This window comes from Alloalcanivorax sp. C16-2 (assembly GCF_046507615.1).
In the GTDB taxonomy this organism is placed as follows: domain Bacteria; phylum Pseudomonadota; class Gammaproteobacteria; order Pseudomonadales; family Alcanivoracaceae; genus Alloalcanivorax; species Alloalcanivorax marinus_A.
This window is the reverse complement of sequence record NZ_JBKFTL010000005.1, coordinates 56732-114402: the sequence shown is the minus strand read 5'-3', so window position 1 is coordinate 114402 and position 57671 is coordinate 56732. Positions and strand designations below refer to the sequence as shown.

The 57671-nt window shown below is 65.2% G+C and carries 50 protein-coding genes and 1 tRNA gene (2 of these 51 running past the window's edge); 38 read left to right on the top strand and 13 right to left on the bottom strand.

The features are described from left to right. The 19 genes from ACLD02_RS17430 to ACLD02_RS17340 form a co-directional block, all read left to right on the top strand. A protein-coding gene (locus ACLD02_RS17430) for a class I adenylate-forming enzyme family protein (RefSeq protein ID WP_410299281.1) crosses the window boundary here: on the top strand, positions 1-1045 show its 3' portion. Its footprint begins 659 nt before the window's first position; only the last 1045 of its 1704 coding nucleotides appear in the window; the start codon falls outside the window, past its left edge; it ends in the stop codon at positions 1043-1045. 4 nt (positions 1046-1049) lie between these two features. Further along, positions 1050-2309: an acyl-CoA dehydrogenase family protein gene (locus ACLD02_RS17425; RefSeq protein WP_410299280.1), complete on the top strand. Its 1260-nt coding sequence runs from the start codon at positions 1050-1052 to the stop codon at positions 2307-2309. Positions 2310-2328: 19 nt separating this feature from the next. Then, complete coding sequence (locus ACLD02_RS17420) at positions 2329-3117, top strand: SDR family NAD(P)-dependent oxidoreductase (RefSeq protein ID WP_203101662.1); 789 nt, start codon at positions 2329-2331, stop codon at positions 3115-3117. A 280-nt stretch (positions 3118-3397) separates the two neighbouring features. After that, positions 3398-7072 carry a response regulator gene (locus ACLD02_RS17415; protein ID WP_203101660.1) on the top strand — a complete coding sequence of 1225 codons (3675 nt, stop codon included), beginning with the start codon at positions 3398-3400 and terminating at the stop codon, positions 7070-7072. 11 nt (positions 7073-7083) lie between these two features. Then, positions 7084-7947 carry a protein-glutamate O-methyltransferase CheR gene (locus ACLD02_RS17410; protein ID WP_338015171.1) on the top strand — a complete coding sequence of 288 codons (864 nt, stop codon included), beginning with the start codon at positions 7084-7086 and terminating at the stop codon, positions 7945-7947. 14 nt (positions 7948-7961) lie between these two features. Continuing rightward, positions 7962-8432: a two-component system response regulator gene (locus ACLD02_RS17405; RefSeq protein WP_203101655.1), complete on the top strand. Its 471-nt coding sequence runs from the start codon at positions 7962-7964 to the stop codon at positions 8430-8432. A gap of 20 nt (positions 8433-8452) precedes the next feature. After that, positions 8453-9061 (top strand): chemotaxis protein CheB, encoded by a 609-nt coding sequence (locus ACLD02_RS17400; RefSeq protein ID WP_410299279.1) that lies wholly within the window; start codon positions 8453-8455, stop codon positions 9059-9061. Further along, the gene (locus tag ACLD02_RS17395; RefSeq protein ID WP_203101653.1) at positions 9030-10163 is read left to right on the top strand and encodes a response regulator; all 1134 of its coding nucleotides are present in this window, start codon (positions 9030-9032) and stop codon (positions 10161-10163) included. The genes ACLD02_RS17400 and ACLD02_RS17395 overlap by 32 nt, the downstream gene beginning before the upstream one ends. Positions 10164-10168: 5 nt before the next feature. Beyond that, positions 10169-11683, top strand: coding sequence for a type II secretion system ATPase GspE (gspE, locus tag ACLD02_RS17390; protein ID WP_274380665.1), 1515 nt, complete (start codon positions 10169-10171; stop codon positions 11681-11683). Beyond that, positions 11683-12906, top strand: a complete 1224-nt coding sequence (gene gspF / locus ACLD02_RS17385) for a type II secretion system inner membrane protein GspF (protein ID WP_203101651.1) — start codon at positions 11683-11685, stop codon at positions 12904-12906. Before gspE ends, gspF begins: the two co-directional genes overlap by 1 nt. Before the next feature lie 63 nt (positions 12907-12969). Further along, positions 12970-13401, top strand: coding sequence for a type II secretion system major pseudopilin GspG (gspG, locus tag ACLD02_RS17380; RefSeq protein ID WP_203101649.1), 432 nt, complete (start codon positions 12970-12972; stop codon positions 13399-13401). Between the two features lie 8 nt (positions 13402-13409). Next, on the top strand, positions 13410-14162 hold the full coding sequence (locus tag ACLD02_RS17375) for a prepilin-type N-terminal cleavage/methylation domain-containing protein (RefSeq protein WP_410299278.1): 753 nt from the start codon (positions 13410-13412) through the stop codon (positions 14160-14162). Then, complete coding sequence (locus tag ACLD02_RS17370) at positions 14159-14626, top strand: type II secretion system protein (RefSeq protein ID WP_203101644.1); 468 nt, start codon at positions 14159-14161, stop codon at positions 14624-14626. Before ACLD02_RS17375 ends, ACLD02_RS17370 begins: the two co-directional genes overlap by 4 nt. Next, positions 14626-15261, top strand: coding sequence for a type II secretion system minor pseudopilin GspJ (gene gspJ / locus ACLD02_RS17365; RefSeq protein WP_203101847.1), 636 nt, complete (start codon positions 14626-14628; stop codon positions 15259-15261). The genes ACLD02_RS17370 and gspJ overlap by 1 nt, the downstream gene beginning before the upstream one ends. Beyond that, entirely contained in the window at positions 15249-16343 is a 1095-nt protein-coding gene (gene gspK, locus ACLD02_RS17360; protein ID WP_410299277.1) for a type II secretion system minor pseudopilin GspK, read from the top strand. Before gspJ ends, gspK begins: the two co-directional genes overlap by 13 nt. Before the next feature lie 12 nt (positions 16344-16355). Further along, positions 16356-17519, top strand: coding sequence for a type II secretion system protein GspL (gene gspL, locus ACLD02_RS17355; RefSeq protein ID WP_410299276.1), 1164 nt, complete (start codon positions 16356-16358; stop codon positions 17517-17519). Next, the gene (gene gspM / locus ACLD02_RS17350) at positions 17516-18040 is read left to right on the top strand and encodes a type II secretion system protein GspM (protein WP_203101634.1); all 525 of its coding nucleotides are present in this window, start codon (positions 17516-17518) and stop codon (positions 18038-18040) included. The genes gspL and gspM overlap by 4 nt, the downstream gene beginning before the upstream one ends. Continuing rightward, positions 18041-18760, top strand: a complete 720-nt coding sequence (locus tag ACLD02_RS17345; protein ID WP_203101632.1) for a DUF1461 domain-containing protein — start codon at positions 18041-18043, stop codon at positions 18758-18760. 31 nt (positions 18761-18791) lie between these two features. After that, complete coding sequence (locus tag ACLD02_RS17340; protein ID WP_203101631.1) at positions 18792-20801, top strand: PEP-utilizing enzyme; 2010 nt, start codon at positions 18792-18794, stop codon at positions 20799-20801. Positions 20802-20874: 73 nt separating this feature from the next. Here ACLD02_RS17340 and metH read toward each other — a convergent pair whose 3' ends face one another. Beyond that, complete coding sequence (gene metH / locus ACLD02_RS17335) at positions 20875-24573, bottom strand: methionine synthase (RefSeq protein ID WP_410299275.1); 3699 nt, start codon at positions 24571-24573, stop codon at positions 20875-20877. Between the two features lie 204 nt (positions 24574-24777). Between metH and ACLD02_RS17330 the strand changes: the two genes are divergently transcribed. Then, positions 24778-25557: a YdiY family protein gene (locus ACLD02_RS17330; RefSeq protein WP_203101627.1), complete on the top strand. Its 780-nt coding sequence runs from the start codon at positions 24778-24780 to the stop codon at positions 25555-25557. A 231-nt stretch (positions 25558-25788) separates the two neighbouring features. On the opposite strand, the gene ACLD02_RS17325 is transcribed toward ACLD02_RS17330, so the two are convergent. Beyond that, a tRNA-Pro gene (locus tag ACLD02_RS17325) sits at positions 25789-25865 on the bottom strand. A 143-nt stretch (positions 25866-26008) separates the two neighbouring features. On the opposite strand from ACLD02_RS17325, the gene ACLD02_RS17320 reads away from it, so the two are divergent. Then, complete coding sequence (locus ACLD02_RS17320; RefSeq protein WP_410299274.1) at positions 26009-27121, top strand: methyltransferase; 1113 nt, start codon at positions 26009-26011, stop codon at positions 27119-27121. 7 nt (positions 27122-27128) lie between these two features. Here the strand turns inward: ACLD02_RS17320 and mtnC are convergent, their stop codons facing one another. The 5 genes from mtnC to ACLD02_RS17295 are packed head-to-tail and all read right to left on the bottom strand — an operon-like array spanning position 27129 to position 30511. Next, positions 27129-27815 carry an acireductone synthase gene (mtnC, locus tag ACLD02_RS17315; RefSeq protein ID WP_203101623.1) on the bottom strand — a complete coding sequence of 229 codons (687 nt, stop codon included), beginning with the start codon at positions 27813-27815 and terminating at the stop codon, positions 27129-27131. A gap of 7 nt (positions 27816-27822) precedes the next feature. Beyond that, positions 27823-28368 carry a 1,2-dihydroxy-3-keto-5-methylthiopentene dioxygenase gene (locus ACLD02_RS17310; RefSeq protein WP_203101622.1) on the bottom strand — a complete coding sequence of 182 codons (546 nt, stop codon included), beginning with the start codon at positions 28366-28368 and terminating at the stop codon, positions 27823-27825. Between the two features lie 29 nt (positions 28369-28397). Continuing rightward, entirely contained in the window at positions 28398-29027 is a 630-nt protein-coding gene (locus ACLD02_RS17305) for a methylthioribulose 1-phosphate dehydratase (protein ID WP_410299273.1), read from the bottom strand. Beyond that, positions 29024-30061, bottom strand: coding sequence for an S-methyl-5-thioribose-1-phosphate isomerase (gene mtnA, locus ACLD02_RS17300; RefSeq protein ID WP_203101620.1), 1038 nt, complete (start codon positions 30059-30061; stop codon positions 29024-29026). The genes ACLD02_RS17305 and mtnA overlap by 4 nt, the downstream gene beginning before the upstream one ends. Then, complete coding sequence (locus ACLD02_RS17295) at positions 30062-30511, bottom strand: PGPGW domain-containing protein (RefSeq protein WP_203101619.1); 450 nt, start codon at positions 30509-30511, stop codon at positions 30062-30064. 139 nt (positions 30512-30650) lie between these two features. On the opposite strand from ACLD02_RS17295, the gene ACLD02_RS17290 reads away from it, so the two are divergent. Further along, positions 30651-31112, top strand: coding sequence for a DUF2489 domain-containing protein (locus ACLD02_RS17290; RefSeq protein ID WP_203101618.1), 462 nt, complete (start codon positions 30651-30653; stop codon positions 31110-31112). Positions 31113-31291: 179 nt separating this feature from the next. After that, positions 31292-31969 carry a hypothetical protein gene (locus ACLD02_RS17285; protein WP_203101617.1) on the top strand — a complete coding sequence of 226 codons (678 nt, stop codon included), beginning with the start codon at positions 31292-31294 and terminating at the stop codon, positions 31967-31969. A gap of 38 nt (positions 31970-32007) precedes the next feature. Here the strand turns inward: ACLD02_RS17285 and ACLD02_RS17280 are convergent, their stop codons facing one another. Beyond that, on the bottom strand, positions 32008-32679 hold the full coding sequence (locus ACLD02_RS17280) for a hypothetical protein (protein ID WP_203101616.1): 672 nt from the start codon (positions 32677-32679) through the stop codon (positions 32008-32010). Positions 32680-32894: 215 nt separating this feature from the next. Between ACLD02_RS17280 and ACLD02_RS17275 the strand changes: the two genes are divergently transcribed. From ACLD02_RS17275 to thrH, 3 genes are all read left to right on the top strand, one after another. Continuing rightward, a complete protein-coding gene (locus ACLD02_RS17275; RefSeq protein WP_203101614.1) occupies positions 32895-33800 on the top strand; it encodes a 5'-nucleotidase in 906 nt (301 codons plus the stop codon). A gap of 115 nt (positions 33801-33915) precedes the next feature. Further along, on the top strand, positions 33916-34890 hold the full coding sequence (cysB, locus tag ACLD02_RS17270; protein WP_410299272.1) for an HTH-type transcriptional regulator CysB: 975 nt from the start codon (positions 33916-33918) through the stop codon (positions 34888-34890). Between the two features lie 97 nt (positions 34891-34987). Beyond that, positions 34988-35605 (top strand): bifunctional phosphoserine phosphatase/homoserine phosphotransferase ThrH, encoded by a 618-nt coding sequence (thrH, locus tag ACLD02_RS17265; RefSeq protein WP_410299271.1) that lies wholly within the window; start codon positions 34988-34990, stop codon positions 35603-35605. A gap of 37 nt (positions 35606-35642) precedes the next feature. Here thrH and ACLD02_RS17260 read toward each other — a convergent pair whose 3' ends face one another. Continuing rightward, the gene (locus ACLD02_RS17260; protein ID WP_203101602.1) at positions 35643-36797 is read right to left on the bottom strand and encodes an anthranilate synthase component I family protein; all 1155 of its coding nucleotides are present in this window, start codon (positions 36795-36797) and stop codon (positions 35643-35645) included. 166 nt (positions 36798-36963) lie between these two features. Here ACLD02_RS17260 and ACLD02_RS17255 point away from each other — a divergent pair, with 166 nt between their 5' ends. The 6 genes from ACLD02_RS17255 to prpD all read left to right on the top strand — a co-directional run bounded on the left by ACLD02_RS17255 (position 36964) and on the right by prpD (position 45406). After that, complete coding sequence (locus ACLD02_RS17255) at positions 36964-37641, top strand: GntR family transcriptional regulator (protein WP_410299270.1); 678 nt, start codon at positions 36964-36966, stop codon at positions 37639-37641. After that, positions 37638-38531, top strand: coding sequence for a methylisocitrate lyase (gene prpB, locus ACLD02_RS17250; RefSeq protein WP_203101600.1), 894 nt, complete (start codon positions 37638-37640; stop codon positions 38529-38531). Before ACLD02_RS17255 ends, prpB begins: the two co-directional genes overlap by 4 nt. 28 nt (positions 38532-38559) lie before the next feature. Beyond that, entirely contained in the window at positions 38560-39684 is a 1125-nt protein-coding gene (prpC, locus tag ACLD02_RS17245; RefSeq protein ID WP_410299269.1) for a 2-methylcitrate synthase, read from the top strand. A gap of 176 nt (positions 39685-39860) precedes the next feature. Next, positions 39861-42449: a Fe/S-dependent 2-methylisocitrate dehydratase AcnD gene (gene acnD, locus ACLD02_RS17240; protein ID WP_410299268.1), complete on the top strand. Its 2589-nt coding sequence runs from the start codon at positions 39861-39863 to the stop codon at positions 42447-42449. Between the two features lie 185 nt (positions 42450-42634). Beyond that, a complete protein-coding gene (gene prpF / locus ACLD02_RS17235) occupies positions 42635-43816 on the top strand; it encodes a 2-methylaconitate cis-trans isomerase PrpF (RefSeq protein ID WP_203101597.1) in 1182 nt (393 codons plus the stop codon). Between the two features lie 105 nt (positions 43817-43921). Further along, entirely contained in the window at positions 43922-45406 is a 1485-nt protein-coding gene (prpD, locus tag ACLD02_RS17230; protein ID WP_203101596.1) for a 2-methylcitrate dehydratase, read from the top strand. Positions 45407-45542: 136 nt separating this feature from the next. Here the strand turns inward: prpD and ACLD02_RS17225 are convergent, their stop codons facing one another. Further along, on the bottom strand, positions 45543-46361 hold the full coding sequence (locus tag ACLD02_RS17225) for a pyruvate, water dikinase regulatory protein (protein ID WP_203101595.1): 819 nt from the start codon (positions 46359-46361) through the stop codon (positions 45543-45545). 208 nt (positions 46362-46569) lie between these two features. Here ACLD02_RS17225 and ppsA point away from each other — a divergent pair, with 208 nt between their 5' ends. Together ppsA and ACLD02_RS17215 are read left to right on the top strand one after the other, a co-directional pair. Next, positions 46570-48942, top strand: coding sequence for a phosphoenolpyruvate synthase (ppsA, locus tag ACLD02_RS17220; RefSeq protein WP_203101594.1), 2373 nt, complete (start codon positions 46570-46572; stop codon positions 48940-48942). Positions 48943-49224: 282 nt separating this feature from the next. Next, the gene (locus ACLD02_RS17215; RefSeq protein ID WP_203101843.1) at positions 49225-49542 is read left to right on the top strand and encodes a Rieske 2Fe-2S domain-containing protein; all 318 of its coding nucleotides are present in this window, start codon (positions 49225-49227) and stop codon (positions 49540-49542) included. A gap of 8 nt (positions 49543-49550) precedes the next feature. Here the strand turns inward: ACLD02_RS17215 and ACLD02_RS17210 are convergent, their stop codons facing one another. Beyond that, on the bottom strand, positions 49551-50180 hold the full coding sequence (locus ACLD02_RS17210; RefSeq protein ID WP_410299267.1) for a lytic transglycosylase domain-containing protein: 630 nt from the start codon (positions 50178-50180) through the stop codon (positions 49551-49553). Between the two features lie 194 nt (positions 50181-50374). Here ACLD02_RS17210 and ACLD02_RS17205 point away from each other — a divergent pair, with 194 nt between their 5' ends. Together ACLD02_RS17205 and gorA are read left to right on the top strand one after the other, a co-directional pair. Then, a complete protein-coding gene (locus ACLD02_RS17205) occupies positions 50375-51940 on the top strand; it encodes an FMN-binding glutamate synthase family protein (protein ID WP_203101592.1) in 1566 nt (521 codons plus the stop codon). 38 nt (positions 51941-51978) lie between these two features. Next, on the top strand, positions 51979-53346 hold the full coding sequence (gene gorA / locus ACLD02_RS17200; protein WP_410299266.1) for a glutathione-disulfide reductase: 1368 nt from the start codon (positions 51979-51981) through the stop codon (positions 53344-53346). A gap of 18 nt (positions 53347-53364) precedes the next feature. Here the strand turns inward: gorA and ACLD02_RS17195 are convergent, their stop codons facing one another. After that, on the bottom strand, positions 53365-54711 hold the full coding sequence (locus ACLD02_RS17195; RefSeq protein ID WP_238400865.1) for a cytochrome P450: 1347 nt from the start codon (positions 54709-54711) through the stop codon (positions 53365-53367). Positions 54712-54997: 286 nt separating this feature from the next. Here ACLD02_RS17195 and ACLD02_RS17190 point away from each other — a divergent pair, with 286 nt between their 5' ends. Next, complete coding sequence (locus tag ACLD02_RS17190) at positions 54998-55780, top strand: ParA family protein (protein WP_203101587.1); 783 nt, start codon at positions 54998-55000, stop codon at positions 55778-55780. 85 nt (positions 55781-55865) lie between these two features. Next, positions 55866-56564 (top strand): hypothetical protein, encoded by a 699-nt coding sequence (locus ACLD02_RS17185; protein ID WP_203101586.1) that lies wholly within the window; start codon positions 55866-55868, stop codon positions 56562-56564. Here ACLD02_RS17185 and ACLD02_RS17180 read toward each other — a convergent pair whose 3' ends face one another. Further along, a protein-coding gene (locus tag ACLD02_RS17180) for an alpha/beta fold hydrolase (RefSeq protein WP_203101585.1) crosses the window boundary here: on the bottom strand, positions 56565-57671 show its 3' portion. The gene runs 18 nt beyond the window's last position; the window shows 1107 of its 1125 coding nt (coding positions 19-1125); the start codon falls outside the window, past its right edge; the stop codon is at positions 56565-56567.

Genomic DNA, 57671 nt, shown 5'->3' with positions numbered 1-57671 from the left:
GATCTCGGCGGTCTATTCGCAGGTGATGGCGCAGGCCATGGGGCCGCTGATGAACCCGGACGCGCCGCCGCCCGCCAGGCCGCCTTCATCACTGATCGTCACGCCGCTGTTCCATGTCACCGCCCTCAACGCCAGTTTTCTCCAGGGGTTGGTCAACGGCGCCACCATGACGTTGATGTACAAGTGGGACGCCGACGAGGCGGTGCGGCTGATCGAGCGCGAGCAGGTAACCCGCTTTGTCGGCGTACCGACTCAGTCCGCGGAACTGATGGCGGCGGCGCGCCGCGCCGGCGCCTCGCTGCCGACGCTGGCCTACATCGGCGCCGGTGGCGCCAAGCGGCCGGCGGCCCAGGTGGGGCAGCTGGCGCAAGCGTTCCCCGGCGCCAATGTGGCCACCGGTTGGGGCATGACCGAAACCAACGCCCTGGGTATCGTGCTGTCCGGCGCGGATTACCTGGCCCACCCGGACGCCGCCGGCCGCCTTAATCCGCCGCTGCAGCAAATGCGCGTGCTGGACGAGGCGGGCACGCCATTGCCTCCGGGGCGGGTCGGCGAGCTGGCGGTACGCAGCGCCGCCAACATGCGCGGTTACCTGAACCAGCCGCAAGCCACCGCCGAGACCGTTCACGATGGCTGGCTGCTGACCGGCGATCTGGCGCGCATCGACGAGGATGGTCTGGTTTACATCGTCGATCGCCGCAAGAGCATCATTCTGCGCGGCGGCGAGAACGTGTCCTGCCTGGAGGTAGAGGGCGCCTTGCACCACCATCCGGCGGTGGCCGAGGCCGGTGTTTTCCCGGTGCCCGACGAGCGTCTCGGCGAGGCCGTGGGCGCGGCCGTTTACCCACGGGCCGGCGCCGCCGTGGACGTGGCCGAATTGACCGCTTTCCTGGCCGACCATCTGGCGCGCTTCAAGATTCCCGATCACATCTGGGTGCTGACGCGGCCGCTGCCGCGCGGCGCCACCGACAAAATCGACCGGCGGGCCCTGCGCGCCGCCTGTCTCGACGACGGCCCGGGGGCCGTATTGCACGCAAAGGAGTAGAACGTTGAAAGCACTGGATAACGATACCGCGATGAACAATCTGGCCATGTCCGAGGGGGCCCGGCCGCTGCTCGACGCGGTGATCAAGCACATTCGTGACAACGTGGACCCGATCACCGAGGAATTCCATCGTCTGGGCGAGGGCCGCGCCGAGCGCTTCAGCTACGCGCCGGGGCAACTGGAGCTGCTCGAGGAAGCGAAGAGCAAGGCCAAGGCCAACGGGCTGTGGAACTTCTTCCTGCCCAACGCGGAGACCGGGGAGGGTCTGTCCAATCTGGACTATGCCTACATCGCCTTCGAGCTGGGCAAGAACCCGCTGGCGTCGCAAACCCTGAACTGCTCGGCGCCGGACACCGGCAACATGGAAGTGCTGGAGCGCGTCGGCACGCCGGAGCAGAAGGAAAAATGGCTGAAGCCGCTGCTTAACGGTGAAATCCGTTCCTGCTTCGGTATGACCGAGCCCAAGGTGGCATCCTCCGATGCCCGCAACATCGAAACCAGTGCCGTGCTGGACGGCGACGATTGGGTCATCAATGGCGAGAAATACTACATCAGCGGCGCCGGCGATCCGCGCTGCAAGATCATGATCTGCATGGTCAAGACCAGCCCGGACGCGCAGCCATTCCGTCAGCAATCGCAGATCCTGGTGCCCATGGATACCCCCGGGGTCAACGTGCTCGGACCGATGCGTGTGTTTGGCCATGACCACGCGCCTCACGGTCACATGCACATTCGGCTCGACAACGTGCGCGTGCCCAAGGAAAACATGTTGTGGGGCGAAGGTCGCGGTTTCGAGATCTCCCAACTGCGGCTTGGCCCGGGCCGTATTCACCACTGCATGCGGTCCATCGGTGCCGCCGAGAAAGCCCTGGATCTGGTGCTGGAGCGTGGCATGGAGCGCGAGGCGTTCGGCAAGCGCATCATCGACCTGGGCAAGAACATGGAAGTGGTGGGGCGCGCCCGCATCGAAATCGAGGCGATGCGCATGATGGTGCTGAAAGCGGCTCGCGCCATGGACGTGCTGGGCAACAAGGAAGCGCGCATCTGGGTGTCCATGGCCAAGGCCATGGTGCCCGAGAAGGTCTGCCAGATCATCGACCAGGCGATCCAGATCCACGGCGCCACCGGTGTCAGCCAATGGTCGCCGTTGTCCGAGATGTACATGCAGCAGCGTACCCTGCGTCTCGCCGACGGCCCGGACGAAGTGCACCACAACGTGGTGGCCCGCAACGAAGTGAATCGCTACCGGCAAACCGCTGACTGACGGCGGCAGGGAGGTTTCCATGGACATCAAGGATCGCATCGTCGTGATCACCGGCGCCGCCGGCGGCATTGGCCGGGCGCTGGCGGTGGCTTGCGCCGAGGCCGGCGCCCGCGCCGTGGTGTGCGCCGATCTGGACGGGGAGGGTGCCAGTGCCACCGCCGATCAGGTCCGCGCCGCCGGCGCCCAAGGCGTGGGCCGCGCGGTCAACGTGGCCCGTGAGGAAGAGCTGCGGGCGCTGATCGACGACACCGAGGAGCAGGTCGGCCCCATCGATCTGTTTTGTTCCAACGCCGGCATTTCCATTCCCGGTGGCCCGGAGGTGGACAACGACGGCTGGCAGCGCATCTGGGACATCAACGTGATGGCCCATGTGTTCGCCGCCCGGCACCTGGCGCCGCGCATGATCCAGCGCGGTGGCGGCTATTTTCTCAACACCGCCTCGGCGGCGGGCCTGTTATCACAGGTGGGCTCGGCGCCCTACGCGGTGACCAAGCACGCCGCCGTGGGGCTGGCCGAATGGCTGGCGCTCACCTACGGCGACGATGGCATCAAGGTGTCGGTGCTGTGCCCCCAGGCGGTGCGCACCAATATGACCAAGGGCAAGGAAGACCACGTGGCCAGCGTGGACGGCATGATGGAGCCGGAGCCGGTGGCCCGTGCCTGCCTGGAGGCGATCGCGGCGGAAACCTTCCTGGTGCTGCCGCACCCGCAGGTGCTGCAATACATGCGCAACAAGACCGACAATTACGACCGCTGGATCGGCGGCATGCGCAAGCTCAACCGGCGCTTCAACCCCAAGGGTGATTGAAGCGCCGGACGGCATCGCGACCGAGGCGGAACGCCGCCCGGTCGCGATATCCTCGGGATCACTCCTTTCCCTCAGCGAGAATTCGCAGTGATGCGCTTCACACTCTCGGCGTGACCGCCTTCCAGGGTGCTTCTTCCCCTTTATAATCCGATGGTTGCGTGTTCCGTACCGGCTTTGCCAGGCCCCTGGCTTCTGATACTTTAGCCTTACCGGGCAAGCCCGGTCGGCGCGCCACGACGATAATAAGAGCGCCTGGGGGCGCGATCATGGGGATACATCGATGAGCTGGCTGAACAATCTGTCCGTGCGGCTGAAGATTCTGTCCGTGGCGGCGCTGGGGGTCTTCCTTTTTCTCGCCTACTTCCTCTACAGCTACTACATCGCGGAAACCAATATTCACCACCTGCAGCGGGTGGAGAACCACGATTTCCCGGTGCTCGAGCTGGTCAACGCCAATAACGTGGAATTCCTGGCGATCAGCGGCGCCTACAACGACGCCGTCACCCGGGTTGATCCGAGCATGCTGGACGAGGCCCGGGAGCGTTCCGACCGCTTCCTCGAGCGGCTCGGCGACATCGAACGCCTGGACCCCCGGCTCGGCGAGCCGGTGGACGATTTGCGTGCCGCCTTCATCCGCTACATCAACACCGCCAATGGGGTCGCCGAGACGCTCATCGACGATCCCATGTCGATGATCAACAGCTACGACGAATTCAACGAAATGCGGCGTCTGGAAGAGGCCTACGAACAGGCTCACAACGAATTCGAGCAGGAGCGTTACCAGAGCTTCCGGGACACCCTCAACGCCAGCCGCGAGGACAACAAAAGCACCCAGTTGATCGGCCTGGCCCTGGGCAGCGTGGCGTTCACCCTGCTGGGCCTGATCGCGTTGCGCGTGACCCGCGCCATCACCCGGCCGCTGGAAGACGCGGTCAGTGCGGCCGACAGCATCGCCGACGGCAACTGGGACACCGAGATCAGCAGTAACAGCCGTGATGAAACCGGCCACCTGATCCGCGCCATCCGCAAGATGCGCGACTCCCTAAAGACCCGCACCGAGGCCGACCGCAGCCAGGAGCGCATCAAGAACCAGCTGGCCGAGCTCAACGCGCTGCTGCGCGGCGAGATGACCCTGGAACAGTTGGGGCGCAACCTGCTCGGCTACCTGGTGCCTACCCTGGAAGCCCAGGTGGGCGCTTTCTACGCGTTCGACCAGGAAGCCGCCACTTTGCGCCTGAGCAGCGCCTACGCGATGCAGCGCCGTAAACAACTGGGCAATGAGTTCGCCCTGGGCGAATCCCTGGTGGGGCAGTGCGCCCTGGAGAAAAAGAGCATTATCCTGGAGGAGGTGCCCGAGGACTACATGGTGGTGGGGTCCGGCACCGGCAAGGCGGTGCCGCGCAACGTGGTGGTGCTGCCGGTGCTGCATGAGGATGAACTCAAGGGGGTGCTGGAAATCGGTTCCTTCCAGCCGTTCAGCGACGCCGAGCTGCGGTTCCTGGAGCAGGGCGCGGCGGTGATCGCGGTGGCATTGCACAGTGCCCAGAGCCGCCTGCGCCTGGCCGCCATGCTGGAGCGCACCCAGGAGCAGGCCAGTGCGCTGGAGCTGCAGAAGGAGGAAATGGCCCGGGTCAACCAGGATCTGGAAGAGCAGGCCATGGAGCTGTCCGCCTCGGAATCGCGGCTGCAACAGCAGCAGGAAGAACTGAAGGCGATCAACGAGGAGCTGGAATCCCAGACCCAGGCGCTGCGTGCCTCCGAGGAATCCCTGCAGGCGCAGCAGGAGGAATTGCGGGTCACCAATGAAGAGCTGGAGGCCCAGGCCAAGTTGCTCGGCGAACAAAAGTCGGAGATGGCCGACAAGAACAAGGAGCTGGAGCTGCTGCACCAGGAGCTGGAGGACAAGCTCAAGGAACTGGAACTCTCCTCCCGGTATAAATCCGAGTTCCTGTCCACCATGTCCCACGAGCTGCGCACGCCCCTCAATTCGATCCTGATCCTGTCCAATGCCCTGGGCCAGAACAAGAAGGGCAACCTGGACGAGAAACAGGTGGAACACGCCCAGGTGATCCACTCCGCCGGCTCCGACCTGTTGTCGCTGATCAACGACATCCTCGATATCTCCAAGATCGAGGAGGGCAAGATGGATGTCATGGTGGACCCGATCGCGCCCCGCGAGCTGGGCGATCATTTCCGCCGCCATTTCTCGCACATCGCCGAGAACCGTGGCGTGGCGTTCCACATCGATCTGGGTGAGGATCTGCCAGCCCATTTCTACACCGACCGCCAGCGTCTTGAGCAGATCATCAAGAACCTGCTCTCCAATGCCCTCAAGTTCACCGAGGACGGCTCGGTGACGCTGGGCATTCACCGCCCCGGCGCCGATGAGCGTATCCCCGGCCGTCTGGACCGCGCCCGCGCCATCAAATTCTCCGTCACCGACACCGGCGTGGGTATTCCCGAGGACAAGCAGAAACTCATTTTCGAGGCCTTCCAGCAGGCCGATGGCACCACCAGCCGAAAATACGGCGGCACTGGCCTGGGCCTGACCATCTCCCGGGAGCTGGCGCGGCTGCTGGGCGGCGAGATCAGCTTGCACAGCGATGGCCCTGGCACCGGCTCCACCTTCATGCTGTACCTGCCCGAGGGGGAGGCGGAGGCCGGCGTCGGCGAGGGGCAAGCCGGTGCTCTTGACGACGACATGGACGTGGGGGGCAACGCCGAGGCCCACACCGCGCCCAACCTGCCGTTCGCCGACACCGACGAGGATTTCGTGGTGCGCGAGAAAACCGTGCTGGTGGTGGAGGACGACGGCGAATTCGCCAACGTCCTGGTGGACCTGGCCGCCGACTACGGCCTGGAGAGCCACATCTGCAACGACGGTGAAAGCGGTCTGGAATACGCCCGCCGCTACCGGCCCAGTGCCATCATCCTGGACATCGGGCTGCCTGGCATCGACGGCTGGGAAGTGATGGAGAAGCTCAAGGCCGACCCGCGTACCCAGGACATCCCGGTGCATTTCCTGTCCGGCAAGGATGAGCGCAAAAAAGCGCTGGACCTGGGCGCCATCGATTTCCTCACCAAGCCGGTGAACCAGGAGCAGATTCTCAGCGCTTTCGCCAAGATCGAGGGAGCCATCGAGACCAATGTACGGCGGCTTCTGGTGGTCGAGGACAGCGAGATCCAGCACGAGAGCATTCGCGAGCTGTTCGACCAGAAGGGCGTGCAGATCACCGCCGTGACCAGCGGCGCCGAAGCTCTGGCGGCGCTTGGCGAAACCGTCTACGACTGCATGATCCTGGACCTGACGCTGCCGGACATGAGCGGCTTCGAACTGCTGGAAAAGCTGCACGCCAACGATCAATACGAGGCCGTGCCGGTGGTGATCTACACCGGCAAGGATCTGAGCCGGGAAGAAGAGGCGCGGCTGCGCAAGTACGCGGACCGCATCATTCTCAAGACCGAGCGCTCCCATGAGCGGCTGCTCAATGAAGCGTCCTTGTTCCTGCACTGGCTGGAATCCACCTTGCCCTCGCACCGGCGCGGCAACCCGGAGATGATCGAGCACCGCGACGACATCTTCGAGGACAAGCGTCTGCTGCTGGTGGATGACGACATGCGAAACATCTACGCGCTGTCGGCGCAGCTCGAGGAACTGGGTTTCGATATCAGCCTCGCCAACAACGGTCGCGAGGCGGTGGAAGCCCTGGAGCGGGACCCGGCCTTCGACATCGTGCTGATGGACATCATGATGCCGGAAATGGACGGCTACGAAGCCATGGGCCGCATCCGCCAGCAGCCGCGGTTCGCCTCGCTGCCAATCCTGGCGCTTACCGCCAAGGCGATGAAGGACGACCGCGCCAAGTGCCTGGACGCCGGCGCCAACGATTATTGCTCGAAACCCATCGACATGAGCAAGCTCACTTCACTGATGCGGGTGTGGCTGCATAAATGAACGGAGACGGCGTGGAAACGGAAACGGCCATCAGCGACGATCAGGTGCACCTGGAGGATATTGAGATCCGCCTCTTGCTGGAGGCCATCTACCAGCTCTATGGCTATGATTTCCGTTCCTACAGCCAGGCTTCCATGCGCCGGCGCGTGATGCACCGGCTGACCATGTCCGGCTTTTCCACGGTGTTGCAGATGACCGACCGGGTGCTGCGTGACCGGCAGTTCTTTGTCACCCTGCTTAACGACCTCACCGTCAATGTCACCGAAATGTACCGGGACCCCGAGTTCTATCGCGCGTTTCGCGAGGAAGTGGTGCCGGTGCTCAAGACCTTCCCGTTCATCAAGATCTGGCACGCCGGCTGCGCCACCGGAGAGGAAATCTATTCCATGGCCATCCTGCTTGAGGAGGAAGGGCTTTACGAACGCGCCATGCTGTACGCCACCGACATCGACAAGAACGTGCTGGCGGCGGCCAAGAAGGGCATCTATCCAATCCATGCCTTCAAGCAATACGCCGACAACTACCGCCGCGCCGGCGGCCGCCACTCACTCAGCGACTACGCCACCGCCCGCTACGACAGCGTGATCATGGAGCAGCGCCTTAAGCGCAACATCGTGTTCGCCGACCATGACCTGGCCACGGATCAGGTGTTCGGCGAAATGCATGTGATACTGTGCCGCAATGTTTTGATCTATTTCGATCGCACGCTGCAGCAGCGGGTGTTTCGCCTGTTCGACGAGAGCCTGGATATGGGCGGTTACCTGTGCCTTGGCACCAAGGAGAGCCTTCGCTTCAGCGGCGACGAGGATGCCTTCGAGGTGGTCAATAAACCGATGCGGATCTTTCGCAAACGACAGCCGCGTCACAACGTCTGAATTCGAGAATACGCATGATCGAGCAGAAACTGCTGTTGGTCGACGACCAGCCCGCCAATCTGGTCTCCCTGGAAGCCATCCTGGAAGAGGAGGGGCGCACCCTGCTGAAGGCGGAATCCGGCCAGGAAGCCCTGCGCATTCTGCTCAAGGAGGACATCTCACTGGTGCTCCTGGATGTGCAGATGCCCGGCATGGACGGGTTCGAGGTGGCCGAGTTGATGCGCCAGCGCAAGGACACCCAGACCATCCCGATCATCTTCGTCACCGCCATCAGCAAGGAAAAGAAATATGTGTTCCGGGGCTATCAGGCGGGTGCCGTTGATTATCTGTTCAAACCACTGGACCCGCTCATTCTCAAGAGCAAGGTGAACTTCTTCCTGCAACTGGATCATCAGCGCCGCGAACTGCAGGCCAAACTCAAGGAAGCCCAGGCCCACCGGGCCGCCTATGAGGCGGAAAAACGCAATCGGGGCGGCGACCACTAGCGCCGACGCGGCCAGCAATCATGAGAGGAGGCATCCGGGCAGTGGTGATGGGCGCGTCCTGGGGGGGCTTGAATGCTTACTCGAGCATTCTTTCCAGCTTGCCGGAGGACTTTCCCGCCGCCATCATGTTGGTCCAGCATCAGAACGCCAGCGCCGACAACCGGTTGGCCTGGCTGCTGTCGAAATATTGCCGGCTGCCGGTGGTGGCGCCGGAAGATAAGGAAAGGATACGCCCGGGGCACGTGTACGTGGCGCCGCCGGGGTATCACATGCTGGTCAACGTGGACCACACCATCGCGTTGACCATTTATCGGCCCGTGCACTTTTCCCGGCCGTCCATTGATGAGCTGTTCTTCTCGGCGGGGCATGTCTATGGCAGGCAGGTCCTTGGGGTCATTCTCACCGGTGCCAATGAAGACGGCTCCGAGGGATTGGATTACATCCGCCGCCGAGGCGGCCGGACCCTCGCCCAGTCGCCGCAGAGCAGCGAGGCCCCGATCATGCCGGAAGCGGCCATCGCCAAGGGCGCGGTGGGGGAAATCCTGGACCTGGAGCGCATCGGGCCGTATCTCGCGGAAAGCTTGGTTGGGTTGCGCAATGAAAAAACAGAACATCCTGGTCGTCGATGATCACCGGGAGAACCTGGTGGCCATGGAAGCCTTGCTGGAAGGGGAGGGCCGCAACCTGGTCATGGCCCAGTCCGGCAACGAGGCTCTGGCGCTGGCTCTCAAGCACGATTTCGCCCTGGTGCTGCTCGATGTTCAAATGCCCGAAATGGATGGCTTCGAAGTGGCGCAACTGATGCGCCGCAACCGCAAGACCCGCCACATCCCGATCATTTTCGTCACCGCCATCTCCAAGGAACAGAAATACGTCTTCAAGGGCTACCAGACCGGGGCGGTGGATTATCTGTTCAAGCCCGTGGATGAACAGATCCTTGACGCCAAGGTCAATGTATTCCTGGAACTGGACCGGCAACGTCGGAAGCTGCAGCAGGCGGTGGTGCAGATGAAGCGCCTCAAGGACGAAAACGAGCGGCTTCTGCACGCCCTGGGCGAAGCGGTGGTGGGTGCCGATGCCGAGGGCCGGGTGAGCTTCTGCAATGAGTCCGCGGCGGCCTTGCTCAACATCGAGCGGGAGGACCTGCTCAACCAGCCGGTGACCGGACTGTTGTTCGGCGGGGCCGACGGCGAGACGCCGGACTGGCGCGACTGCCCGGTGCTGGCGCGGTGCGCCGAGGGCCGCCACTGGGAGGAAGACCTGGATCTGTATCCATACGGTCATGAAGAGCCGCTAGCGTTACGCGTCCACGCCAACCCGGTGGTCCGCGAGGGCGGTGCCTTCACCGGGGTGGTGTTCATGCTGCGCCGGCGCGACGGCGACGAGGCGGACGGCGACCGGCGGGAGCGGCGCGGCTCGCCGCGCAAGCGAATGTTCCACGAACTGGTGGTGTTCGATCGTGGCACCGGTGGTAATGTGGGCAGGTTGATCAATTTGAGCGCCGGCGGCTTCAAGCTGCTGCTGCGGCGGGACATGGCCCCCGGCGAGCATCTGGAGCTGGGCATGGTGCTGCCCGACCAGATCGGGGGCGTGAATACAATGAGCTTCAACGCCAGGGTGGTGTGGAGCGAGGCGCTGGACGGACCGGGTGAATACCACGCCGGCTTCCAGTTCCTGGATCTCTCCGGCGCGAACGGGGAGATCGTTGAAATCCTGATGGAAAGGTATTGAGGGTTATGAGCGAAGCAGTGGTCGAGCAATCCGAGGACATGGAAGAAGACGCCGGCGGGCCCCAGTTGCTGCCCTATGGTTTCGCGCGCCGCTTCGGGGTGCTGCTGAGGGAGAAGGACGGTCGCCGGGAACTGTGCTGCCGCCAGGACGTATCCCTGCAGGCGCTCGCCGAGGTGCAGCGCTGGCTGGGCGGGCTGCCGCCCATCGTCAAGCTGGACGAGGGGGCCTTCAGCTCCGCCATGGCGCTGACCTACGAGCAGCAGCGCGGCGCCGCCGCCGAGGCCGCCGACAACCTTGAGGGGTTGGATCTGGCCAGCCTGGCGGATTCCCTGCCGGAGACCTCCGACCTGCTGGAGCAGGAGGACGATGCCCCGATCATCCGGCTTATCAATGCCCTGTTCCAGGAGGCGATCCGCGAGAACGCCTCCGATATCCACATCGAAACGTTCGAGAAGCGTCTGGTGGTGCGCATGCGCGTGGACGGCGTGCTCCGCGAGGTGCTGACCCCGAAACGGGAGCTGGCGCCGTTGCTGGTGTCGCGCATCAAGGTGATGGCACGTCTCGACATCGCCGAGAAACGGATTCCCCAGGACGGTCGTATTTCCCTGCGCCTGGGCGGGCGGGACGTGGACGTGCGGGTCTCCACCATGCCGTCCAGCAACGGTGAGCGGGTGGTGTTGCGTCTGCTCGACAAGCAGGCCGGGCGCCTGCAGGTGTCCCACCTGGGCATGGGCGAGGTGTGCGACGCGCACATGCGCGAGCTGATCCACAAGCCCCACGGCATCATCCTGGTCACCGGCCCCACCGGTTCCGGTAAGACCACTACCCTGTACGCCTCGCTCACCGAGCTGAACGACGCTTCGCGTAATATCCTCACCGTCGAGGACCCGATCGAGTACCAGCTCGAGGGCATCGGCCAGACCCAGGTCAACACCAAGGTCGACATGACTTTCGCCCGTGGCCTGCGCGCCATTCTGCGCCAGGACCCGGACGTGGTGATGGTCGGTGAGATCCGCGACCTGGAAACCGCCGAGATCGCGGTGCAGGCATCGCTCACCGGCCACCTGGTGCTCTCCACCCTGCACACCAACACCGCGGTGGGCGCGGTGACCCGTCTGCAGGACATGGGCATCGAGCCGTTCCTGCTCTCCAGTTCCCTGCTCGGGGCCCTGGCCCAGCGTCTGGTGCGGGTGCTCTGCGATGACTGCAAACAGCCCTACCAGCCCAGCGAAAGCGAGCGCGGCATGCTTGGCCTGGCGCCGGATCAGGACGCCACGCTCTACCATCCGGTCGGCTGCGAGCACTGTAACCACCAGGGCTACCGGGGCCGTACCGGCATCTACGAACTGGTGGTAATCGACGATGCCATGCGCGAGCTGATCCATGAACGCGCCGGCGAGCTGCGGCTCACCCGGCATGCCCGCACTCTGACGCCGAGCATCCGCGAGGACGGCTGGCGCAAGGTGCTGGCCGGCGACACCAGCATCGAAGAAGTACTGCGCGTCACGAAGGAAGACTGATGCCCGCGTTCGAATATCGCTCCCTGGACCACCGGGGCAAGGTCAAACGGGGCACCCTGGAAGCGGACAGCGCCCGGCAGATCCGCCAGCAACTGCGCGACAAGGGCTGGGTGCCCCTGGAAGTGTCCGAGGCCAAGGACCGCCAGGCCGGCGGCGGCCTGTCCGCGCGTCTGTCCGCCACCGGCAAGCTCAAGGGCGGCGAGCAGGCCCTGATCACCCGCCAGCTCGCCACTCTGCTCAAATCCGGCCTGCCGGTGGAGCAGGCGCTGTCGGCGGTGGCCAAGCAAGCCGGCCAGGTGCGGGTGGAAAAGATCATCCTGGCGGTGCGCGGCAAGGTCCTGGAGGGCTACAGCCTGGCCCACGCCCTGGCCGAGTACCCGCGCGCCTTCCCGGAGATGTACCGCGCCACCGTGGCCGCCGGTGAGCAGAGTGGCCACCTGGAGCAGGTCCTGGAGCAACTGGCCGACTACCTGGAAACCCGGGACGACACCGGTCGCTCGGTGAGCCAGGCGATGATTTATCCCGCCTTCATCATGATATTCTCCGCCCTGGTGATCGGCTTCCTGATGGCCTTCGTGGTGCCCAAGATGGTGGCGGTGTTCGCCAATCGGGACCAGGCCCTGCCGTTCATTACCGTGGCGGTGATCGCGCTCAGCGATTTCGTGCGCGCCTGGGGCTGGCTGCTGGCGCTGGTGGTGATTGGCGGCGCGATCGCCTTTTCCCGGGCCCTGCGTGAACCGGCGTTTCGCATGCGCGTGCACCGGCGGCTGGCCGCCATGCCGCTGATCGGCACCATGATGCGCGCCTCGGACAGTGCCCGCCTGGCCAGCACCCTCGGTATCCTGGGCCGCTCCGGCGTGCCTCTGGTGGATGCCCTGTTCATCGCCGCCCAGGTGGTCGGCAATCTGGCGATCCGCGAGGCGGTGGTGACCGCCGCCGCCCGGGTGCGCGAGGGCGGCAGTCTCAGCCGTGCTCTGGAGCAGAGCGGCTATTTCCCACCGATGCTGGTGCAGATGATCGCCAGCGGCGAGGCCAGCGGTGAACTGGACAACATGCTCAGCCGGGCGGCGGATTATCAGGAACGGGAACTGACCAGCACGGTCCAAACCATGGTGGGACTGTTGGGGCCCCTGATGTTGCTGGTCATGGCCGGGTTCGTGATCCTGATCGTTCTGGCGGTGATGCTGCCGATCATGCAGATGAACAATTTCATGGCGGGGTAGGGGCCGGGCACGCACGCTCCGTCCAACAGGGATGTAATTCCAGACAATACTAAAAGGTGATTCATGAAAACGATGCAACGCGCGCAGGGCGGTTTCACCCTGCTGGAAATCATGGTGGTGGTGGCCATCATCGGCCTGCTGGCGGCCATGATCGTCCCCAATGTGATCGGCCAGGGGGAGCAGGCCAAGGTCGATATCGCCAAGACCAACATGTCGCGCATCGTCCAGCAGCTCGACATGTACAAGTTCAACAACGGTACCTACCCATCCACCGAGGAGGGCCTCAACGCCCTGGTGGAGCGCCAGGCATCCGCCAAGAAATGGCCGGAAGGCGGCTATCTGCCGAGCCTGCCGGAAGACCCCTGGGGCAATGACTACGTCTACATCAGCCCCGGCGTGGACGGTCCCTTCGACCTGTATTCCCTGGGCGCCGACGGTGTCGAGGGCGGTGATGGCACCGACACGGACATCAGCTGGCGCGACAGCGACGGCTGATCCCGGTCATGGGGGTTCGGCGCGGCGCCAGGGGGAGCCACCGGCAAGGTGGCTTCACCCTGTTGGAAATCCTCGTGGTGGTGGGGCTCATCGCCATGCTGTCCCTGGCGGTACTGGTGGTGCCGGTGTGGATGGACGACGAGCGCCAGTTGGATGGGGAGGTGGCCCGGCTCACCGATACCCTGACCCTGCTTAACGAACAAAGCCTGTTCGGTGGCCGCCTGATGGCCCTGCGTCTCACCGACCAGGGCTGGACGCCGCTGGTCTACGACGTGGGCGCCCGTCAGTTCGTGCCCGCCCAGGGCAACGGTCTGCAGGCCCGCCGGCTGCCCGCCGGTCTGGAGCTGGCCTGGCAGTTCGATGACCTGCCCGCCGACGAGGAAGAGCGCATGGGGCTGGATCAGGTGGCCGAGCGCCTGGTCTCCGACAGTCCCTTTGGCGGTAACGACGACGAAGGGCGGGGCGGTTTGCTCGAAGAGGAGCGGGCCCGCGCCGGGGAGCGGTCACAAGACGAGGACGACGAGGACGATGACGTCCTGCCCCAGGTGTTCTTCTTCCCCAGCGGCGAAACCACGCCGCTCACCCTGACGCTGCGCTCCAGCGATGACATTGATCTGGAAGTCCGCCGGCGGTTGACCGCCCTGGGCCAGGTGCGCGATCCGGACAATGAGCAGGACGAGGAGGTACTCACCGCCCCGGACGACAAACCGGACGACGATGATCGGCTGATCGACGACGACTTCCTGGGAGGCGACCGATGAATGCCCGCGCGGGACGCCGCCAGCAGGGCGGTTTCACCCTGGTTGAGGTGGTGCTGGCCGTGGCCATCCTGGCCCTGGCCATGGTCACGCTCAGCCAGACACTGGGCGCCAGCGCCGTGGCCTACCGGAGTATCGACGATACCCGCCGGGCCTACATGGTGGCGGCGGACAAGCTGGTGGAGATGCAGGTTTACCAGCAATGGCCCAATACCGGCACCACCGACAGCACCGTCACCCGGGGCGACCGGGAGTGGTGGGTGCGCGCCAAGGTCAGTGCCGGCCCCTATCCGGACACCCGCCGGGTGGACATCGAGGTGGGGGAAATCATCGATGATCAGGAGCGGGACCCGATGTACACGCTGGCCAGCCTGATCGGCAAGCCCGCCGACGACAACGGCCAGTTCCAGCAGCCCGGCGCCGGTGATGGCGGCGGTGGCGGCAGCCAGGATCTGACGGGGGGATGATGAACCGTCGACGCGCGCGCGGCTTCACTCTGCTCGAGGTGCTGGTCACCATCGCCATCTTCGCGATGATGTACGTCCTGGCGGTGGAGTTCCTCAACCGGGCCCTGGCCAACCGGGACATGCTCAGCGAGGGCGCCACCGAACTGGAGGGCGCGCAACGGGCGGTGACCTACCTGACCCTGGACTTCGAGCAGTTGATCGCGCGCCCGGTGCGTGATCCCTATGGCGACCCCCAGCCAGCCATTTTCGGACGCGACGACTACGTGGAATTCACCCGCCTGGGCTGGTCCAATCCGTTCCAGCTGCGCCGTCGCAGTGAGATGCAGCGGGTGGTGTACGCCCTCGAGGGGGACACCCTGTACCGCCGCTACTGGCCGGTGCTGGACACCAACGTGGCCACCGAATACCAGGAGGACGTTCTGCTCAGGAAGGTGGAGCGGTTCCAGGTGCGCTATCTGGACAAAACCCAGGACGGTGAGTGGGGCTGGCTGGAGTTCTGGCCGGAGCCGGCGCTGATGAACACGCCGGTCTGGCAACAACGGCTGCCCAAGAGCGTGGAAGTGGAAATCGAGCTGGAGAGCGGTGAGCGGCTGCATCGCTTCTTCCGCACGGTGGTGAACCCATGGGCGGTATGAGCGGAGCGGGCCGGGCCCGGCAGCGCGGCATGGCCCTGATCATCGTGCTTATGCTGTTCGCCATTCTGGCGGCGATCACCACCGAGGTGATGTTCCGGCAGGACCGTTTCCGTACCCGCACCGAAAACCTGTTGCAGTGGGACAAGCGCTATCAGTACGCCATGGCCACCGAGGTGGTGGCGGTGCAGGGACTCAACGACGATCTGGAGGGCGATCGCCAGGAGAACCAGCAGGTCGACGACTGCATGGAGGAGCAATGGGCGGTGGAGCTGCCCCCCACGCCCTACGAGGACGCGGTGCTCAGCGCCAGCGTCCAGGACCTGCAGGGCCGCTTCAATCTGAACTGGCTGGTGGAGGCACAGGGGGTTGGTTTCCAGCGCGACGACGAGGCCCGCGACATGCTCCAGCGTCTGCTTGAACAAACCCTGCCGGACCCGGCCCGGGCCAGCCTGCTGGCCAACCAGATGGCCGACTGGATCGACAGCAATAATATCGTCGACGCGGTGGAGGGCGCGGAAGACGCCGAATACCGCCTGCGTCGTACGCCCAACATGCCGGTGGCCCACGAAAGCGAGCTGCGCGCGCTGCGCGATTTCCAGGTCGGCGACCTGTTTCCGGACCCGGCCATGTGGGGCCTGTTCACGGCGCTGCCCACCGGCACCACCTTGAACCTCAACACCGCCCCCCAGCCGGTATTGGACGCCGTGCTTGGCCCCTACGCCGGCGGTGAGGCCGCCGAGGCGGTGGTGCGGTTGCGCCAGGAAGAACCGATCCTCGATGTCGCTACCTTGATGCAGGAGGAGCCGTTCGCCAGTCTGGAGGAGGAGCAGCGCCAGGCGCTCAGCAAACGCCTCGGCGTGGCCAGCGAGTATTTCCAGATCATGGTGGACGTGGAAGTGGCCGGCGACCTGAGCCGCCTGGTGAGCCGGGTACGCCGCGCCGCCGGCGGGGGCGCCGATGGCACCCAGGTGTACAGCCGGCAGGTGAAGCCGCTGCTGTCGCCGCTCGAACCGGCCTGCAATCCCTTCTACAATGCGGGCGATGACAACAACAATGTGATAGACAGTATTCCAGGGACGTAAAGGACGGGAATTTTGGCCGATTCAGCTTTGATCTATCTGGCCCCGGGGGCCTTCAGCCGGAACCGGGAAGCCGGCCTCGAGGAGACGATGGTGCTGTTCCAGGCGGGCGCCGGCGATACGCCGGAGCGCCTGACCCTGGGGCAGGCGCTCAACGAGCGGGCCGGCGCCGCCGTGGATCTCGTGGTCACCAGCGCCGAGGCGCTGCTCACCGGCGTGACCCTGAGCCGCAAGCAGGCCCGCCATCTGCAGCGGGTGCTGCCGTACCTGCTGGAGGAGCAATTGCTGGAGCCGCCGGAGGCGTTGTGGTTCGCCACCGGCAAGGCCGAGCATGGCCGTTATCCGGTGGCGGTGATCAATCGCGAGGCTCTGGCAGCGTTGCTCGCGGTGTGCCGGGAGGCCGGCGTGCGCGCCGCCCGGCTGAGGGTGGACGCGGACCTGCTGGCGCCGGAAACCCCGGTGCTGATCAGCGTGCCGGACTGGGGCGGCCTGATTCTGGAGCGGGACCAGGCGCTGGTGGCCGACGCCGAACAACGGGAAGCGCTGATCGCCCTGCACCATGACGAGGAGCGCCCCTTCACCCGCCTGGACGACGACCTCACCCTGTGTGACCGTCTGCGCGCCGGCCTGGCCGCCGAACGCGGCGTGGAAATACTGCAGGGGCCCTATGCGGCCCGCCAGAGTCAGCGCGGTGCCCCGTCTCCCTGGGCGCCCTGGAAGCCGGTGGCGGGCCTCGCCGCGGCGGTGTTTCTGATTGCCCTGGCGGCGGTCTGGGCGCAGCAATGGCGCTATCAGCAGGCCGCTGATCAGTCGTTCGCCGAAGCCGCCAAACTCTATCAGTCCCTGTTCCCCGGTGATCGCGCCACCTCCGGCTTGCGCCGTCAGTTCGAGGCTCGCCTGGCGCGCCTGGGCAGCAGCGGCGATGGCGGCGGCGCCACCCTGTTCTCGGTGCTGCCGGCGGTGGCGTCCACCCTGGGCGCCAGCGAGGTGGAGCCCAAGCGCATCCAGTTCGATCAGCGCGACGGCAGCCTGCTGCTGGATCTGGGCGCCAAGGAATACAATCAGGTGGAGAAACTGCAGACCGCGCTGCGCGAAAAAGGCGTGCAGGCCACCATCGCCAACTACCGCAACGGCGCCAGCGGCGTCACCGCGCGGGTCAAGGTGGAGCAGGCGGGATGAACCGGAAAGTACGGCAACTGCGTGACGAACTGGATAAGAAACTGGCACCGGCGATGGCCTGGTACCAGGAGCGCGAGACCCGCGAGCAGCGCATCCTGCAACTGCTCGCCGTACTGCTGGCGGTGGCGGTGCTCTACTGGCTGGTCTGGCAACCGAGCTGGCAAGCCCGGGAGTCCGCCCGCCAGCGCTACATCGCCAACCAGCAGACCCTGGCCTGGATCGAGAACAACGCCGACGCGGTGCGCGCCGCCCGGGGCAACCGCTCCGGTGGTGGCGACCAGCTGGGCGGCAACTGGGTAAGCGACATCAGCCGCTCGGCGCAGTCCTACGGGCTCACCCTGCGGGGCTTCACTCCCAACGGCAATGAATCGGTGCGCGTGCAGCTGGAGAACCAGCCCGCCAGCCCGATGCTGATGTGGCTGCAATCCTTGGAACAAAAGGGCCTGACCCTGGCCACCCTGGAGATGAGCGCCGGGGACAAACCCGGCACCGCCACCCTGCGGGCCACGCTGACGCGCTGAATGAAGGCACTGTCCCTGGCGGCTTGGTTCGCCTATGGCCTGACCACCGTGACCCTGGCCCTGGGCATTACCTGGGGCCTGTACGCGCAGATGGATTACGGCTACCCGTTCTGGTACGACGCCCTGGATATTGGCCCTCATATCGAGGAATACGCCCCTCTTAACCGCTACCACCGGCGCGACTTCCAGTATCTGGACGCCGCCACCCACCAGGCCCTGTTCCACGATATCCGTATTGCCGTCCACGATGGTGGCCGGGGCCTGGCGGCGCTGTCCTATCCGGATCGGCAAGGGCGCGATATTCCGCTGCTGCGCCATGCCGAGGTGCTGCACCTTCAGGATGTGGCCCAACTGATCGACCTGGGTCGCTGGGCGCTGCTGGTGGCGGCGCTGCTGTGGCTGCCCCTGGCCTGGATGCGGGTGGCGCGGCCGCCACCAGGTTGGCGGGCCCGAGCGCTGGTCGCTGTGACGCCGTTGCTGGCTATGGTAGGTTGGCTGCTTGTCGCCGGACCCACGGCGGTGTTCTACCGGTTCCACATCTGGTTGTTCCCCGCCGAGCATGAATGGTTCTTCTATTGGCAGGATTCGCTGATGAGCACCCTGATGAAAGCACCGGTGCTGTTCGGTGGCATCGCCGTGGTTCTGGTGGGGGGAACACTGGTGCTCACGCCGTTGCTGTATCGTGGCGGCCTGGCGCTGGTTCGGCGTGTTCGCCGATAACCATTGATATTCCAACCAACAGTCCAACGCCATGAGCATTGAAGTATTGGCCGCCGACGAGCGGGGGAGCGAGAACGTGCAACGCTGGGCGGCCTCCGGCCTGCCGGTGCCGCCGAGCTGGCGCATTAGCCGCGAGGCGGTGCTGGCCCTGGACGGCCCGGGCCTGACGCGCCGCCTGCGCGGCCTGCCACGCATGTTCACCGGGGATCGCTACTGGGTCTTGCACCAGGGCGCGATGAACGAAGGTTCGCAGCGGGAAAGCCTGGTCAACCTGGATTCCGACGAAGCCCTGGCGGCGGCGCTGAGGTCCCTGTTCCAGCGCGCCGAGCCGCCTGACCAGGTGGTGGTGCAGGCCTTGCCTCGTCAGCGCGCCGCCGGCGTACTGTTCACCCGGCACCCGTTGCGGCAGGATCTCTCGCACATGGTGGTGGAGGGCGTCGCCGAGGGTGATGACCGGCGCCAGCGGTTGATTTTCGATGACCAGGGCCGGCTGGTGTATGGCGGTGACAACGAACCGGCGCTTGATGATCTGGTCGGCGCTTCCCGACTGCTGGCGCTGGGTGAGCAATTGCGGCGTCGCTTCGAGCGGCCCCAGGCCGGTGAATGGATCTTCGACGGCGAGACCCTGTGGCTGCTGCAGACCCTGCCGGTGGGCTCGTTGCCGGTGCCCAAGGAAGTCTGGACCCGCCGCGCCGCGCCGGCGCTGTTCAACCAGGCGCTCACGCCGCTGTGGTACACCCTGGCCGGGCGCTGGCTGAAGACCGAATTCTGGGCGCCGCTGGCGGCGCGCCAGGGCTGGGCGGACCTGGCCCGGGTGGAGCCCTACCGTCGCCAGCAAAGCCATCTTTATACCAACAGCGAATTCTTCCGCCGTCTGCAGGGCCGCCACCCGGGCGTCGCCGACAAGGTGCCGCCGGCCTGGCAGCCGCTGGAAGCGGTGGGCGAGAGCGAAACCCCGGCGGCGCCGCCGGGGCCCGCCAGTCGCTGGCGCGCCGGCTGGGAGCTGGGCCGCGTCGAGCGGCGTCTGCGCCGCTGGCGGTCGCCACCTCTGGACCGGGAGCGGGCCTGGCGGGCGCTTATGACCCTGGATCGGCTCGGCGAGCGGCTGGCCCGGGAGGAGGGCGCCCTGGCTTACCTGACGGTCCCCGACGGGCTGGTCCACCAGCGCGGGCCGGTCCCCCTGGCGCAGCTGCTAGGCGGTTCTGAGCAGGCACTGCTGGTGGCGGTGCTGGCCGACGATGAGGCGGCTATCGATGCCAGTGATTTGCGACCGGGCGCCGATCCGGTGCACGCGCCGCTCAGTGAGAAACCGGCCCAGCGGCAAAGCCTGCGGCACGCCCGGCGTCAGTTCGATTCGAGCGCCGGCGCGGCGCTGTCCGCGACCGTGGCGCCGCTGCTGGGACAATGGCGCCGCGCCCGGGCGCTGAGATTCCAGCTTGGTGCCCACCTGCGCGAGTTGCTACGGCGGCTGGCGGCGGTGCTGGTCCAGGAGAAGCTGCTGGCGCACCCGGACGATGTCTTCTTTCTGTACTTCGACGAGCTGTGGGAACTGTGGATGGAGCGGCGTCTGCCGGGCTCCGCCGCCGGCGAGGTATTGGGCCAGCGTAAGGTGCGTTATCTGGAGGATGCCCATGCCGGCGCGCCGGACTGGAAGATGGACCGCATCGGTTTCGGTTTCGGCGGCGGTGGCCGCCCCAGCCCGGTGCTGCGCGGCGCCGGCCTGGCACCGGGGCGGGTGACCGGGCCGCTACGCCGGCTGTGCAGCGCCTGGGCGCTGAACCGGCTGCGCCCGGGTGACATCGTGGTGGTGGATCAGGTGGACCCGAGCTGGGTGCCCTGGCTGGCCCAGGCCGGCGGTCTGGTGATCGCCGGCCGCGACCCGCTCAACGCCGCCGCCAGCCTGGCGCTGGCCTGCGCGATTCCGGCGGTGTGGGGTGTCAGCGACATCATGCACAGCGTGGTTGACGGGCAGATGGCTGAGTTGGACGGGCAAGCAGGCGCGTTGACGGTTCAGGGCGGTGAGTTGAAAGTCGAAAGCTGAATCGTGGCTGAAGCCGCTCCTACGGAGACCTCTTCCTCTGTAGGAGCGGCTTCAGCCGCGATTCGCGCCGGGCTTAATCCTCGATATAACCCAGCAGGTGAGGCACCATCCGCTCGATGTTCTTGCGGGTCATGCCCTTGCGGGCGGCGTAGTCGTCCATCTGGTCCCGGGCCAGCTTGCCGGTGCCGAAGTAACGGGCTTCCGGGTGGGCGAAGTACCAGCCGGACACCGCCGCCGCCGGGAGCATGGCGTAGGACTCGGTGAGCGTCATGCCGGCGTTCTTCTCCGGTTCCAGCAACTCCCAGAGCAGCGCCTTCTCGGTGTGGTCCGGGCAGGCGGGGTAGCCGGGGGCAGGGCGGATGCCACGATATTTTTCCGAGATCATTTCCTCGTTGCTCAGGGTCTCGCCGGCGTCGTAGCCCCAGAATTCCTTGCGCACCCGCTCGTGCATGCGCTCGGCGAAGGCCTCCGCAAGACGGTCCGCCAGGGCCTTGAGCATGATCGACGAATAATCATCGTGGTCCGCTTCGAAGCGTTTCACATGCTCGTCGATGCCGATGCCGGCGGTCACCGCGAAGCCGCCCAGCCAATCCTGCTTGCCACTCTCCTTCGGCGCGATGAAATCGCTGAGCGCGTAGTTGGGCTTGTCGTTTTTCTTGCGGTCCAGTTGCTGGCGCAGATGGTGCAGGGTCATGAACGGTTCCGCGTCGCCGGGCTGGCGGTAGAGCAGGATGTCGTCCATGGCCGACTGCGCCGGCCAGAAGCCGATCACGCCCCGGGCGGTGAGCCATTTCTCGGCGACGATTTTCTCCAGCATGGCGCGGGCGTCGCGGTACAGCTTGGTGGCTTCCTCGCCGACCACCTCGTCGTCGAGGATGCGTGGGAACTTGCCGGCCAGCTCCCAGGAGCGGAAGAACGGTGTCCAGTCGATGCGTTCCACCAGATCGTCCAGCGGATAATCGTCGAACACCTTGAGGCCTTTCACCTTGGGTTCCGGCGGGGTGTAGTCACTCCAATCCGGCTGGAAGCGGTTGGCGCGGGCGTCGTCGATGCTCACCAGGGAGCGGTCCACCTGCTGCTGCTTGCGTCGCTCGCGCAGGGATTGGTAGGTGTCCTTCACCTCGGCCACGTAGTCATCATGCTGGGTGTCCGAGAGCAGGCGCGACACCACGCCCACCGCCCGGGAGGCGTCGGCCACGTGCACCACCGGGTTGTGATACTCCGGATCGATCTTCACCGCGGTGTGGATACGGCTGGTGGTGGCGCCGCCGATCAGCAGCGGCTGCTCCATGCCCAGCCGTTCCATCTCCGCGGCCACGTGCACCATTTCATCCAGGGACGGAGTGATCAGGCCGGACAGGCCGATCACGTCCACCTTTTCCTTTGCGGCGGTTTCCAGAATTTTTTCGCAGGGCACCATCACGCCCAGGTCGATGACCTCGTAGCCGTTGCACTGCAGCACCACGCCGACGATGTTCTTGCCGATGTCGTGCACATCGCCTTTCACCGTGGCCATCAGAATGCGTCCGTTGGATTCGTCCTGGGTGCCCAGTTCTTCCTTTTCCTTTTCCATGAACGGCAGCAGGTAGGCCACCGCCTTTTTCATCACGCGGGCGGACTTGACCACCTGGGGCAGAAACATCTTGCCCTCGCCGAACAGATCGCCGACCACGTTCATGCCGTCCATCAGCGGCCCTTCGATCACGTGCAACGGGCGCTCCGCGTTTTGCCGGGCCAGCTCGGTGTCGTCTTCCACGTGCTCGGTGATGCCCTTGACCAGGGCGTGTTCCAGGCGTTTCTCCACTGGCCAGGAACGCCATTCCTGGTCTTCTTTCTTGACCTCCTTGTCGCCGCTGCCCCGGTACTGCTCGGCCAGATCCAGCAGCCGCTCGGTGCCGTCCTCGCGGCGGTTGAGCACCACGTCCTCCACCGCGTCGCGCAGTTCCTGGGGGATGTCCGCGTAGATCGCCAGTTGCGACGGGTTGACGATGCCCATGTCCATGCCGGCCTTGATGGCGTGATACAGGAACACGGCGTGGATCGCCTCGCGCACCGGGTTGTTACCCCGGAACGAGAAGCTCACGTTGGAAACGCCGCCGGAGATCAGCGCGTGGGGCAGGGTGCGCTTGATGTCCGCCACCGCCTCGATGAAATCCACCGCGTAGTTGTTGTGTTCCTCGATGCCGGTGGCGATGGCGAAGATGTTGGGGTCGAAGATGATGTCTTCCGGCGGGAAGCCCACTTCCTCGGTGAGCAGCTTGTAGGCGCGGGTGCAGATGCGCACCTTCTCGGAGCGGCTTTCCGCCTGGCCGTTCTCGTCGAACGCCATCACCACGGTGGCGGCGCCGTAGCGGCGGATCAGCCGGGCCTGGTCAAGAAACTGCTTTTCGCCTTCCTTGAGCGAGATGGAATTCACCACGCCCTTGCCCTGGATGCACTTCAGCCCGGCCTCGATCACCTCCCACTTGGAGGAGTCGATCATGATCGGCACCTTGGAGATTTCCGGCTCGGAGGCCACCAGATTCAGGAACCGCACCATGCAGTCCTTCGACTCCAACATGCCTTCGTCCATGTTGATGTCGATGATCTGGGCGCCGTTCTCCACCTGATCCCGGGCCACGTCCAGGGCGGTGTCGTAGTCCTCTTCCTTGATCAGCCGCAGGAAGCGCTTGGAGCCGGTGACGTTGGTGCGCTCACCGACGTTGACGAACAGCGAGTCGGCGGCGATGTTGCACGGCTCCAGGCCGGACAACCGGCACTGCACCTCGATGTCCGGCAGCGCCCGGGGCGCGCAGTCGGCCACCGCTTCGGCCATGGCGGAAATATGCTCCGGCGTGGTGCCGCAACAGCCGCCGATGATATTGAGAAAGCCCTTCTCGGCCCAGCCACGAATCTCCCGGGCCATGGTGGCCGCGTCCAGATCGTACTCGCCCATTTCGTTGGGCAGGCCGGCGTTGGGGTGGGCGGATACCGGGAACTCGCTGATCCGCGACAGTTCCTCCACATAGGGCCGCAACTCCATGGGGCCGAGGGCGCAGTTCAGGCCGATGGACAGTGGCCGCGCGTGGCGCAGGGAGTTATAGAAGGCTTCCGTGGTCTGCCCGGTCAGGGTGCGGCCGGAAGCATCGGTGATGGTGCCGGAAATCATCACCGGCAGGTCGATACCGTGCTCGTAAGCGTATTGATCCACGGCGAACACCGCCGCCTTGGCGTTCAGCGTATCGAAGATGGTCTCGATCAGAATCAGATCCGCGCCGCCCTCCACCAGGGCATGGGTGGCCTGCACATAGGCCGCCACCAGCTGATCGAAATTCACCGCCCGGTAGCCGGGATCGTTCACGTCCGGGCTGATGCTCGCGGTGCGGTTGGTGGGGCCCAGCACCCCGGCCACGAAGCGTGGCCGCTCCGCCGTGGCCACCGCGTCGGCGGCGCGCCGCGCCACCCGGGCGGCGGCCAGGTTGATGTCATGGACCAGTTCCTGCATGTCGTAGTCCGCCATGGCGATGGACGTACTGTTGAAGGAATTGGTCTCGATGATGTCGGCGCCGGCTTCCAGGTAATCCCGGTGCAACTGCTCGATCATTTCCGGCTGGGTGATGCTGAGCAGATCGTTGTTGCCCTTGAGGTCGCAATGCCAGTCCGCGTATTGGCTGCCGCGATATTGCTCCTCGCTCAACTTGAGGCGCTGGATCATGGTGCCCATGCCACCATCCAGGATCAGAATCCGATCACGGAGCAGGGCATTGAGCTGTTCGCGGCGGTGGGTGGTCATTGGGAACTCCTGAAAACTCGCTAAGGCGCGCAGTATACTCGTCCGGCGCCGCGTTCCCCAGAGCAGGGCGCCAGCGGGACGCTCCGATTGTGGAGAAAATGTAAAAAAGCCCCCTCGGGGTACAGGGTGCCGGCCCCTTTACGCATAATTGGCCCCCTGGCCCTCACCCCGAGGGGTATTCGGGTACTGATGATTGGAGGAGTAATGCGAAAACAATGGCTGGCCCTGGCCTGCGGCATGGTGGTGCTGCCGGTGCTCTCCCACGCCCAGGAGGCGGACAACGCGGCGGACCAGGAAAGCGAGCAGGAACGGGCCTGGGACATCGAAGTCGAGGCATCCTATCTGCTCAAGAGCGGTAACAGCGACACCGAATCCGTGGTCGGCAAGGCCAACGCCGCCTACGACGGACAGGATTGGCGCCACACCGCCAAGGCGGAGAGCGTGAACACCGTGGGCGAGGACGACGACGGCGAACAGGAACGCACCGCCGAGCGCTACTACGCCTCCTACAAACTGGACCGCAAACTTCCCGAGAACAATTACCTGTTCAACGTCATTACCTACGACAAGGACACTTTCTCCGGGTACCAGTACCAGGCCAGCTACGCGCTCGGTCTGGGTCGCCGCTTCATCGAGACGCCGGCGCACACCCTGGACCTGGAAGCCGGTCCCGGTTACCGCGTCGAGTGCCTGGAGCCGGAAAGCGGCTACGCCAGCTGTGATGACAAGGAAGAAAGTCTGATCGGCCGTTTCGCCGGCAGCTACAAATGGAAGATCAGCGACACCTCGTCGTTCCGTCAGGATCTCAGCACCGAGGTGGCGGACAACAACACCACCCTGCGCTCGGAAACCTCGCTGACCTCGCGGATCAACGATCACTTCGCGCTGCGGCTCACTCACCTGGTAACCCGGGACTCCGAGGTGCCGGCGGGCACCCACAAGACCGACCAGGAAACCACCGCCTCCGTGGTTTACACCTTCTGAGGAAACGGAGCCGCGCGTGACGCAGCCTCGTAGCGTCTCGGTGTGGGCCCCTTTCCGGGAACGCCGTGAACTCGTCCATGGGGGCTCCCGGTTTGACATCCTGTCAAACAGGGTCCCGGAAAGGGGCCCACACCGAGACGCGGCCTGGATGGAGGATCCGCCCGCCTCCGACGCCCAAAAAACGAAGCACAAAAAAAAGCCGGCCATCTTGCGAAGGCCGGCTTTTTAATTTGGTCGGAGTAGCAGGATTCGAACCTGCGACCCCTACGTCCCGAACGTAGTGCTCTACCAGGCTGAGCTATACTCCGAATGTGCGGCGTATTCTAGCAGCGAAATTTCAGAATGCCACCGTTTTAAGTCCGGCGATGGTTCGGTTGACGATATTCTGGCCAAGCTGGTCGTCGGCGGGCACAATGCCGCCCCCCTCACAGCCCTCCGGGAGCCCCTTCCAATGCCTGAAACCCGCTTTGGCGAACTCGTATTGCGACGCTGGCCCCGCCGGCGCGGCGAAACCCTGCAGGCGTTCGATGGTGCCGATCGTTATTTGCTGCGTCTGCTGGAAGAGGAGGGCGCCGGCCCCGCCACTCTGGTGATCAATGACCAGTGCGGCGCCCTGTGGCTGGGCGCCACCGATCGGGGCCCGACCTGGAGCGCCGGCGATGACTGGGTAGCGCGCCGGGCGGCCCTGGCCAACGGCGAGGACAACCAGCGCCCGCTGAACGCCGACCACTGGCTGTGGCCCGGCGACGCCCCCACGGCGACACCGGACCAGGTACTGATGCGCCTGCCCAAGTCGCTCTCCCTGCTGGAGGCGCAACTGGCCTGGCTGGCCGAGATCCTGCCCGTGGACACGCCGATTCTGGTGGCCGGCATGGATAAGCATCTGCCCGGGCAACTGGTGCCCTTGATGGAGCGCTACCTGGGTTACGGGCAGGCCGGCCATGGCTGGAAGAAGGCCCGGGTGTTCCGCGCCCGGGCCCCGGGCAAGGTGTTGCAGCCGGCGCCGGCCCCCGGCGAGGTGGCGGTGCCGGGCCGGGGCTGGACCCTGAGCGCTGGCCCCGGCGTGTTCGCGCGCCGTCATCTGGATATCGGCGCCCGTTTTCTGCTTGACCATCTGCCCCGGGATGTCAGCGGCGAAGTGGCGGACCTGGGCTGCGGCAACGGCGTGCTGGGGCTGAGCCTGGCGGCGGACAACGCCAATGCGCGGGTGACGTTCTGCGATGTGTCCTGGCTGGCGGTGGACAGCGCCCGGCGCAACGCCGCCGCCCTGTTCGGTGACGGGCACCGGCATGAATTCCATCTTGGCAACGGCCTGGACGGCCTGGAGCGGCGCTTCGATGTAATCCTGCTGAATCCGCCGTTTCACCGGGGGCACGCCGTGGACGACGGCGTCGCCCGAACCCTGTTCCGCCATGCCCACCGCCATCTGGCGCCGGGCGGTGAACTGCGGGTGGTGGCCAACGGGCACCTGCCTTATCGACGAAATCTGGCGAAACTGTTCGGCCAGGCGGACCGGCTGGCGGCTAACGACAAGTTCGTGATTTACCGCTGCGTGAACGACTGAGCCGGGTTCAGAACGCGCCCGGATCGATGTCGTCGAAGGTGGTGACCCTGGGATGGTCGCTGTCGCCGATGACGTCGTCGCGATCCAGTAGAGTGGTGCGCAGGCCGGCGGCCCGGGCGGCGTCCAGTTCCGCCTCCACGTCGGAAAGAAACAGAATTGCCTCCGGCGCCACGCCGATCCCGGCCTGGATAGCCCGGTAACTCTCCGCTTCTTTCTTGCCGCCGCTGGTGGTGTCGAAGTAGCCGCTGAACAGCGGCGTCAGATCACCGGCTTCGGAATGGCCGAAGAACAGTTTCTGGGCGGCAATGGAACCGGAGGAATACACGTACAGGGTGAAACCGGCGTCGTGCCACTGGCGCAGCCGCGCCACCGCGTCCGGATAGACATGGGCCCGGTAGTCACCATTCCGGTAGCCGGCCCGCCAGATCAGCCCTTGCAGGGTCTTGAGCGGCGTGGCCTTGCGGTCCTCGGCGATCCAGCGGCGCAGCAGGGCCGCCGCCCGGGCCGGATCATCCAGGGCTTCGCCGCTGTCGCGGGCCGCGTCCGCCACCGCCGACGCCACCACCGGGTCGTCCCAGTGCGCCGCCAGGAAGGGTTCCATTTGCCGGTCCGCGTAGGGGAACAGCACTTCCTTGACGAAGCGGATGCTGCCCACGGTGCCTTCGATGTCGGTGAGAATCGCCTTGATCGCCATCGCCGTTTCAGTTGTCCAGTCGGTTGAAGCGCAGCGCGATGTCGTCGCCGGTGAAGTTGGCCACCCAGCCCTGCGGATTATTGAACAGCCGGATCGCGGTGAAGCGGGGGTTCGGGCCCATGTCGAACCAGTGCGGCGTGTTGGCGGGCACCGAGATCAGGTCGCCCTTGGTGCACAGCACCTCGTAGACCCGCTCGCCAATATGCAGGGTGAACAGCCCCTGGCCCTCCACGAAGAAGCGTACCTCGTCCTCGCCGTGGCGGTGCTCGTCCAGGAACTTGCCGCGCGCCGCTTCCTTTTGCGGGTTGTCCGGCGTCATGCTGACCACGTCCACGGTCTGGTAGCCTTCTTCCCGTTGCAAGCGCTCGATATCGTCCCGGTAGGCTTCGATCACTTCATCCTGGGTGGGCTGTTCGCTCAGTCGGGCGGAGGCGTTCCATTGTTCGTAGCGCACCCCGACGCGGTTCAGTTCGTCGGCCATGGCCAGCTTGTCATTGACGATTTTTTCCGGGCTTTCCGGATGGCCTTCGCGGTAGATCTTCAGGTTGCTCATAGCGGTCCTCGTTCAGGTCGCGGCTCCGGTCAGCCCAGTCGGCGGCGGTCCAGTTCCACCGCCAACAGGGTTTCCAGAGCTTCCAGCTGCCGGTAACAGGCGGGCATGTCCGCCGCCCAGGTGTAAAGGCCGTGGCCACGGATCAGGTAGGCGTGGGTGATGCGGCCCGCCTCCAGTTGCCGGTCCACGTCGGCGGCCAGGGCGGCGATGTCCTGGCTGTTGTCGAACACTGGAATGGTAAGCCGGCTGTCGTGGCTGTGAATACCGTCCAGGGCCTTGAGCAGCTCGTAGCCCTCCAGGGTCACGTGGTCGGCGGGCCAGTGCATGGTCAACACCGTGGCGGCGTGGCTGTGGGTATGCAACACCGCGCCGATGGCCGGATCGCGCCGGTACAGGCTGGTGTGTAGCAGGGTCTCGGCGGACGGTTTGCCGTCGCCCACTGGTTGGCCGTCCAGGTCCACCACCATGATGTCCGTTTCCTCCAACAGCCCCTTGTCGCGGCCGGAGCGGGTGATCGCCGCGTGGTTGGCGTTGAGGCGCTGGGAGTAGTTGCTGCTGGTCGCCGGCGACCAGCCGTGCCGGTAAACACGCCGGCCGGTGGCGGCCAGGGTGCGGGCCGCTTCCCGGAAGGCGCTGGTGGAGTAGGGGCGTTCGGTCATGACGGGCTCCGCGCGAAGTGATCGGCCAGGGCGGCGGTGGAGGGTGATTCGATGACGCCATTCTCGGTGACGATGGCGGTGATCAGCGCCGCCGGCGTCACGTCGAAGGCCGGGTTGTAGACCGGGCAGCCCGCCGGCGCCAGTGCGGTGCCGCCGACCCGGCGTACCTCGTCGCCGTCGCGCTCCTCGATGATGATGCCGCCGCCATCGCTCATGGCCCGGTCCAGGGTCGACTCCGGCGCCGCCACGATAAACGGCAGGTTATGGTGGCGCGCCAGCACCGCCAGGTTGTAGGTGCCGATCTTGTTGGCGGTGTCGCCATTGGCGGCGATGCGGTCGGCGCCCACCACCACGGCGTCGATGCGCCCCTGCGCCATGAGCAGGCCGGCGGCGCTGTCCGCGACCAGGGTCACGGGAATGTTTTCCTGCATCAGTTCCCAGGCGGTCAGCCGGGCGCCCTGCAGCCAGGGCCGGGTCTCGCCGGCGTACACGCCCTTGAGATGGCCGGCCCGCCAGGCGGAACGCACGATGCCCAACGCGGTGCCGTGGCCGCCGGTGGCCAGGGCGCCGGTGTTGCAATGCGTGTAAAGGGTGGCGTTGGCCGGCAGCAGGGCGGCGCCCAACTCACCCAGGCGCTGATTGGCGGCCTGGTCCTCCTGGTGAATGCGTTCCGCTTCGCGTACCAGACGCTTGCCGAGAGCGGCGCCGGGCTCGCCATCGAAACGTTCGCGCATCCGGTCCAGGGCCCAGAACAGATTCACCGCCGTGGGGCGGCTGGCGGCCAGGGTGGCCAAGGCCGGCTCCAGGCCGGCGCCGTGGGCCCTGGGCCCCAGGCGCAGGGCCTCCAGAGCCAGGCCGTAGGCGGCGGTGATGCCGATCGCCGGAGCGCCACGCACCGCCATCTGGCGGATCGCGTCGGCGGCGCCGGCGGCGTCACGCACGTTCAACCACTCGGTGGTGGCGGGCAGGCGGCGCTGGTCGAGCAGCAGCAGATGATCGTCGAGCCAGTGAATGGCCGGGCTTTCAATGGGCATTCAGGTGTTCTCCCGGTCGCCGTCCGGGCGCGGCTCGTTGAGCGGCGGTCGGCCATAGCGGCGACGGATCCAGTTGGTGGAGCGCAGTACCCCGGGGCGGCGCATGATAGCGCGTTCCAAACGGTATTTCCCTGGAAAGGTGCTGACCATCAGGGCGATGACGATGGTCAGAATGCCCTGGCCGGGCAACACCAGCATCAGGATGCCGGCGGCCAGCAAAACCAGCGCGAAGGCGTTGCGCAGAAGCCATGTCAGCCAGCCCAGCGGGCCCCGGTACTGCAAGGGCCGTGACGGCGTGTTGAAGTAATCCACCGGCATGCGTACCACCAGCCAGGGAATCGCCAGCGCCGAGGCCAGGGCCATCACCACGCCGACCGCGGTGAGCCCCGGCAGCCAGGGCTCCAGATGCCGGACCAGCGGCGCCAGCCACTCGGGAAGCTCGAATTGCAAAAGGTGTCTCCATACTCCGGCCGCTCAATGGGTTGCGGACCTTCCGTGACGTACAATGGCGGCACCGGCGGGGCAATTCAATCGCCGCCGCGCCGCGCAGCCCTCGCCACCCAATAACGCAGCAAGGAGTCGTTTGCCGATGATCTGGAAACTGATTCTCGCCGCCCTGGCCGGGCTGGCCATTGGCGCCGCCCTGGGCGCTCTCGTCTGGCGCTGGATGGCGCGCCGTCAGGAACGCCGGCGTCAGGCGGCTCGCCACCGGGAAGTGGTGGCCAGTCTGGAGGTACTGTCCCGGGCCTTGCTGCAAGGCCAGGTGGACAGCAGCGAAGCGACCATCCGCATGAGCGTGTTGCTCGACTGCCTGCCCCAGGACGTGCAGCCCAAGGTCGACGTGGCCGCCATTCACCGGCTCGCCGAGGATGTGGGGGGCTTCGACCGTGGCGAGACCCGCCGTCAGCTCAGCGCCCGGGAGCGGAATCGCCAGGACCTGGACCGGTTGCGTCTGGAAGATGAACAGAACGAGGCGGTGCTGGCCGCCACCCGGCGGTTGCAGGAGGTACTCGATCAATGGCGGGGCCACTTCCCCGGGGATCGCGGCTGAAGCCGCTCCTACAGAAACGCTGGCCATGGTGTTCGTAGGAGCGGCTTCAGCCGCGATCCGGCCGTCATGGCACACCAATGACTCTGCAGACGCGGCTGCTGGTCGCGAGAGCGGCGAGGGCGTTGCCCCCTTGAAGTATCATCGCGCCTTCGTTTTCGCAGTGAGTCCAACCCAGCGTTATGAGCGATTCTACTCTTTACGTGGCCTTTCCGGCCTCCGAGCAATTGCGCGATCGCATCGACACCTTCATCGAATCCGCGCGCGGCGAACCGGAGCGCGATCATGCCGCCCAACTGGAAGCGATCATGGATCCCTTCCTGGACGAGGTGCTGCATACCTATTTCACCGGGCCGATCGACGCCGTCAATGCCAAGGGCACGGCGGTGAACGTGATCCTCGGCGCCATGAAGGTGATCAACAAGGCCGCCCACGGTCTGGCTCACCGGCTGATGCGCAAGGCCAGCGTGGCGGAGCAGCGTGCCCTGGCGGACCATTTCGCGGCCCTGCGTCTGGAGAAAGACGGCCAGGTTTACATCGGTTACCCGCTGTCACCGTCCCTGGCCGAACGGGCCAGCCTGGTGTTCCAGGAATTCGCCGATGGCCAGGGTGAAATGAAGCATCTGGTGGAAGTGATGGATGGCATCAGCGCCGGCGCCATCGAAAACTATCTGGACAAGACCGTGGGCAATCTGGAGCTGGGCCGCTTCAACCGGGGGCTGGTGTCCGGCGCCCGGGCGACCATCAAGAAAGCTTCGGCGTCGTCGGTGGAGAAGGGTATTCCGGCCATGGACCGGGCGCACCGCAAACCGGTGGTGGCGTACTTCGAATCCTTGCTGCTGGCCCCCGACAGGGGCTAGGCGAGGGAAGGCCGGGCCTGGCGGCCCGGCCCGCTGGTTCAGCTTGACGCCGAACCGTCGCTGGAGGGGCTGTCGGTGCCCGCCGACGGCTGCGGGGCAGGGGCCTTGCTGGCGGCTTTTTTGGCCGGCGCTTTCTTGCGGGCCGGCGCCTTGCGAGTGGCGGCTTTCTTGGCGCTGGTCTTCTTGGCGGCGGCCTTCTTGGCGGTGGTTTTCTTCGCCGCGCTCTTCTTCACCGCCGCTTTTTTGGTAGTGGCCTTTTTCTTGGCGACGGCTTTCTTGGGCGTCACCCGCTTCTCGATGTCCCGGGCGCGTTTTTCCAGGTCCCTCTCGTACTGATGAATCACCTTGGCCAGGCTGCTGGCCTGCTTGGCGGTGGCCTTGAGCACGCGTACCTCGGTTTCCAGGAAACGCTTGCGGGCTTCGGAATCATCGACCCGCTGACGGGCGTCATCCACCGCCTTGCGGGCCCGGTCCACCTGACGCTGAACCGTGGAAGTGGCCTTGTCCCGGTACTCGGCCTGCACCTTTTCGAGCCGGTTAAGCCGTTCGCGGCGGCGATTCATTTCATCGCTGACACGCTGGCGGGCTTTGTCCAGCTGGCTTTCCAACTGGGCGATCTGTTTTTCCCGTTCCTTATCGAAGCGCTCGGCGAGTTTTCGAATCTGGCTTTGCAGATCGTCGAGGCGGGTCTTTACCTTGTTCGCGGCCATGGATGACTCCCTTTCCCCTGTTCGGTTGGCGTGGGCGGATCGTTGAGGACATGATTGCCGATCCGCTTGAAACTGTATGTCACATTATTCGGCTGGACAACAGCCCCAGCGCCCCGGGCGGCGGGCTTTATGATGAATTCGTGTAACCACCGGCACCGTTGTCGGCGCGACGGTGAGCGGCGATACTGTGCGCCTGAGCAAACAACGGAAGCGTTATGCCGGTTTCTTTCGATGGCAAGTTGGTGGTGGCGATCAGTTCCAGGGCGTTGTTCGATCTGAGCGACAGCCACCAGGTGTTCGAGAACCAGGGCCTGGATGCCTTCCAGGATTACCAGGTCTCCCACGAGGACGACATTCTGCGTCCCGGTGACGCCTTCGCGCTGGTGAAGAAGCTGCTGGCGATCAACGAAATGGAGGAAGGGCGCGGCCGGGTGGAGGTGATCCTGCTGTCGCGCAACAGTTCCGATACCGGCCTGCGCGTGTTCAACTCCATCGAGCACTACCGGCTGCCGATTACCCGGGCGGCGTTCGCCGGCGGCCAGAGTCCGCACCGTTATGTGTCCGCGTTCGGCGCCCATCTGTTTCTGTCCACCGACCCGGAGGATGTGCGCCAGGTGCTTGATGCCGGCTACGCCGCCGCCACCATTCTGTCCGGTGCCACCCTGGACCCCAAGGACGAGGTGCTGCGTATCGCTTTCGACGGCGACGCGGTGCTGTTCTCCGACGAATCCGAGCAGGTGTTTCAAAGCGCCGGCCTGGAAGCCTTCGCCGAGAGCGAGAAGCAGGCCGCCCGCCAGCCGCTCAGTGACGGGCCCTTCAAGGCGTTCCTGGAAGCCCTGCATCAGATTCAGCGCGAATTCCCCGCTGATCGCTGCCCGATTCGCACCGCCCTGGTCACCGCCCGCTCGGCGCCGGCCCATGAGCGGGTGGTGCGCACCCTGCGCGAATGGGGCATCCGCCTGGATGAAAGCCTGTTCCTGGGCGGGCTGCCCAAGGGGCCCTTCCTCAAGGCCTTCGGCGCCGATGTGTTCTTCGACGACCAGCAGGGCCACTGTGAATCCGCCCGTGAGCACGTGGCCGCCGGCCATGTGCCCCATGGCATCTCCAACCCCCGTTCCTAGGGCGGCGTTCCCCGGCCCCGTTGCCAGCCTCTTCACGGCCTACTATGCTTGGAACGCATAATTGCCTATATTTTTATAACTGACTTGCGATGCCAAGGCGGTCGAGGAGCGTGGAATGAAGTTGCAGCAACTCCGCTACATATGGGAAGTGGCCCGCCATGACCTCAATGTGTCCGCTACCGCCCAGGCTCTCTATACCTCCCAGCCCGGCATCAGCAAGCAGATCCGTATGCTCGAGGACGAGCTGGGGGTGGAAGTGTTCGCCCGCAGCGGCAAGCACCTGACCCACATTACCCCCGCCGGGGAGGCGATCCTGCGCATCGCCGGCAATATTCTTCAGCAGACCGAATCGATCAAGCGGGTGGCCCAGGAATTCCGCGATGAAACCAAGGGCGACCTGAGCATCGCCACCACCCACACCCAGGCCCGCTATGCGCTGCCGCCGGTGATACAGCAGTTCACCAAGCGTTTCCCGGACGTGTCGCTGCACATGAATCAGGGCACGCCGATGCAGATCGCCGAAATGGCCGCCGACGGCAGTGTCGATTTCGCCATCGCCACCGAGGCCCTGGAGTTGTTCAGCGACCTGATCATGATGCCCTGCTACCGCTGGAACCGGACCGTGGTGGTGCCGGAAGGGCATCCGCTCACCGAGGTCAAACCGCTCACCCTGGAAGCCCTGGCGGAGTATCCGCTGGTCACCTATGTGTTCGGTTTCACCGGCCGCAGCAAGCTCGATGACGCCTTCGCGGAAAAGGGCCTGGAACCCCGGGTGGTATTCACCGCCGCCGACGCCGACGTCATCAAGACCTATGTGCGCTTGGGGATGGGCGTGGGCATCGTCGCCCATATGGCCGTGGACCCGGTGCAGGACAAGGGCCTGGTGAATCTGGATGCAGGCCATCTGTTCGAGCCCAGCACCACGCGTATCGGCTTCCGCAAGGGCACCTTCCTGCGCGGCTTCATGTACGAGTTTCTGCAGCAGTTCGCGCCCCACCTTACCCGCGAGCGGGTGGACGCCGCCGTGGAGGCCGGCAATCGGGAAGAACGGGAAGCCTTGTTCGCCGACCTGGAGCTGCCCTCGCGCTGAGGCCGGCGCGCCGGTGCCGGCGCCGTTGCAATGCCGCCGGGGCGCCGCTACATTGTGCGCGCCTTTTACCGAGCACATACCGATTAAGGGGATCACCGTGGAATTGCTTTGTCTGGACCTGGAAGGGGTGCTGATTCCGGAAATCTGGATCAACTTCGCCGAGCGCACCGGCATCGACGAACTGCGCGCCACCACCCGGGACATCCCGGACTACGACGAGCTGATGAAAATGCGGCTCGGCATCCTCGACCAGCACGGCTACGGCCTGCCGGACATCCAGAAAGTGATCGACACCCTGGAGCCGCTGGACGGCGCGGTGGAGTTCGTGGAATGGGCCCGCGAGCACTTCCAGCTGATCATTCTCTCGGACACCTTCTATGAATTCGCCCGCCCGCTGATGCGCAAGCTCGGCTCGCCGACCCTGCTTTGCCACAAGCTGGCGGTGGATGACAACGGTCGCATCACCGACTACATCCTGCGTCAGAAGGACCCCAAGCGGGCCTCGGTGAAAGCGCTGCACAGCCTTAACTACCGCATCATCGCCGCCGGCGATTCCTACAACGACACCACCATGCTCAGTGAAGCGGAGCAGGGCATCCTGTTCCACGCTCCGGACAACGTGATCGCGGAATTCCCCCAATTCCCGGCGGTGCACAGCTACGAGGATCTCAAGAAAGAGATCATCAAGGCCAGCCAGCGCGACCTGCCCCTGTAACCTCTTCGTGCCGTTGTAGGAGCGGCTGAAGCCGCTCCTACGGTGAAGGCACGGACAAGGCCTCCATCAGCTTCCTTACCTTGAACCAGCTTTCCTCGTATTCCTCGTCCGGATCGGAGTCGTAGACGATGCCGCCGCCGCCATGGCAGTACAGTGCGTCGCCGTCGGTCTGCAAGGTGCGGATCAGGATGTTGCTGTCGAAGCGGCCCTGGTGGTCCTGCCAGAACAGGCTGCCGCAATAGGCCCCGCGGGTCGCCGGCTCCAGCTCCTGGATGATTTCCATGGCGCGCTTCTTGGGGGCGCCGGTGATGCTGCCGCCGGGGAAGGCGCTGAGCAGTGCCGCCAGGGGCGCCACGCCCGGACGCAGGGTGCCGGTGATGGTGGACACCAGGTGCTGCACGTTGCTGAAGCGGCGCAGTTCGAACAGCGGGTCCACGCGGATCGAGCCGGCCTGGCAAAATTCGCCCAGATCGTTGCGCAGCAGATCCACGATCATCAGGTTTTCCGCCCGGTCCTTGGGGTGGCGGCGTAGCGCCTCGCCCAGGGCCCGGTCTTCTTCCTCATTGACGCCCCGGGGCCGGGAGCCCTTGATCGGCTCGGTGCGCACCACGCCATGGTCGATGCTCAGGAAGCGCTCCGGGGAGACGCCGAACACCGCGTCCTTGCCATCGCGGAAGAAGCCGGCGTGGGGCGCCGGATGGGCGGCCAGCAGCCGGTCGAAGCCGGCCAGGGCGTCGCCGGCCCAGCGGGCCTGGAAGCGTTGGGCGTAGTTGACCTGATAGACGTCGCCGGCGGCCAGGTAATTGAAAATACCGTTCAGTGCCCAGCGGTAACGTTCCCGGGACTGCTCGGCCTGGAACGGGGTGGTGAGTTCGAAGCGCCGCTCGGGGGCCGCTTGATAGGGGCGTGGCCGATCGCGGAACAGGTGCACCACCGCTTCGCCGTTGGCGCCGGCCACGCCGTGCAGTGCCAGGCCGGCGTCGTAGGGGATAAGGCCGCAGGCGAAGCGGCAGTCCCGGGCCAGGGCCTGCTCGACCCGGTCGGGCAGGGCGCGCAGGGCGTCGGCGCCCCGTGCCCGCAGGGTCCAGGCCGGCGTTCCCAGGGACACGGGGCCGTCATCTCCGGCCAGCACGATATGGGGAACATCGGCGCGCGAAGCGGAGCGGTGCGAGCTGTGGGTAACGTCGATCATGATGGTTCCGGCGGCGAAGGACGCTAGTGTAGCGGCGGCCTCCGGGCGGAGCAAAGCATGGTGCCCGGGAAAGATTGTCGACAATAACCATTGAAAGGAAGGGGAGCGGGGAGTAAAGTGCCCGCCAACTCGATCCATTGTCGACAATCAGCGGAGTCGCCCATTCATGAACCAGCTCGCCGAAGGCAGCACCCGCACCCTGGCGGACCGGGTTTTCACCCGCCTGCAGGATGATATCGTGCGTGGTGAGATTCCGCCCGGCAGCAAAGTCAGCGAAACCGAGCTGGCCGGTCGCTATGGCGTTAGCCGGGGGCCGCTGCGCGAGGCGATCCGGCGGCTGGAATCCCGCAAGCTGCTGGAACGCGAGGTGCACGTGGGCACCCGGGTGGCATCGCTCAGCTTCGAGGATCTGATTGAAATCTACTACGTGCGCGAGGCGCTGGAAGGGCAGGCGGCGCGTCTCGCCGCCGAGCGCATGACCGACCAGGAAGTGGCCGGCCTGCACCGGGTGCTGGCGCAGCACGAGCAGCAGCAGGACATCCGTGAGGATACCGCCTACTTCCAGCGCGAGGGCGACCTCGACTTCCATTACCGCATTATTCAGGGCAGCCACAACCGGACGCTGATTCGCATGTTGATCGGCGAGCTGTATCACCTGGTGCGCATGTACCGCTACCAGTTCAGCACCACCGCCAACCGGCCACAGAAAGCCCTGCACGAACACCGCCGCATCGTCGAGGCCATCGAGGCCCGCGACGCGGAGATGGCCGAACTCCTGATGCGCCGCCATATCGGCCGCGCCCGGGAGAACATCGAACAGCAAGCCCAAAGGAGTCCCCAATGAGCCGTCCCAGCAGCGCCGGTGCCCGTTTCCGGCAAGCCCTGGCGGAAGAACAACCGCTTCAGATCATGGGTACCATCAATGCCTACACCGCGATGATGGCGGAGCAGGTCGGTTACCGCGCCATTTACCTGTCCGGCGGCGGCGTCGCCAACGCCTCCTATGGTCTGCCGGACCTGGGCATGACCACCATGAACGACGTGCTTGAGGACGTGCGCCGCATCAGCGCCGCCTCCGAAGTGCCGTTGCTGGTGGACATCGACACCGGCTGGGGCGGCGCCTTCAACATCGGCCGCACCATCAAGGAAATGATCCGCGCCGGCGCCGGCGCCGTGCACCTGGAGGATCAGGTGGCGCAGAAGCGTTGCGGCCATCGCCCCAACAAGGAAATCGTGTCCCAGCAGGAAATGGTGGATCGTATCAAGGCCGCCGCCGATGCCCGCACTGACGATGATTTCTTCATCATCGCGCGTACCGACGCGTTCCAGAAGGAGGGCCTGGAGTCCGCCGTGGAACGGGCCCGTGCCTGCGCGGAGGCCGGCGCTGATGGCATCTTCGCCGAGGCGGTGCACACCCTGGAGGATTACAAGGCGTTCTCCGAAGGGCTCGGCGACACGCCGCTGCTGGCCAATATCACCGAATTCGGCGCCACGCCGCTGTTCACCCGCGAGGAACTGCGCGACGCCGGCGCCGGCATGATTCTGTACCCGCTGTCGGCGTTCCGCGCCATGAACCAGGCGGCGCTGCGGGTCTACCAGACCATCCGTGAGGAAGGCACCCAGAAGAACGTGGTCGATATCATGCAGACCCGCATGGATCTGTACGACTTCCTGGGTTACCACGACTACGAACAAAAACTCGACGAGCTCTTCGCCAAGCAGCGCGGAGAATAACGGACCCGTCAAAACGAGGACGATGACGATGGCAGAGAAGCAACTCAGCGGTGCCGGCCTGCGCGGCCAGGTCGCCGGTAAAACGGCCCTTTCCACCGTGGGCAAAAGTGGCTCCGGCCTCACTTACCGTGGCTACGACGTCAAGGACCTGGCGGAGAACTGCCAGTTCGAGGAGGTCGCCCACCTGATTCTGAAAGGCGCGCTGCCCACCCAGGCGGAGCTGGACGCCTACAAGAAGAAGCTCAAGGGCCTGCGTGGTCTGCCCCAGGCGCTCAAGGAAGTGCTGGAGCGGATTCCCAAGGACGCCCACCCTATGGACGTGATGCGTACCGGCTGCTCCATGCTCGGCAACCTGGAAACCGAGACCAGCTTCGAGCAGCAGCAGGACGCCACCGACCGCATGCTGGCGGCGTTCCCGAGCATCATTTGCTACTGGTACCGCTACAGCCACGATGGCGTGCGCGTGGAAACCGAGACCGATGACGACTCCATCGGCGCCCATTTCCTGCACCTGCTGCGCGGCGAGAAGCCCAATGAGCTGCACGAGGCGGTGATGCACGTTTCACTGATTCTGTACGCCGAGCACGAGTTCAACGCCTCCACCTTCACCGCCCGGGTGTGCGCGTCCACGCTGAGCGACATCCACAGCTGCATCACCGGTGCCATCGGCTCCCTGCGTGGTCCGCTGCACGGTGGCGCCAACGAGGCGGCGATGGACATGATCGAGGGCTTCAAGGACCCGGAAGATGCCGAAAAGGGCATGCTGGGCATGCTTGAGCGCAAGGAAAAGATCATGGGCTTCGGCCACGCGATCTACCGGGAATCCGATCCGCGCAACGCGATCATCAAGCACTGGTCGGAAAAACTGTCCCGCGACGTCAACGGCGAGAACCTCTACGACATTTCCGTGCGCTGCGAGGAAGTGATGTGGCGCGAGAAGAAGTTGTTCTGCAACGCGGATTTCTTCCACGCCTCCGCCTACCACTTCATGGGTATCCCCACCAAGCTGTTCACGCCGATCTTCGTGATGAGCCGGCTGACCGGCTGGGCCGCCCATGTGTTCGAGCAACGCGCCGACAACCGCATCATCCGCCCGAGCGCTGAATATACCGGCCCGGAACTGCGCAAGGTGACGCCCATCGCCGAGCGTTGAGGCTGGAAACGCCGGACGCCGGACGCTAAACCCTAGACGTCCGGGTTTGGGCGTGTTTCCTGCCTGCGCCTCGTTGCCTGGCAGGAAACACACCTATTCTTGCAGACCGGGTTTTGGCGTCCAGCGTCCGGCGTCTAGCGTTCCCCCCATCCACCCAGGTAACCCCAAGGCCATCCATGAACACCGAATACCGCAAACGCCTTCCCGGCACCGAGCTGGATTATTTCGACACCCGCGCCGCCGTGGATGCGATCCAGCCCGGTGCCTACGACAAGCTGCCGTACACCTCCCGGGTGCTGGCCGAGCAACTGGTGCGCCGTTGCGAGCCGGCGGCGCTCACCGACTCGCTCAAGCAACTGATCGAGCGCAAGCGCGATCTGGATTTCCCCTGGTACCCGGCACGGGTGGTATGCCACGACATCCTCGGGCAGACCGCCCTGGTGGACCTGGCCGGCCTGCGTGATGCGATCGCCGAGAAAGGCGGCGACCCGGCCAAGGTCAATCCGGTGGTACCCACCCAGCTGATCGTGGACCACTCCCTGGCGGTGGAACACCCGGGCTTCGAGAAGGATGCCTTCGAGAAGAACCGGGCGGTGGAGGAGCGTCGCAACGAGGACCGCTTCCATTTCATCAACTGGACCAAGACCGCGTTCGACAACGTGGACGTGATTCCCCCGGGCAACGGCATCATGCACCAGATCAATCTGGAAAAGATGTCGCCGGTGGTGCAGGTGAAGGATGGCGTGGCGTTCCCGGACACCTGTGTGGGCACCGACAGCCACACCCCCATGGTGGATGCCCTGGGCGTGATCTCCGTGGGCGTGGGCGGTCTCGAAGCCGAGAACGTGATGCTGGGTAACCCGTCCATGATGCGCCTGCCGGACATCGTCGGCGTGGAACTCACCGGCAAGCTCAAGCCGGGCATCACCGGCACCGACCTGGTGCTGTCGCTCACCGAGTTCCTGCGCAAGGAACGCGTGGTGGGCGCCTACCTGGAATTCTTCGGCGAGGGCGCCGACTCCCTGACCGTGGGCGACCGCGCCACCATTTCCAACATGACCCCGGAATACGGCGCCACCGCGGCCATGTTCTACATCGATGGCCAGACCATTGATTACCTGAAGCTCACCGGTCGCGACGATGACCAGGTGAAGCTCACCGAAACCTACGCCAAGGAAGCCGGCTTCTGGGCGGATACCCTGAAGGGCGTGGAGTACGAGCGCGTGCTGCGTTTCGACATGTCCAAGGTGGAACGTACCCTGGCCGGGCCGTCCAACCCGCACGCGCGGCTGCCCACCTCGGAACTCGCCTCCCGGGGCGTGGCCGGTCAGTGGGAGGAGAAGGAGGGCGAAATGCCCGACGGCGCGGTGATCATCGCCGCCATCACCTCCTGCACCAACACCAGCAACCCGCGCAACATGATCGCCGCGGGCCTGATCGCGCGGAACGCCAACCGGCTGGGGCTGGTTCGCAAGCCGTGGGTCAAATCCTCCCTGGCGCCGGGCTCCAAGACCGTCAAGATGTACCTGGAAGAGGCCAACCTGCTGCCGGAGTTGCAGAGCCTGGGCTTTGACGTGGTGGCCTTTGCCTGCACCACCTGCAACGGCATGAGTGGCGCTCTGGACCCGAAGATCCAGCAGGAAGTGATCGAGCGGGACCTGTACGCCACCGCCGTGCTGTCCGGCAACCGTAACTTCGACGGTCGTATCCACCCCTACGCCAAGCAGGCGTTCCTGGCCTCGCCGCCGCTGGTGGTGGCCTACGCCATCGCCGGCACCATCCGTTTCGATATCGAAAAGGATGCCCTGGGCCATGACGCCGACGGCAACCCGATCCTGCTCAAGGACATCTGGCCGGAGGACAGCGAGATCGACGCCATCGTCAAGGCCAGCGTGAAGCCGGAGCAGTTCCGCGCCACCTACATTCCCATGTTCGAGAAAAAAGGCGACGGCGCCCGGGCGGCCAGCCCGCTGTACGACTGGCGGCCGAAGAGCACTTACATCCGCCGCCCGCCGTACTGGGAAGGCACCATGGCCGGCGAGCGCGGGCTGAAGGGCATGCGCCCGCTGGCGGTGCTCGGCGACAACATCACCACCGACCACCTGTCGCCGTCCAACGCCATCCTGCTGGACAGCGCCGCCGGCGAATACCTGGCGAAAATGGGACTGCCGGAGGAGGACTTCAACTCCTACGCCACCCACCGGGGCGATCACCTGACCGCCCAGCGAGCCACCTTCGCCAACCCCAAGCTGCTCAACGAGATGGTGCGCGACGAGAACGGCGAGGTGAAGCAAGGCTCCTACGCCCGCATCGAGCCGGAAGGCAAGAGCACCCGCATGTGGGAAGCCATTGAAACCTACATGAAACGCAAGCAGCCGCTGATCATCATCGCCGGCGCCGACTACGGTCAGGGCTCGTCCCGGGACTGGGCCGCCAAGGGCGTGGCGCTGGCCGGCGTGGAAGCGATCGTCGCCGAAGGCTTCGAACGCATCCACCGCACCAACCTGATCGGCATGGGCGTGATGCCGCTGCAGTTCCAGGAAGGCACCACCCGCAAGACCCTGAACATCGACGGCACCGAGACCTTCGACGTCAAGGGCACGCCGGCGCCCAGGGCCGAACTGACCCTGGTGATCCACCGCGCCAACGGCGACAGCGAGGAGGTCCCGGTGATCTGCCGCCTGGACACCGCCGAGGAAGTGTCGGTGTACTCCGCCGGTGGCATCCTGCAGAAGTTCGCCAAGGAGTTCGTGAAGGCGAGCTGATGCCTGGACGCTGGCACGCTGGCACGCTATCCGAGCCAGCCGACGGGCTTTCGGAAAGAGCCGCGCGGCGGTGGCAGCGGCAAGCACGGCGGCTCAGACGTGGTTGTCTTTTAGCGTGCAAGCGTGCAAGCGTGCAAGCGTGCATGCGTGCCTGCGCAAGCCCACACCAACTGAAAGGACCTGCTATGTCCCACGCACCACAGATCAAGATACCCGCCACCTACATGCGTGGCGGCACCAGCAAGGGCGTGTTCTTCCGGCTTGATGATCTGCCGGAAGCCGCCCGGGTGCCGGGCCCGGCCCGCGACGCTCTGTTGCTGCGCGTGATCGGCAGCCCCGACCCCTACGGCAAGCACACCGACGGCATGGGCGGCGCCACCTCCAGCACCAGCAAGACGGTGATCCTGTCCGCCAGTGCCCGCGAAGGCCACGACGTGGATTACCTGTTCGGCCAGGTCTCCATCGACAAGCCGTTCATCGACTGGAGCGGCAACTGCGGCAACCTGACCGCCGCGGTGGGCGCCTTCGCCATCAGCAACGGTCTGGTGGACCCGTCGCGGATACCGGACAACGGCGAGGCGGAAATCCGCATCTGGCAGGCCAACATCGAGAAGACCATCATCGCCCGCATCCCGATCACCAACGGCGAGGTGCAGGAAACCGGTGACTTCGAGCTGGACGGCGTCACCTTTCCCGCCGCCGAGGTGAAAATCGAGTTCCTCGATCCGGCGGACGGGGAGGGCGCCCTGTTCCCCACCGGCAACCCGGTGGACGACCTGGAGGTGCCCGGCGTCGGTACCTTGAAGGCGACCATGATCAACGCCGGTATCCCCACCGTGTTCGTCAATGCCGAGGACATCGGTTACACCGGCACCGAGCTGCAGGGCGACATCAACGAGGATGCCCGGGCGCTGGCCCGGTTCGAGACCATCCGCGCCCACGGCGCCCTGCGCATGGGGCTGATCCAGTCCCTGGAGGAGGCCGAGCAGCGCCAGCACACGCCGAAAGTGGCGTTCGTGGCGCCGCCCCGGGAATACCTGGCGTCCAGTGGCAAGACCGTGGCCGCCGGCGATATCGATCTACTGGTGCGGGCGCTTTCCATGGGCAAGTTGCACCACGCCATGATGGGCACCGCGGCGGTGGCCATCGGCACCGCCGCCGCTATCCCGGGCACCCTGGTGAACCAGGCCGCCGGCGGCGGCGAGCGGGACTCGGTGCGTTTCGGTCATCCCTCCGGTACGCTCAAGGTGGGCGGTGAAGCGCGCCGGGAAGGCGACCGCTGGCAGGTCACCAAGGCCACCATGAGTCGCAGCGCCCGGGTATTGATGGAAGGCTGGGTGCGCGTGCCCGGCGACGTGCTTTCGTAAGCGCCGCCGGATCGCGACTGAAGTCGCTCCTACAGAAGACATTGTAGGAGCGACTTCAGTCGCGATAGCTCCGCCGCCAACCGAACGCATCATCAAGGAGGCACCATGACCGGCAATGTGGATCAGAACCAACGCCCCGACTACGACCCGGAAATCCAGGACATCGTAGACTATGTGCTCGGCTATGAGATCCAGTCGGAGGAGGCCTGGGACACCGCGCGCCTGTGTCTGATGGACACCCTGGGCTGCGGCCTGCTGGCGTTGCGCTTCCCGGAATGCACCAAGCACCTGGGCCCCCTGGTGGAAGGCACCGTGGTGCCCCATGGCGCCCGGGTGCCGGGCACCTCGTTCCGGCTTGATCCGGTGAAGGCGGCCTGGGACATCGGCTGCATCGTGCGCTGGCTGGACTACAACGATACCTGGCTGGCGGCGGAGTGGGGCCACCCGTCCGACAACCTGGGCGGCATCCTGGCGGTGGCCGACCATCTGTCGCAGAAGAACCTGGCCGTGGGTAAGCCGCCGCTGACCATGAAGACGGTGCTGGAAGCGATGATCATGGCCCATGAAATCCAGGGCGTGCTGGCGTTGGAAAATTCCTTCAACCGGGTCGGCCTGGATCACGTGGTACTGGTCAAGGTGGCGTCCACGGCGGTGGTGGCACGCCTGATGGGCGCTGACCGGGAACAACTGCTCTCCGCCGTGTCCCACGCCTGGGTGGACGGCCAGTCCCTGCGCACCTACCGGCACGCCCCCAACGCCGGTTCGCGAAAATCCTGGGCCGCCGGCGACGCCACCAGCCGGGCGGTACGCCTGGCGGATATCGCCCGGCGCGGTGAGATGGGCATCCCCGGCGCGCTCAGCGCGCCGCAGTGGGGCTTCTATGACGTGTTGTTTTCCAAGACCAACAAGGACCAGAAGCTCAAACCGGAGCAGGACCGCCGCTTCAAGTTCCAGCGCGAGTACGGTTCCTACGTGATGGAAAACATTCTGTTCAAGCTGAGCTTCCCGGCGGAATTCCACAGCCAGACCGCCTGCGAGGCGGCGGTGACCCTGCATCCGAAGGTCAAGGACCGCCTCGACCAGATCGAGCGCATCGTCATTACCACCCACGATTCGGCGATCCGCATCATTTCCAAGCAGGGCCCGCTGGCCAACCCGGCGGACCGCGATCACTGCATCCAGTACATGACCGCCGTGCCACTGATCCTGGGCGAACTGAACGCGGACCATTACGAGGACGCCTTCCACCAGGCCCATCCGATCATCGACCAACTGCGCGAAAAAATGGAGATCGTCGAGGACCCGGGCTATTCGAAGGATTACTACGATCCGGAGAAGCGCTCCATCGCCAACGCCGTGCAGGTGTTTTTCAGCGACGGCTCCAGCACCGAGCAGGTGGCGGTGGAATACCCGATCGGCCACCGCCGGCGCCGGGAGGAGGGCATTCCGGTACTGGAAGACAAGTTCCTCCGCAACCTGGCGACCCGCTTCCCGGCCGGTCGGGCGGCGGCAATCATGGAGCTGTGCCGCGACGCCGGGCGCCTCGAGGCCACGCCGGTCAACGAGTTCATGGATCGGCTGGTCATCTGAGCCGGCGGCCCCTTTGTAGGAGCGACCGGGCGGCGCTCCGCTTCAGTCGCGATCACCGCATTGCTGGGCAGGATCACCTAGCGCGTCTGCAATCGCGACTGAAGTCGCTCCTACGGTCGCTCCTTCGGAGTTGGGTTTACTGCAGCCGACGCTGCAGGCCGGTCATGGCCAGAATACGGGTACTGATCTCCTCGATGGACAGCTCGGTGGCATCCAGGTGGGGAATATTGAACTTGTTGTACAGCGCCTGCAGGGCGCGCACTTCCATGTCGCACTGGCGCGGCGACGCGTAACGGCTGCCGGCCTTGCGCTCGCTGCGAATGGCGCTGAGGCGCTCCGCGTTGATGGTCAGCCCGAACAGCTTGTGTCGGTGTGGGGCCAGGGCGTCGGGCAGGCGCAGGTCGTCGAAATCGTCCTCGGTCAGCGGATAGTTGGCGGTGAACAGGCCGAACTGCAGCGCCAGGTACAGGCAGGTCGGGGTCTTGCCGGAGCGTGATACCCCGACCAGGATCAGGTCCGCCTGATCATAGTGGCGGGTGCGCGCGCCATCGTCGTTATCGAGCGCGAAATGCACCGCGTTGATGCGGATGCGGTAGGCCTGCTGGTCGCGGATCGCGTGGCTCTGGCCCACCTTGTGGTTGGCCGGTACGCCCAGCTCTTCCTCCAGCGGCTTCTGATAGGCGGTGAACAAATCCAGCACCCGACCCTTGCAGGTATGCAGGATCTGGCGGTGGGTATCGTTAACCAGGGTAGAGAACACCACCGGGGTGGCGCCGTCGTCCCGGGCGGCCCGGTCGATGCGGTTCACCGCCTGGCGAGCGAGCTCGTCGGACTGCACATACGGAATGGTGACCTGGTTAAATTCTATGCTGCCGAACTGGCTGAGCAGGGTGTGTCCCAGGGTCTCGGCGGTGATGCCGGTGCCGTCGGAAATAAAAAAAGCCGTTCTTTTCATGAACTTGGAGCTCCCGGTAACAGCTCGCGCGGGGTCGCGCGGGGCTTCCACAAAAGTCGTAACAGTTTCGCCAATACGGGCGGGCAAAGCGCCGTCGTTTTGGGTAGAATGGCGCCTCGATTCATTCCGGTAAAGCCGGGAACCGCCGAAACACGGTGTACCACACCGGTCCCGGGTTCCTCGGCCAGCAACACTTAAGGAGACGACCTTGGCGGAATACGTAGTCTGGTTTCAGGATCTGGGCAAGGACGACGTGGAGCGCGTCGGCGGCAAGAATGCCTCCCTTGGCGAGATGATCAGCAACCTGGCGGCGGCCGGCGTGTCCGTCCCGGGCGGTTTTGCCACCACTGCGGAAGCGTTCCGTGAATTCCTGGAACACAACGATCTCACCACCAAGATCAACGACGCCCTCGGCGCGCTGGACGTGGAAGACGTGGTGGCTCTGGCGGAAACCGGTGAAAAGATTCGCAAGTGGGTGGTGGACGCCCCCTTCCAGCCCGCTCTGGAAGCCGCGATTCGGGACGCGTACGAAAAAATGGGTGGCGACGACGCCGAGTTCCCGGTAGCGGTGCGTTCCTCCGCCACCGCCGAGGACCTGCCCGACGCATCCTTCGCCGGCCAGCAGGAAACCTTCCTCAATATCCGTGGCCTGGACCACGTGATGGTGGCGGTCAAGGAGGTGTTCGCCTCCCTGTTCAACGATCGCGCGATCAGCTACCGGGTGCACCAGGGCTTTGACCACAAGCTGGTGGCGTTGTCCGCCGGCGTGCAGCAGATGGTGCGCTCCGAGACCGGCGCCGCCGGCGTCATGTTCACCCTGGACACCGAATCCGGTTTCCGCGACGTGGTGTTCATCACCGCCTCCTACGGCCTCGGCGAGATGGTGGTGCAGGGTGCCGTGAACCCGGACGAGTTCTACGTACACAAGAAGACGCTGCTCAACAAGAAGCCGTCGATTCTGCGCCGTAACCTGGGCAGCAAGCTGCAGAAAATGGTCTACGGCAGCGAAGCCAGCGCCGGCAAGTCCGTGCAGACCGTGGATGTACCCCAGGCCGACCGCCTGCGTTTCTGCCTCACCGATGCCCAGGTGGAGGATCTGTCCCGCCAGGCCATCGAGATCGAAAAACACTACGGCATGCCCATGGACATTGAGTGGGCGCTGGACGGTGATACCAACAAGCTGTTCATCGTGCAGGCCCGCCCGGAAACGGTGAAGAGCCGTTCCGACGCCTCGGTGATGGAGCGTTACCTGCTCAAGCAGACCGGCAAGGTGCTGGTGGAAGGTCGCGCCATCGGTCAGCGCATCGGCGCCGGCCCGGTTCGCATCGTCAGCAGCATCAAGGAAATGGACCGCGTGGAAGCCGGCGACGTGCTGGTCACCGACATGACCGACCCGGATTGGGAACCGGTCATGAAGCGTGCTTCCGCCATCGTCACCAATCGCGGTGGCCGTACCTGCCACGCGGCGATCATCGCCCGTGAGCTGGGCGTGCCGGCCATCGTCGGCTGCGGCGACGCCACCGAGCAGCTCAAGGACGGCCAGGAAGTGACCGTGTCCTGCGCCGAGGGCGACACCGGCAACATCTATGAAGGCAAGCTGGACTTCGACATTCAGCGCAACTCCATCGAGTCCATGCCCAAACTGCCGTTCAAGATCATGATGAACGTGGGCAACCCGGATCGGGCCTTCGATTTCGCCACCCTGCCCAACCAGGGCGTGGGTCTGGCGCGCCTTGAGTTCATCATCAACCGCATGATCGGCGTGCACCCCAAGGCGCTGCTCAACTACGACGGCCTGCCGAAGGACGTTAAACAGGCGGCGGACAAGCGCATCGCCGGTTACGACGATCCGGTGGAGTTCTACGTGGAAAAGCTGGTCGAGGGGATTTCTACCCTGGCCGCCGCTTTCCACCCGGAAAAGGCCATCGTGCGGCTGTCCGACTTCAAGTCCAATGAATACGCCAACCTGATCGGTGGCAGCCTGTACGAACCCCACGAAGAGAACCCGATGCTGGGCTTCCGGGGCGCCAGCCGCTACATCAGCGAGAATTTCCGCGATTGCTTCGAGCTCGAGTGCCGTGCCCTGAAGAAGGTGCGTGACGAAATGGGCTTCACCAACGTGGAGATCATGGTGCCGTTCGTGCGCACGCCGGGCGAAGCCGAGCAGGTCATCGACCTGCTGGCCAAGAACGGTCTCAAGCGCGGCGAGAACGGTCTGCGCGTGATCATGATGTGCGAGCTGCCCACCAACGCGTTGATCGCCGACGAGTTCCTGAAGTTCTTCGACGGCTTCTCCATCGGCTCCAACGACCTGACCCAGCTGACTCTGGGCCTGGACCGGGATTCCGGCATCATCAGCCACCTGTTTGATGAGCGGGACCCGGCGGTGAAGGTGCTGTTGAAGATGGCCATCGATGCCTGCAATGCCCAGAAGAAGTACATCGGCATTTGCGGGCAGGGCCCGTCCGATCACCCGGATCTGGCCAAGTGGCTGATGGAGCAGGGCATCTCCTCGGTGTCCCTGAACCCGGATTCGGTGCTCAATACCTGGTTCTACCTGGCCGAGAAACACGGCCACTGACCAGCGTCCCCACCGATCCACGAAGAAGCCCGGCCTTGCGCCGGGCTTTTTCGTGGGCGTCGTGTCGTGCGTTCGTGGGCCGAATCCTCCATTGTGGCCACGACGAGACGCTACGAGGTGGCGTCAAGCGCGACTCCGTAGGTTGAGGATTAGGTAGGAGCGACTTCAGTCGCGATGAAGTTGGCACCGCCCGGACGCGGCCCGGCTTGACGGCCAGGCGGGTCTTTTTTGGCGACGCCATTGCGGCTATGGTCGAAGAATCGTCGCTACCACGAAGCCGCCATGTTCCACCGTTTGATCCGCACCCTGGACCTGCACGATGGCCTGCGCCTGCCGGTGCGCATTGGCCGACACGAGTTATTGCTGTTGCATGAGGCTGGGGAAACCTGGCTGGTGCAGCGGCGTTGCCCCCATGGCGATTTCCCTTTGGAGCGCGCCAGTCTGCGTGATGGGGTGCTGCGCTGCCCCGGCCATGGCCTGGAATTTTCCCTTCACAGCGGTCGCTGCCGCGCGCAGCCGGCGTTCTGCCTGAAACGGTACGTACTGGAATTCGACGGTCCCTGGCTGGGCGTTTCCCTGGACCCGACCGGCGGCCATTGAGCGCGGGCTCAGCGGCTGGCCACCGTCTCCGTGTTGGCCATCTCTAGCTGATAACGCAGACGCAGCTCCTTCACCTTGCGCACATAGGCCTGGGTTTCGGCGAACGGCGGGATGCCGCCATAACGGCGCACATTGCCTTCGCCGGCGTTGTAGGCGGCCAGCACCTGATCGAGCGTGTCGAAACGGTTCTGCAGGTAGGCGAGGAAGCGGGTGCCGCCGCGAATGTTGTCGCCGGCGTCGAACGGGTTGGTCACTTCCAGATAACGGGCGGTGCGGGGCATGAGCTGCATCAGGCCCTGGGCACCAACCCGGGAGACCGCGTAGCGGTCGAACAGGGATTCCGCGTGAATCACCGCTTTCACCAGTGCCGGCTCCACCTCGAAGCTGCCGGCGGCGGACTGGATCAGGGTGTCGTAACGGTTACGCTGGAAATCGGTGAGTGCCCGGGGCTGGTAGCTCCAGCCCTTGCGCACGGAGAGCAGGGTATAGTGCGCGCCCACCTTCTCCTGGGGCTGGTCGGTGAACAGTATCTCCCCGTTGGCCCCCCGGTACTTGTAGATGTTGTCGGCCGCCGCGGTGGACGCGCCCAGAATCAGCGTCAGGGTCAGCCCCGCGCCGATCACCCCCGTGATCTTCATGTTGTTGTCCAGTCCGGATCCCGATTCCGAGCCCCCTTGATACCACAGTCCCATCCCGGGTACTAGCTTCGTCGTAGGGAAGCCCCGGGCGGGTTCTCATTCTTTCGGCGGAGAGGGCGCCAAGCTTTCACCCGGCGCTGCCGTCCGGGGGCGATGATCGTGGTAGCATGCCGGGACCGGATAAAGGAGGATTTATGCTGTCGGATCGGTTGCATGCCTGGGTCGACCTGCTGACCACCTGGCTGGCCCTGGGTCTGTTGCTGATACTGTTCGTGCTGTCGGTAACCGCCGCGGTGCTGTGGTTCCAGGACCGCTATCTGCAAAAAGCCCACGCCATTCGCCGCAACTACCCGTTGATCGGCCGTTTCCGTTATTTCTTCGAGCATATCGGCGAGTTTTTCCGCCAGTATTTCTTCGCCATGGACCGCGAGGAACTGCCGTTCAACCGCGCCCAGCGAAGCTGGGTATACCGCGCCGCCAAGAATCTCAGCAACACGGTGGCGTTCGGCACCACCAAGCAGAACGATCCGGGCCGGGTGATCTTCCTCAACACACCGTACCCGACCCTGGAGAAAGACGCCGCCGAGACCCTGCCGCTGATGATCGGCCCCCACGCTCGCCAGCCCTACGTGGCGCGCAGTTTTCACAATGTGTCGGGGATGAGTTTCGGCGCCCTGTCGAAGCCGGCGGTGCAGGCCCTGTCCCGGGGCGCCGGCTACGCCGGCTGCTGGATGAACACCGGCGAGGGCGGGCTTACCGAAATGCATCTCGAGGGTCATTGTGACCTGGTGTTCCAGATCGGCACCGCCTACTACGGCGTGCGCGACGACGAGGGCAACCTGAGCGACGCCAAGCTCGAGGAGGTCGCCGCCCATCCGGAAGTGAAAATGTTCGAGATCAAGCTCAGCCAGGGCGCCAAACCGGGCAAGGGCGGCATTCTGCCCGCCAGCAAGGTAACCCCGGAGATCGCCCGCATCCGGGGCATCCCGGCCGGCGAGGCCTCGGTGAGCCCGAATGGCCAGCCGGGCGTTCGCTGCGCCGCTGATCTGCTGGACATGATCCACCGCGTGCGGGAAGTCACCGGCAAGCCAGTGGGCATCAAGACCGTGATCGGCTCCTGGCAGTGGCTGGAGGACCTGTTCATGGAGATCCACCAGCGCGGCCTGGACAGCGCCCCGGATTTCATCACCGTGGACAGCGGCGAGGGGGGCACCGGTGCCGCGCCGATGTCGCTGATGGACGATGTCGGCCTGAACCTGGCCGAGTCGCTGCCCCTGGTGGTGGATTTGCGCGACGGTTTCGGCCTGCGCGAACGCATCCGGGTGATCGCGTCCGGCAAGCTGATCAATCCCACCATGGTGGCCTGGGCCATAGCGATCGGCGCGGATTTCTGTGTGTCCGCCCGGGGCTACATGTTCGCTCTCGGCTGCATTCAGGCGATGCAGTGCAACCGCAACACCTGCCCGACCGGCGTCACCACTCATAACCCGCGCCTGCAGCGCGGGCTGGTGCCCGCCGAGAAAGGGCGACGGGTGGCCCACTTCCATGACAATCTGGTCAAGGAGGTGGAAACCATCGCCCATGCCTGCGGGGTCGGCGAGCCGCGTCAGCTACGCCGTCATCACGCTCGCATGGTCAACGCCAATGGTGATTCCATGCCCCTGGAAGAACTGTGGCCGCCGATCGAACCCGGTGTCTACCTGCGCCAGGGCCGGCCGAGCCTGCACGCGCCCTTCGCCCGTTTCCGGGTGGGCGCCTGAGATCAATGATTCAATCGACCAATAACGAGGAGAGACCGTTGGCTAACGACTTCGACCTGGTGGTGATCGGCGCCGGCTCCGGCGGTGTGCGCGCCGCCCGCATGGCCGCCGGCCACGGCGCCCGGGTGGCGATCATCGAGGAGCGTTTTTTCGGTGGCACCTGCGTGAACGTGGGCTGCGTGCCCAAGAAGCTGTTTGCCTACGGCGCCGGGTTCCCGGATGAATTCCGGCTCGCCGCCGATTACGGCTATACCGTGGAGGGATGGTCCTTTGACTGGGCTACCTTGCGCGACAACAAGACCCGGGAGATCGAACGGCTCAACGGCATCTACCGGCGCCTGCTGGACAACGCCGGCGTCACCGTCTTCGAAGGCCACGGTCGCATCGAGGGCGCCGGTCGGGTGAGCGTGGACGGCGACGTCCAACTCAATGCCGAACGCATCCTCATCGCCACCGGCGGTAAACCGTTCGTACCGGACTTTCCCGGTAACGACAAGGTGCGCATCTCCGACGACCTGTTCTACCTGGACCGGCTCCCGGACACCGTGGCGGTGGTGGGCGGCGGCTATATCGCCAGCGAGTTCGCGTCGATCCTCAACGGTCTTGGCGTCACCGTGCACCAGCTCTACCGCGGCGAACTGTTCCTGCGCGGTTTCGACCACGATGTGCGCACCTTCGTGGCCGAGCAAATGGGGGCCAGCGGCGTGAAGCTGCACTTCAACACCGACGTGGCGGCCATCGAGGAACGGGATGGCCGGTGGGTGCTGCGCCTCGACGGCGGCGGTGAGCTGCTGGTCGACGAGGTGTTCTACGCCACTGGCCGGGTCCCGCGCCTGGACAATCTGCTCGCCGAGGGCGTGTGCCTGGACACCGCCGACAACGGCGCGGTGCGCGTGGATGAGGGTCTGCAGACTTCCCTGGACGGCGTCTACGCCCTGGGTGATGTGATCGACCGCCTGCAACTGACACCGGTGGCCCTGGCCGAGGGCATGTGGCTGGCCGCTCATCTGTTCGCCAAGGACAAGCCGCAGGGGCCGCTGGATTATCGGGACGTGCCGACGGCGGTGTTCTGCCATCCTAATATTGGCACCGTGGGGTTCACCGAGGAGGAGGCCCTGGAGCGTTTCGGCACCGTGCGCGTCTATCGGGGCCGGTTCCGGCCCATGCGTTATACCCTGGGCGATATCCAGGAAAAAACCCTGGTTAAACTGATCGTCGACGATGCCAGCGACCGGGTGGTGGGCCTGCACATGGCCGGCGAGGAAGCCTCGGAGATCACCCAGGGCTTCGCGGTGGCGATCCGAATGGGCGCCACCAAGGCGGATTTCGACCGCACCATCGGAATCCACCCCACTTCGGCGGAGGAGTTCGTGACCCTGCGAGAAGGCGAGACCGTCACCCGCTGATCGCGGCTAAAGCCGCTCCTACGGTGAGCGCTCCAAGGTCACCGGCAATCCGTCCTTGGGTACCGGCAAACTGGTGGTGTCCACCGGCATTTCGTAGCCGCTGGGCACCGACCAGCGCCAACGCAACAGCACCCGGTGCAGAATCGCCTTGACCTGCATCTCGGCGAAATGCAGCCCGATGCACTTGTGCGCGCCGCCGCCGAACGGCACCCAGGCGTAGGGGTGCACCTTGTCCTCCCGGCGTCCCTCCGCGAAACGTTCCGGATCGAACCGCTCCGGGTCCGGCCAGTACTCCTCCATGTAATGGGTGAAGTAGGGCGCCACCGTAACGAAGGTGCCCGCCGGGATGTAATGGCCCTGGTACTCCGCGTCGCGCACCGTGCGGCGGGGCAAGGAAGGCACCGGCGCGCACAGGCGCAGGGCCTCTTTCATGGCCAGGGAAATGCCCGGCAGCGCCTCCAGGTCGCCGTAATCCAGCTCGTCCTTGCCCAGTGCCCGGCTTTCCGCGCGTAGCCGTTCCTGCCAACCCGGATTCCGCGCCAGTTGATAGAACAGGTTGGTCAGCGTGATGGTGGTGGTGTCGTGGGCCGCCATCATCAGAAAGATCATGTGGTTGACCACGTCGTCGTCGGAGAAGCGCTCGCCGTCCTCGGTGGTGGCGTGGCACAGGGCGCTGAACAGGTCGCTGTCGCTGCCGGCACGGCGCGCGGGAATCTCCTCGCGGAACAGGGCTTCCAGAACCCGCCGTCCCTTCAGCCCCCGGGACCAGCGCAGGCCCGGTACTGGGAAACGGAGCAGGGCGGTGCCGGCGCGCACGGTATCCACGAAGGCCTGGTTGATGCGCTCGGCCCGAGGGCCCAGCTCGCTGCCCATGAATACGTCCGTGGCCAGATCCAGGGTCAGTTGTTTGAGGCGGGGCAGCACCAGAACGGGGCCGTCCGGCCAGCGCGCCAGCCCCTCGCCGATGCGCGGGCTCATGCGCGCCAGGTAACCCTCCAGGGCCGGTCGCGTGAACGCCTGCTGCATGATGCGCCGGTGCCAGCGATGCTCCTCGAAATCCAGCAACATGATCCCGCGATGGAAGAACGGACCGATGAAGAAGTCCCAGCCACCATGGTTGGAGAACAGGTTGTCGCGATTGAGCAGCACGAACTGGTTGGCGTCCGGGCCCAGCAACTGGACCATGCGCAGGCCGAACAGGGAGGTCCACGACACCGGGCCATAGGTGTCGTACCGTTGTCGCAGCATGCCCACCGGGTCGCGCATGCTGCTCAGGGTATTGCCGATCAGTGGCCAGCCGCGATCACCGGGCACCGGTTTCAGTGCGCTGCCGTCGGGAACCCGGGCAAGAGGCGAGACGGACATGGTCATGCTCCTTGGTAAACATGGTGTTTATCGCATACTGAACCGTCGACCCGACGGCGTCCACCGCCAATTGCCGCCGTCCTGGCCACGGAACGATCAATCCGCGCGGCACGCCGGGATCATGGCGCCAGCGCGCCTCTTCAACCGGTTGTTAACGATGTTATCCACAGTTTCTGTGGACTATCCCGCCGACGTGGGCGGTGGGCGCGGCGGCCTGGGAGGCGCGTGGGCCGATGTGTATGATCGGACGAACGGTTTTCGATGATGGCGCGCGGAGGAGCAGAGGATGCGCAGAGTGGTGTTCAATCAGAAGGGCGGCGTGGGCAAATCCAGCATCACCGTGAACCTGGCGGCGATCGGCGCCGCCCGGGGCCGCAAGACCCTGGTCGTGGATCTGGACCCCCAGTGCAACGCCAGCCAGTACCTGCTCGGCATGGCGGCCTATCAGCATGAAAGCGGCCCCACGCCCAACATCGGCACCTTCTTCGGCCAGACGCTGTCCTTCAAGCTCAAGGAAAAGGCCCCCCGGGATTACGTGCACGCCACCCGCTTCGAGAACCTCTATGTGCTGCCCTCCGACGGCGAGTTGGGCGAGATCGAGCACCTGCTGGAATCCAAACACAAGATCTATAAACTGCGCGGCCTGCTCAAGAGCCTGGCCCGGGAGTTTGACGACATCTACGTGGACACGCCGCCGGCTTTCAATTTCTACACCCTGTCGGCGCTGATCGCCGCCGAGCGGGTACTGATCCCGTTCGACTGCGACGCCTTCTCGCGCAAGGCACTCTATACGCTGCTGGAAAACATTCAGGAGGTGCGCGAGGACCACAACGAGGACCTGACCCTGGAAGGCATCGTGGTGAACCAGTTCCAGCCCCGTGCGCGGCTGCCCCAGGAACTGGTGGCGGCGCTCGAGGAGGAGGGCCTGCCCATGCTGGCCAGCCGGCTGTCCGCCAGCGTCGCCATGCGTGAGTCCCACGAGCGGGCCACGCCGCTGGTGAACTGGAATCCCCGTCACAAACTGACCGAGGAATATGAGGCGCTGTATCAGGAATTGAACACGCGCTGAGTTGGTAAAAGGGGTGGCGTTGTACTATCTTGCGCGAGCTTATCCGCCACCGGCGGACAATAACGACAAGTGGTTAGGAGATTCTATGCCCACCCTGCTGCGGGGAGCCCTGCTCGCCATGCTGTTGCTGCCGGCCCTGGGCCAGGCGGCGCTGGCGCGCGCCCAGCTCGAAACCTTCGAACGCCAGCTCTGGCGGATCAGCACCGACCACCACATGCTTGCCTTGATGGATGGCGACCAGGGCTACGGTCAGTCCCTGAATAAAACCGCCAGCACCGCCGCCACCACTCTGAGCGCGCTTTCCGGCACCGCCGGGGACGAGGACGAACAGGCGCTGGTCGCCGATCTCGAAGCGCAATGGGCACGGCTGGACCCCACCGGAGAAGGCCAGCCGGCTCGTTTCGATGAGGTACCGGCACGGGTCGCCGAACGGCTGGACGCCTTCGAGGGTGGGCAAAGCGGTGATTACGACGACGTGCAACGGCTGATCACCGATCTGCAACGGCTCACCGCCACCTACACCGGCATCGTGGCCGGCGGCGACGCCGACCAGGACGCCTTTCGCGCCGAACTGGATGCGTTCGAGCAGCGTTTGAAACGGGCCCAGGCGGCCCATCGCGGCAATGCGCCGTTGCAGGAAGCCCTGGAGCAGTCACGGCTGAAATGGGAGTTCGTGCGCGGTTCCCTGGTCAAGTTCGGCGACGACGCGGTGCCGTTCCTGGTGTACCGCTACAGCCAGCGGATGAGCGACAACCTGGACGCGGCCATCACCCCGGCGGACTGATCAGTCCGCCCGATCCGCCAGCCAGTCCGCGATGACCCGCCAGCAATGCGCCGGTGCCTTGCCGCCGGCGAATACTCCGGCATGACCGCCCGGGGCCACCTCGAAACGCTTGTCCCGGCTGCCCACCACCTTGAGCACTTCCTTGGCGGCGCGCACGCTGACGATACGGTCGCTGGCGCCGCCGAAGGCGAGCAGGTCCTGGGTGATGCGCCCGAAATCCACCCGTCGCTCGCCGATGGTCAACCGGCCGCGTGCCAGGCTGTTGGCCAGGATCATCTTCTCGATCACCTCGCGCACCACGGCGCCGGGATAATCCACCATGTCGTTGAACCACTGGCCCATGGTCATGTACTCGGTGACGTAGTCGCGGTCGCCGATGTTGCGTACCAGGTCCATATAGGACTGCACCAGCCCCGGCGGGTTGGTGAGTTTGAATCCCCATGACAACAGGTTGGCGGGGATATGGAACAGCTTGCTGTCCAGCGGCTCAAGTCGGAACTGGAACCAGTCGTGGACCTGCATGGCGGGAATCGCCGCCAGGCTGAATACCTTGCCGAACGGGCCGCTCTTGTGGAAGTTCACTGGGCTGGCGATGGTCGCCAGGCTGTTCACCGGGGCGCCCGGGTGTCCGCCCAGATAGAGCAGGCTGAGCAGCCCGCCCATGCAATAGCCGAGCAGATTGACCCGCTCGGCGCCGCTGTCGGCGAGCACCGCCGCCACCGCCTCCGGCAACCAGCGGTTCACGTAGGTGTCCAGGTCCAACTCCCGATCGGCCTGGGAAGGCTGGCCCCAGTCGATCAGATAGACATCATGGCCCCGTGCCATCAGGTAACGGACCATGGAGCGGTTGGGCATCAGGTCGAAGGTCCAGCAGTGAATGCCAAGCGCCGGCACCAGAATCAGCGGCAGCCGGTGCTTGTCCCGGCGCACCGGCACGGTGTCCTGGCCGACCGCCACCTCGGCCATCGGAGGCAGGCTGTAATGCCGCACCGCCATGATGCCGTCGCGATGGATTTCCTCCCAGGGCGTCTTGTCGGTCTGAATGAACCGCCGTGGATGCCTGCGCCGCTCGATGGCGTGACGCAGCGCGCGGGTGGAGCGGGTAAG

What these genes read in the sequence shown, in the direction of transcription:
- ACLD02_RS17420 (WP_203101662.1), top strand. Translation starts at nt 2,329, where the DNA reads ATGGACATCAAGGATCGCATCGTCGTGATCACCGGCGCCGCCGGCGGC.
- ACLD02_RS17415 (WP_203101660.1), top strand. Translation starts at nt 3,398, where the DNA reads ATGAGCTGGCTGAACAATCTGTCCGTGCGGCTGAAGATTCTGTCCGTG.
- ACLD02_RS17405 (WP_203101655.1), top strand. Translation starts at nt 7,962, where the DNA reads ATGATCGAGCAGAAACTGCTGTTGGTCGACGACCAGCCCGCCAATCTG.
- ACLD02_RS17400 (WP_410299279.1), top strand. Translation starts at nt 8,453, where the DNA reads ATGAGAGGAGGCATCCGGGCAGTGGTGATGGGCGCGTCCTGGGGGGGC.
- ACLD02_RS17395 (WP_203101653.1), top strand. Translation starts at nt 9,030, where the DNA reads ATGAAAAAACAGAACATCCTGGTCGTCGATGATCACCGGGAGAACCTG.
- gspE (WP_274380665.1), top strand. Translation starts at nt 10,169, where the DNA reads ATGAGCGAAGCAGTGGTCGAGCAATCCGAGGACATGGAAGAAGACGCC.
- gspF (WP_203101651.1), top strand. Translation starts at nt 11,683, where the DNA reads ATGCCCGCGTTCGAATATCGCTCCCTGGACCACCGGGGCAAGGTCAAA.
- gspG (WP_203101649.1), top strand. Translation starts at nt 12,970, where the DNA reads ATGAAAACGATGCAACGCGCGCAGGGCGGTTTCACCCTGCTGGAAATC.
- ACLD02_RS17375 (WP_410299278.1), top strand. Translation starts at nt 13,410, where the DNA reads ATGGGGGTTCGGCGCGGCGCCAGGGGGAGCCACCGGCAAGGTGGCTTC.
- ACLD02_RS17370 (WP_203101644.1), top strand. Translation starts at nt 14,159, where the DNA reads ATGAATGCCCGCGCGGGACGCCGCCAGCAGGGCGGTTTCACCCTGGTT.
- gspJ (WP_203101847.1), top strand. Translation starts at nt 14,626, where the DNA reads ATGAACCGTCGACGCGCGCGCGGCTTCACTCTGCTCGAGGTGCTGGTC.
- gspK (WP_410299277.1), top strand. Translation starts at nt 15,249, where the DNA reads ATGGGCGGTATGAGCGGAGCGGGCCGGGCCCGGCAGCGCGGCATGGCC.
- gspM (WP_203101634.1), top strand. Translation starts at nt 17,516, where the DNA reads ATGAACCGGAAAGTACGGCAACTGCGTGACGAACTGGATAAGAAACTG.
- ACLD02_RS17345 (WP_203101632.1), top strand. Translation starts at nt 18,041, where the DNA reads ATGAAGGCACTGTCCCTGGCGGCTTGGTTCGCCTATGGCCTGACCACC.
- ACLD02_RS17340 (WP_203101631.1), top strand. Translation starts at nt 18,792, where the DNA reads ATGAGCATTGAAGTATTGGCCGCCGACGAGCGGGGGAGCGAGAACGTG.
- metH (WP_410299275.1), bottom strand. Translation starts at nt 24,573, where the DNA reads ATGACCACCCACCGCCGCGAACAGCTCAATGCCCTGCTCCGTGATCGG.
- ACLD02_RS17330 (WP_203101627.1), top strand. Translation starts at nt 24,778, where the DNA reads ATGCGAAAACAATGGCTGGCCCTGGCCTGCGGCATGGTGGTGCTGCCG.
- ACLD02_RS17320 (WP_410299274.1), top strand. Translation starts at nt 26,009, where the DNA reads ATGCCTGAAACCCGCTTTGGCGAACTCGTATTGCGACGCTGGCCCCGC.
- mtnC (WP_203101623.1), bottom strand. Translation starts at nt 27,815, where the DNA reads ATGGCGATCAAGGCGATTCTCACCGACATCGAAGGCACCGTGGGCAGC.
- ACLD02_RS17310 (WP_203101622.1), bottom strand. Translation starts at nt 28,368, where the DNA reads ATGAGCAACCTGAAGATCTACCGCGAAGGCCATCCGGAAAGCCCGGAA.
- ACLD02_RS17305 (WP_410299273.1), bottom strand. Translation starts at nt 29,027, where the DNA reads ATGACCGAACGCCCCTACTCCACCAGCGCCTTCCGGGAAGCGGCCCGC.
- mtnA (WP_203101620.1), bottom strand. Translation starts at nt 30,061, where the DNA reads ATGCCCATTGAAAGCCCGGCCATTCACTGGCTCGACGATCATCTGCTG.
- ACLD02_RS17290 (WP_203101618.1), top strand. Translation starts at nt 30,651, where the DNA reads ATGATCTGGAAACTGATTCTCGCCGCCCTGGCCGGGCTGGCCATTGGC.
- ACLD02_RS17285 (WP_203101617.1), top strand. Translation starts at nt 31,292, where the DNA reads ATGAGCGATTCTACTCTTTACGTGGCCTTTCCGGCCTCCGAGCAATTG.
- ACLD02_RS17280 (WP_203101616.1), bottom strand. Translation starts at nt 32,679, where the DNA reads ATGGCCGCGAACAAGGTAAAGACCCGCCTCGACGATCTGCAAAGCCAG.
- ACLD02_RS17275 (WP_203101614.1), top strand. Translation starts at nt 32,895, where the DNA reads ATGCCGGTTTCTTTCGATGGCAAGTTGGTGGTGGCGATCAGTTCCAGG.
- cysB (WP_410299272.1), top strand. Translation starts at nt 33,916, where the DNA reads ATGAAGTTGCAGCAACTCCGCTACATATGGGAAGTGGCCCGCCATGAC.
- ACLD02_RS17260 (WP_203101602.1), bottom strand. Translation starts at nt 36,797, where the DNA reads ATGATCGACGTTACCCACAGCTCGCACCGCTCCGCTTCGCGCGCCGAT.
- ACLD02_RS17255 (WP_410299270.1), top strand. Translation starts at nt 36,964, where the DNA reads ATGAACCAGCTCGCCGAAGGCAGCACCCGCACCCTGGCGGACCGGGTT.
- prpB (WP_203101600.1), top strand. Translation starts at nt 37,638, where the DNA reads ATGAGCCGTCCCAGCAGCGCCGGTGCCCGTTTCCGGCAAGCCCTGGCG.
- prpC (WP_410299269.1), top strand. Translation starts at nt 38,560, where the DNA reads ATGGCAGAGAAGCAACTCAGCGGTGCCGGCCTGCGCGGCCAGGTCGCC.
- acnD (WP_410299268.1), top strand. Translation starts at nt 39,861, where the DNA reads ATGAACACCGAATACCGCAAACGCCTTCCCGGCACCGAGCTGGATTAT.
- prpF (WP_203101597.1), top strand. Translation starts at nt 42,635, where the DNA reads ATGTCCCACGCACCACAGATCAAGATACCCGCCACCTACATGCGTGGC.
- prpD (WP_203101596.1), top strand. Translation starts at nt 43,922, where the DNA reads ATGACCGGCAATGTGGATCAGAACCAACGCCCCGACTACGACCCGGAA.
- ACLD02_RS17225 (WP_203101595.1), bottom strand. Translation starts at nt 46,361, where the DNA reads ATGAAAAGAACGGCTTTTTTTATTTCCGACGGCACCGGCATCACCGCC.
- ACLD02_RS17215 (WP_203101843.1), top strand. Translation starts at nt 49,225, where the DNA reads ATGTTCCACCGTTTGATCCGCACCCTGGACCTGCACGATGGCCTGCGC.
- ACLD02_RS17210 (WP_410299267.1), bottom strand. Translation starts at nt 50,180, where the DNA reads ATGAAGATCACGGGGGTGATCGGCGCGGGGCTGACCCTGACGCTGATT.
- ACLD02_RS17205 (WP_203101592.1), top strand. Translation starts at nt 50,375, where the DNA reads ATGCTGTCGGATCGGTTGCATGCCTGGGTCGACCTGCTGACCACCTGG.
- ACLD02_RS17195 (WP_238400865.1), bottom strand. Translation starts at nt 54,711, where the DNA reads ATGTCCGTCTCGCCTCTTGCCCGGGTTCCCGACGGCAGCGCACTGAAA.
- ACLD02_RS17190 (WP_203101587.1), top strand. Translation starts at nt 54,998, where the DNA reads ATGCGCAGAGTGGTGTTCAATCAGAAGGGCGGCGTGGGCAAATCCAGC.
- ACLD02_RS17185 (WP_203101586.1), top strand. Translation starts at nt 55,866, where the DNA reads ATGCCCACCCTGCTGCGGGGAGCCCTGCTCGCCATGCTGTTGCTGCCG.